The sequence below is a fragment of the Pseudomonas taiwanensis DSM 21245 genome (assembly GCF_000425785.1).
Taxonomy (GTDB): domain Bacteria; phylum Pseudomonadota; class Gammaproteobacteria; order Pseudomonadales; family Pseudomonadaceae; genus Aquipseudomonas; species Aquipseudomonas taiwanensis.
The window spans coordinates 1-45,877 of the sequence record NZ_AUEC01000040.1 but is presented as its reverse complement, the minus strand read 5'-3'; the positions used below and the strand labels follow the sequence as shown (position 1 = coordinate 45,877).

At 60.4% G+C, this 45,877-nt stretch carries 41 protein-coding genes, 4 tRNA genes, 1 rRNA gene and 1 pseudogene; 20 read left to right on the top strand and 27 right to left on the bottom strand.

Translation table 11 applies throughout. The annotated features are described in order from the left end of the window. Nucleotides 1-202 (top strand): transposase (locus tag H620_RS26605; RefSeq protein WP_155950796.1); only part of this gene is annotated, 202 nt, incomplete at its 5' end. Nucleotides 203-564: 362 nt separating this feature from the next. Here H620_RS26605 and H620_RS26600 read toward each other — a convergent pair. The 5 genes and pseudogenes from H620_RS26600 to H620_RS0117460 form a co-directional block, all read right to left on the bottom strand. Next, nucleotides 565-3,105, bottom strand: coding sequence for an amidohydrolase family protein (locus tag H620_RS26600; RefSeq protein ID WP_081669720.1), 2,541 nt, complete (start codon nucleotides 3,103-3,105; stop codon nucleotides 565-567). Continuing rightward, a complete protein-coding gene (locus H620_RS26985; RefSeq protein WP_155950795.1) occupies nucleotides 3,102-5,747 on the bottom strand; it encodes a hypothetical protein in 2,646 nt (881 codons plus the stop codon). Before H620_RS26985 ends, H620_RS26600 begins: the two co-directional genes overlap by 4 nt. A 1,476-nt stretch (nucleotides 5,748-7,223) precedes the next feature. Then, nucleotides 7,224-7,631, bottom strand: a pseudogene (locus tag H620_RS25880) (helix-turn-helix domain-containing protein); the annotation flags it as partial. Between the two features lie 587 nt (nucleotides 7,632-8,218). After that, nucleotides 8,219-8,294, bottom strand: a tRNA-Thr gene (locus tag H620_RS0117465). Nucleotides 8,295-8,365: 71 nt separating this feature from the next. Continuing rightward, nucleotides 8,366-8,776 (bottom strand): pilin, encoded by a 411-nt coding sequence (locus tag H620_RS0117460; RefSeq protein ID WP_023382437.1) that lies wholly within the window; start codon nucleotides 8,774-8,776, stop codon nucleotides 8,366-8,368. A 214-nt stretch (nucleotides 8,777-8,990) separates the two neighbouring features. Here H620_RS0117460 and H620_RS0117455 point away from each other — a divergent pair, with 214 nt between their 5' ends. Genes H620_RS0117455 through yacG form a run of 4 tightly spaced genes read left to right on the top strand, consistent with a single transcriptional unit; the run spans nucleotide 8,991 to nucleotide 11,888 of the window. Next, nucleotides 8,991-10,199: a type II secretion system F family protein gene (locus tag H620_RS0117455; RefSeq protein ID WP_027907763.1), complete on the top strand. Its 1,209-nt coding sequence runs from the start codon at nucleotides 8,991-8,993 to the stop codon at nucleotides 10,197-10,199. Between the two features lie 2 nt (nucleotides 10,200-10,201). After that, nucleotides 10,202-11,068, top strand: coding sequence for a prepilin peptidase (locus tag H620_RS0117450; protein ID WP_027907762.1), 867 nt, complete (start codon nucleotides 10,202-10,204; stop codon nucleotides 11,066-11,068). Further along, a complete protein-coding gene (coaE, locus tag H620_RS0117445; protein WP_027907761.1) occupies nucleotides 11,068-11,691 on the top strand; it encodes a dephospho-CoA kinase in 624 nt (207 codons plus the stop codon). Before H620_RS0117450 ends, coaE begins: the two co-directional genes overlap by 1 nt. Further along, complete coding sequence (gene yacG, locus H620_RS0117440) at nucleotides 11,688-11,888, top strand: DNA gyrase inhibitor YacG (RefSeq protein ID WP_023382441.1); 201 nt, start codon at nucleotides 11,688-11,690, stop codon at nucleotides 11,886-11,888. Before coaE ends, yacG begins: the two co-directional genes overlap by 4 nt. Before the next feature lie 135 nt (nucleotides 11,889-12,023). On the opposite strand, the gene H620_RS0117435 is transcribed toward yacG, so the two are convergent. Continuing rightward, nucleotides 12,024-12,707 carry an energy-coupling factor ABC transporter permease gene (locus H620_RS0117435; protein WP_023382442.1) on the bottom strand — a complete coding sequence of 228 codons (684 nt, stop codon included), beginning with the start codon at nucleotides 12,705-12,707 and terminating at the stop codon, nucleotides 12,024-12,026. Between the two features lie 105 nt (nucleotides 12,708-12,812). Between H620_RS0117435 and H620_RS0117430 the strand changes: the two genes are divergently transcribed. From H620_RS0117430 to H620_RS0117420, 3 genes are all read left to right on the top strand, one after another. Continuing rightward, nucleotides 12,813-13,442, top strand: coding sequence for a DUF1780 domain-containing protein (locus H620_RS0117430; RefSeq protein WP_023382443.1), 630 nt, complete (start codon nucleotides 12,813-12,815; stop codon nucleotides 13,440-13,442). A gap of 132 nt (nucleotides 13,443-13,574) precedes the next feature. Then, nucleotides 13,575-13,748 carry a DUF3094 family protein gene (locus tag H620_RS25875; RefSeq protein WP_023382444.1) on the top strand — a complete coding sequence of 58 codons (174 nt, stop codon included), beginning with the start codon at nucleotides 13,575-13,577 and terminating at the stop codon, nucleotides 13,746-13,748. Nucleotides 13,749-13,832: 84 nt separating this feature from the next. Beyond that, nucleotides 13,833-15,128, top strand: a complete 1,296-nt coding sequence (locus tag H620_RS0117420) for an NAD(P)/FAD-dependent oxidoreductase (RefSeq protein ID WP_023382445.1) — start codon at nucleotides 13,833-13,835, stop codon at nucleotides 15,126-15,128. Between the two features lie 171 nt (nucleotides 15,129-15,299). Here H620_RS0117420 and H620_RS0117415 read toward each other — a convergent pair. From H620_RS0117415 to rluD, 6 genes are all read right to left on the bottom strand, one after another. Continuing rightward, nucleotides 15,300-15,375 (bottom strand) — tRNA-Lys (locus tag H620_RS0117415). A 6-nt stretch (nucleotides 15,376-15,381) separates the two neighbouring features. Continuing rightward, a tRNA-Pro gene (locus H620_RS0117410) sits at nucleotides 15,382-15,458 on the bottom strand. Nucleotides 15,459-15,462: 4 nt separating this feature from the next. After that, a tRNA-Asn gene (locus H620_RS0117405) sits at nucleotides 15,463-15,538 on the bottom strand. 349 nt (nucleotides 15,539-15,887) lie between these two features. Beyond that, entirely contained in the window at nucleotides 15,888-18,452 is a 2,565-nt protein-coding gene (clpB, locus tag H620_RS0117400; RefSeq protein WP_023382446.1) for an ATP-dependent chaperone ClpB, read from the bottom strand. A gap of 262 nt (nucleotides 18,453-18,714) precedes the next feature. Next, on the bottom strand, nucleotides 18,715-19,452 hold the full coding sequence (gene pgeF / locus H620_RS0117395) for a peptidoglycan editing factor PgeF (RefSeq protein ID WP_027907760.1): 738 nt from the start codon (nucleotides 19,450-19,452) through the stop codon (nucleotides 18,715-18,717). After that, entirely contained in the window at nucleotides 19,449-20,411 is a 963-nt protein-coding gene (gene rluD, locus H620_RS0117390; RefSeq protein ID WP_023382448.1) for a 23S rRNA pseudouridine(1911/1915/1917) synthase RluD, read from the bottom strand. The genes pgeF and rluD overlap by 4 nt, the downstream gene beginning before the upstream one ends. A gap of 147 nt (nucleotides 20,412-20,558) precedes the next feature. Here rluD and H620_RS0117385 point away from each other — a divergent pair, with 147 nt between their 5' ends. The 10 genes from H620_RS0117385 (at nucleotide 20,559) to H620_RS0117340 (ending at nucleotide 30,334) form a co-directional block, all read left to right on the top strand. Beyond that, nucleotides 20,559-21,578 carry an outer membrane protein assembly factor BamD gene (locus H620_RS0117385; RefSeq protein WP_023382449.1) on the top strand — a complete coding sequence of 340 codons (1,020 nt, stop codon included), beginning with the start codon at nucleotides 20,559-20,561 and terminating at the stop codon, nucleotides 21,576-21,578. Nucleotides 21,579-21,672: 94 nt separating this feature from the next. Beyond that, nucleotides 21,673-21,903: a PP0621 family protein gene (locus tag H620_RS0117380; protein WP_023382450.1), complete on the top strand. Its 231-nt coding sequence runs from the start codon at nucleotides 21,673-21,675 to the stop codon at nucleotides 21,901-21,903. Nucleotides 21,904-22,084: 181 nt separating this feature from the next. Next, the gene (locus tag H620_RS0117375) at nucleotides 22,085-22,849 is read left to right on the top strand and encodes a FadR/GntR family transcriptional regulator (RefSeq protein WP_023382451.1); all 765 of its coding nucleotides are present in this window, start codon (nucleotides 22,085-22,087) and stop codon (nucleotides 22,847-22,849) included. 90 nt (nucleotides 22,850-22,939) lie between these two features. Next, on the top strand, nucleotides 22,940-24,142 hold the full coding sequence (locus H620_RS0117370; protein WP_023382452.1) for an ABC transporter substrate-binding protein: 1,203 nt from the start codon (nucleotides 22,940-22,942) through the stop codon (nucleotides 24,140-24,142). Nucleotides 24,143-24,207: 65 nt separating this feature from the next. Then, nucleotides 24,208-25,068, top strand: a complete 861-nt coding sequence (locus tag H620_RS0117365; RefSeq protein WP_023382453.1) for a branched-chain amino acid ABC transporter permease — start codon at nucleotides 24,208-24,210, stop codon at nucleotides 25,066-25,068. Nucleotide 25,069: 1 nt separating this feature from the next. After that, nucleotides 25,070-26,089 (top strand): branched-chain amino acid ABC transporter permease, encoded by a 1,020-nt coding sequence (locus tag H620_RS0117360; protein ID WP_023382454.1) that lies wholly within the window; start codon nucleotides 25,070-25,072, stop codon nucleotides 26,087-26,089. Next, entirely contained in the window at nucleotides 26,089-26,841 is a 753-nt protein-coding gene (locus tag H620_RS0117355) for an ABC transporter ATP-binding protein (protein ID WP_027907759.1), read from the top strand. The genes H620_RS0117360 and H620_RS0117355 overlap by 1 nt, the downstream gene beginning before the upstream one ends. Then, the gene (locus tag H620_RS0117350) at nucleotides 26,841-27,536 is read left to right on the top strand and encodes an ABC transporter ATP-binding protein (RefSeq protein WP_023382456.1); all 696 of its coding nucleotides are present in this window, start codon (nucleotides 26,841-26,843) and stop codon (nucleotides 27,534-27,536) included. The genes H620_RS0117355 and H620_RS0117350 overlap by 1 nt, the downstream gene beginning before the upstream one ends. Nucleotides 27,537-27,636: 100 nt before the next feature. Continuing rightward, nucleotides 27,637-28,914, top strand: coding sequence for a Zn-dependent hydrolase (locus tag H620_RS0117345; protein WP_023382457.1), 1,278 nt, complete (start codon nucleotides 27,637-27,639; stop codon nucleotides 28,912-28,914). Nucleotide 28,915: 1 nt separating this feature from the next. Beyond that, on the top strand, nucleotides 28,916-30,334 hold the full coding sequence (locus H620_RS0117340; protein WP_027907758.1) for an amidase: 1,419 nt from the start codon (nucleotides 28,916-28,918) through the stop codon (nucleotides 30,332-30,334). 93 nt (nucleotides 30,335-30,427) lie between these two features. Here the strand turns inward: H620_RS0117340 and thiO are convergent, their stop codons facing one another. Genes thiO through H620_RS0117315 form a run of 5 tightly spaced genes read right to left on the bottom strand, consistent with a single transcriptional unit; the run spans nucleotide 30,428 to nucleotide 33,289 of the window. Continuing rightward, entirely contained in the window at nucleotides 30,428-31,525 is a 1,098-nt protein-coding gene (gene thiO / locus H620_RS0117335; RefSeq protein ID WP_023382459.1) for a glycine oxidase ThiO, read from the bottom strand. A gap of 55 nt (nucleotides 31,526-31,580) precedes the next feature. Then, nucleotides 31,581-31,970 (bottom strand): type IV pilin protein, encoded by a 390-nt coding sequence (locus H620_RS0117330; protein ID WP_023382460.1) that lies wholly within the window; start codon nucleotides 31,968-31,970, stop codon nucleotides 31,581-31,583. A gap of 1 nt (nucleotide 31,971) precedes the next feature. Continuing rightward, nucleotides 31,972-32,445: a hypothetical protein gene (locus H620_RS0117325; protein WP_027907757.1), complete on the bottom strand. Its 474-nt coding sequence runs from the start codon at nucleotides 32,443-32,445 to the stop codon at nucleotides 31,972-31,974. Continuing rightward, nucleotides 32,442-33,095, bottom strand: coding sequence for a PilW family protein (locus tag H620_RS0117320; RefSeq protein ID WP_023382462.1), 654 nt, complete (start codon nucleotides 33,093-33,095; stop codon nucleotides 32,442-32,444). The genes H620_RS0117325 and H620_RS0117320 overlap by 4 nt, the downstream gene beginning before the upstream one ends. Further along, nucleotides 33,092-33,289, bottom strand: a complete 198-nt coding sequence (locus H620_RS0117315) for a prepilin-type N-terminal cleavage/methylation domain-containing protein (RefSeq protein WP_027907756.1) — start codon at nucleotides 33,287-33,289, stop codon at nucleotides 33,092-33,094. The genes H620_RS0117320 and H620_RS0117315 overlap by 4 nt, the downstream gene beginning before the upstream one ends. A 111-nt stretch (nucleotides 33,290-33,400) precedes the next feature. Here H620_RS0117315 and H620_RS0117310 point away from each other — a divergent pair, with 111 nt between their 5' ends. After that, nucleotides 33,401-33,892 (top strand): GspH/FimT family pseudopilin, encoded by a 492-nt coding sequence (locus H620_RS0117310; RefSeq protein WP_027907755.1) that lies wholly within the window; start codon nucleotides 33,401-33,403, stop codon nucleotides 33,890-33,892. On the opposite strand, the gene ispH is transcribed toward H620_RS0117310, so the two are convergent. The 6 genes from ispH to murJ form a co-directional block, all read right to left on the bottom strand. After that, entirely contained in the window at nucleotides 33,893-34,840 is a 948-nt protein-coding gene (gene ispH / locus H620_RS0117305) for a 4-hydroxy-3-methylbut-2-enyl diphosphate reductase (RefSeq protein ID WP_023382465.1), read from the bottom strand. A 14-nt stretch (nucleotides 34,841-34,854) separates the two neighbouring features. Then, nucleotides 34,855-35,292, bottom strand: coding sequence for an FKBP-type peptidyl-prolyl cis-trans isomerase (fkpB, locus tag H620_RS0117300; RefSeq protein WP_023382466.1), 438 nt, complete (start codon nucleotides 35,290-35,292; stop codon nucleotides 34,855-34,857). Beyond that, nucleotides 35,285-35,800: a signal peptidase II gene (gene lspA / locus H620_RS0117295; RefSeq protein ID WP_023382467.1), complete on the bottom strand. Its 516-nt coding sequence runs from the start codon at nucleotides 35,798-35,800 to the stop codon at nucleotides 35,285-35,287. The genes fkpB and lspA overlap by 8 nt, the downstream gene beginning before the upstream one ends. Next, complete coding sequence (ileS, locus tag H620_RS0117290; protein WP_023382468.1) at nucleotides 35,793-38,624, bottom strand: isoleucine--tRNA ligase; 2,832 nt, start codon at nucleotides 38,622-38,624, stop codon at nucleotides 35,793-35,795. Before ileS ends, lspA begins: the two co-directional genes overlap by 8 nt. After that, nucleotides 38,621-39,571: a bifunctional riboflavin kinase/FAD synthetase gene (gene ribF, locus H620_RS0117285; RefSeq protein ID WP_023382469.1), complete on the bottom strand. Its 951-nt coding sequence runs from the start codon at nucleotides 39,569-39,571 to the stop codon at nucleotides 38,621-38,623. The genes ileS and ribF overlap by 4 nt, the downstream gene beginning before the upstream one ends. 118 nt (nucleotides 39,572-39,689) lie before the next feature. Beyond that, nucleotides 39,690-41,228, bottom strand: a complete 1,539-nt coding sequence (gene murJ / locus H620_RS0117280; RefSeq protein WP_023382470.1) for a murein biosynthesis integral membrane protein MurJ — start codon at nucleotides 41,226-41,228, stop codon at nucleotides 39,690-39,692. Nucleotides 41,229-41,478: 250 nt separating this feature from the next. Here murJ and rpsT point away from each other — a divergent pair, with 250 nt between their 5' ends. Next, the gene (rpsT, locus tag H620_RS0117275; protein ID WP_023382471.1) at nucleotides 41,479-41,757 is read left to right on the top strand and encodes a 30S ribosomal protein S20; all 279 of its coding nucleotides are present in this window, start codon (nucleotides 41,479-41,481) and stop codon (nucleotides 41,755-41,757) included. Nucleotides 41,758-41,883: 126 nt separating this feature from the next. Here the strand turns inward: rpsT and H620_RS0117270 are convergent, their stop codons facing one another. The 4 genes from H620_RS0117270 to rrf all read right to left on the bottom strand — a co-directional run bounded on the left by H620_RS0117270 (nucleotide 41,884) and on the right by rrf (nucleotide 45,710). Further along, nucleotides 41,884-44,184, bottom strand: coding sequence for a PqiB family protein (locus H620_RS0117270; RefSeq protein WP_023382472.1), 2,301 nt, complete (start codon nucleotides 44,182-44,184; stop codon nucleotides 41,884-41,886). Continuing rightward, the gene (locus H620_RS0117265; protein ID WP_023382473.1) at nucleotides 44,177-44,800 is read right to left on the bottom strand and encodes a paraquat-inducible protein A; all 624 of its coding nucleotides are present in this window, start codon (nucleotides 44,798-44,800) and stop codon (nucleotides 44,177-44,179) included. The genes H620_RS0117270 and H620_RS0117265 overlap by 8 nt, the downstream gene beginning before the upstream one ends. Beyond that, nucleotides 44,787-45,446, bottom strand: coding sequence for a paraquat-inducible protein A (locus tag H620_RS0117260; protein ID WP_027907754.1), 660 nt, complete (start codon nucleotides 45,444-45,446; stop codon nucleotides 44,787-44,789). The genes H620_RS0117265 and H620_RS0117260 overlap by 14 nt, the downstream gene beginning before the upstream one ends. 148 nt (nucleotides 45,447-45,594) lie before the next feature. Continuing rightward, a 5S ribosomal RNA gene (gene rrf / locus H620_RS0117255) occupies nucleotides 45,595-45,710 on the bottom strand. Between the last annotated feature and the right edge of the window lie 167 nt (nucleotides 45,711-45,877).

The following is a 45,877-nucleotide window of genomic DNA, read 5'->3' as shown; positions in this document are numbered from 1 at the left end:
CAAGCCCAAACCCGGCTTGCCAAGACTGTTTGACCGCCCAAAATATCGACAGCGCAACATCATCGAACGCATGTTCGGCTGGCTAAAAGAGAACCGCCGAATCGTCACGCGCTTCGACAAGCTCGCAAAAAGTTATGCCGCAATGGTCTCGCTGGCTTGTGTCATGCGGTGTATGCGACGGCTTTTTTCAGACAGAGCCTAGCTGGGGAAGACAGAAACGACCCAAAGCGGTCGGTCGCAGGGCCTATAGAATCAGTGGCAATTCAGATAGGCCCAAGTACTGACAGGGCAACATCATCGAACGGATGTTTTGGCCATCTGAAAGAGAACCGCCGGATCGTAATGCGCTTCGACAAGCTTGCGAAAAACTACACCGCCTGGTCTCACTGACTTCTTCCATGCGGTGTTTGCGACATCTCATTACGTACAAGCCTAGAACGCTCCTGGCCGCTGACAGCCGAAACGACTGAAAGCGACCAGCTAACGGGTTCAATAACTCCAAAGCACCCGACATGCTTTAAAATCTAGAACAAACTGCAAAAGACTCTAACACTACGATATAAATCATCCTAAGAACGGGTCATGGAATCGATAAGCCCGACCTCGTTCATTTATGGGTTTAAGAAGCGACAGAGCTGCATGGTCACTTAGCCCTTGATTACGCAGCGCTCCATACAACTGATAAAATTCACCATTCAAATCTCCTGCGAAAATACCTGGATCATCCGAGCCTAGAGAAACCATAATTTCTGGATCTCCATCTTGTACAAACCCCGGCGCACGCATCCAACGTAGCGAATGATGCTCGCTGAAGCTGTTGTATTGACTAATACGCACATTGCTTGAGGGAAGTGTTTCTATAATGACGTTACGCTGAGCCACCTGCCTCATCAAAGCTTGCTGAATATGAAGATAGGTAGACTGATCAAAGTACGCAGCATCAACACTCTGAAGAGCTTCACTACGTTCCCACAGATCGCGATCACTAAGCCACTCCCACAAAAGCAATAAATGCTGAGGGCAATCACGTTTCGCCTGTTGAACCTTTCGCGCCTCATCATACCAAAGGTCACTTAGCGGAGTTATGCATGCTGACCAGTCTGTTTCTACGGCAGCCTGCACAAAGCGGACATTTAAGTGCCGAAGTGCCATGGCAGCTTCAAGTGAAGTACAACTCACTTCTCGACGAAACACTTCACATGCACATTTTGCCAAATCATTTGCTACCCTTGTAGCTGCTGCTGTAGCGCTTGGCACGGTACGTAGTAGTCGCCAAGCGGACAGTAAGTCCAACATCCATTCGCCTTTCTTGACGACTAATTGCCCCGGCATCCGCTCTAGCCACAATCGAGGAGAGATACCCATCGCAGTACCATGCCCTATGCGATCACCATCTCGAAGATCCAGAATTTCAAGAGCATCATGAATTGTGCGAAGACCGCTCAAAATATGTGCGAAGTCTTCGCCAGCATGAAATGTCCGGTGCGTTAAACCCATTCGCTCGCACACGCGATAGCAACTAGCAAAAATTTCTGGTGGCGCATGTAGTTCATTTGCGGCAGCATCAATACCACGCACCCAAGTTCTCAATCTCGGCCAGCGAGCGAAGCACTCGAGCAAAACATTCGTTGTAATTTCAAGTTCTTGGCGCTGCTTGTAGAAGCGATACGGACCTGCCTTGCTACTTGGGGACCATGCTTTCTTAATAAAATGCACAACCAGGGCAAGGCGGTGGCGCGACCGATCAAGCGGGGATAATTTTTGGAAGTGCATTTCTAAACCTTCTAGAATTTCACCAAGTTTATTTGGTGCAGACTTCACGCCAAACCCAGAAGAGTCCTGATCGTGAATATAACGCCAATAACCACCCAGAACTGCCTTAAACAACCTGTAATTTTTGCGCAGTGTATCTTTCGGAGATATACGCCCCTCAAGATAAGTAGTGCGACTTACATTTGATGCTTTACCATGCATCGCCCAAAAGCGCGGCAGGTAATCTTCCTCCGCTGGGTCACGCAACTTGCTATATGTGAATTTCTGAAACTGGTCAAACCCAAATTGCTCCTCACTTTGCACCAAAAGACGGTAGTACTGACTTTGAAGCATAATATAGGCATGAAACATTCGCTCAAGTATTACGCTAGGGTGGTCCCTAAGCTTGCACATAAGCTGTAACATCCAATAAATTTCGTCCGCCGTGCTACTTTCTGGCGAAAGCTCTAATTGTGATGGTATTGGGAAACCAATCTCCTCCCCATGAATTTCGCCATCCATTAATTCAAATAAATCGTGTGGAAATCGGGCATTTTCGCTGAGTGTATTCATCGCTGCGGCTATTAGCCACTTTCTCAAACTGCCTGCTGCTACCAGTTGACGATTCAGTTCAGCAGGCGTGAGATCCGGATCGATTGATCGTGCTAGCTCCCGCACTGCAGCGGCGTCAGCTGCATTGGGTGTGTGCCACTTCAGGCTGAAGTCACTTGTTTCTTGCTTGGGTTTGCGTAAAGCGCGTAGCCAACAGTTTTCTGCATGAGTGCTTCCATTCAGGTGTAAATGTGTTTCGTGGAGCCCTTCGCGACCTAAGTAGTCTTCCACCAGTGGGTCATACGGACTGACGACAGGCAGGTTTTTGCTGGCCCAAGTCTGCGAAGGCATCCATGGCCACTTCGTGCGCACCTCGATGTCCCCCATTGCTGACGGCTGAGCTGAGACTTGGGCAGCCGCTATCAAAGGTAAACCCGATATACGGCTCACGACACTTTGCTGCCAAGCACCAAACTTCTGCCGTTTCACATGCCAATTGCCATGCCGACTCTCTAAAAACTCCTCTGCCATCTCCTGAAGTGCACCAAACAAGAAACCCACTCTGTTTTTATGCGCAGACTGCTGAGCCAGCAATTGCCAACTATGTTCAAAAACGTGATCAGGCAGGCGTGCCGACCATGGTAGGTACCCTAGATAAACTGCCTCATGTAAGCTTCTTGGATTTAGAGGCTGACGAAATGGCGTCTGCCGTACGAGCGCCAACACTCTGTAATTTGAGAGCAGCGTTGTACCTATCTGAGCTATAACGGAGGCAGATTGTTCACGACCGACACTGTTCATGACTCAGTCGACCCGTCAACTATTTTTTTTGCACGAACTCTAGAAGTTTCACCCCCCCACTTCATACCTAGAATATAAGTTTTATTAAGCTTATCCCAAACCTCTTTATCGCAAAGCAGTTTATCTACTGCTTCGCCCGGACTCTCGCCCTCGACATTTGAATGACCCTCCGTAGTTTTCATTTCAGGATGCCCAGATATTAACGTAGCAGCTAGCTTCCTCGCCTCAACACTTGGCTCTAACAACCCCATAATTAACGGACAAGTGGCAACAAGGTAAGTAAGAGGTAAATTCTCGTACGCCGTCTCAGCCCACTTCAGCTTCTTAATAAAAAACTTGGCCGACTTTAGTGGGTTAGCTCGATCAGTATCTGACTCATCCAAAGCGTAGTCCGCCATCTCACCCAAGTGATAGTCACGCTCTTCAACATAAAAGGAATTGATGACACAGAGAGCAAATAACTCCATTAGATTACCTGCGCCAATAGCTTTTTTTGCTATATCCGGCCGATTATCACCACAAACCTTCTCCAGACTAAAATATAACCTAGTCCAAATCTTGCCAATCAATACAGCCGAGGGATTTAATCGCTTTCTGAGAGAATAAGTAGAGCCTAACCATTGCTCAACCATACTTATAAGTTGAGTAAGCTTTTTAGCATCTTCAACCGGATCAGATGCTTCTTCATCCTTGCCTTCGTCTGCATTATCTGTCTCCCACTGAGGTAGGGAAACAGTGAGCGGAGGATATGGTTTAGGTAAAACACTTATCACATCATACTTGCCCTCCTTCGGTTCGAGCGAAAGCAAACGAGCCATCAGACCAACGATATTATATATAGAAGCATATGTTCTTGAGGAGGAACCGGAAACATCCACCAGACTCAGTGCAAATACAGGCAATTCACTGCAACCTTTCAGCACACTATCAGCTGTAATATAATCCGGATCGCCCACTCCTGGCTTTCTTTTGTTAAGACCAATAACCCCAGAATAAACAACGGGAGTCGTCGGACTTGCCCCGTAGGGTGCCGTTAGAATAGTTACAGCATGACGAGCCCAATTTAGTGCATCTTCTTTTCGCCCTATACCCATATATTGCTCAAACTGCTTACGAAGATTCTGACGATCTTCCTCGGTACGGAGGTCTTTAGCTTTTCGCCTCAATACCTGCCCGAATAGTGCCACGCTGCCAGGTGCTGCCAGCATATAGTCAATCAGTGTTGCCGGTTTCTCTGCACAAAGTCGGGTTACATCGGCTGATAGTGCTGCAAAGCAGTTCTTTAGATCCGCATCAATTGGTTGGGGTCTAAGATAGGCTGCAGTATCGAAATCACCATCACGGATCGCTAGATCAAACACTGCCTTACTCAGTGCTGGTAATTCTTGGGCCGCGATAGCATCGACATCCACGCCAAACTTATAAAGGCTCCCTAATGCCAATGCTCGTAAGCTTTCACTCAGAGCTTCAGATAGTTCTGAATTCCATTTATCAGACCCATCAGGATCGAATTCTGGCGCACACCTTGATAATACTTGAAGAACCGAGCGTAGAGGTTGCTTAAGCAAAAAATCCCTATAAAGGTCTAAATCGCGAGGATTCTTGATTCGTAAACCACGTCGTATCAAGGAGCTAACCAACTCGTTCGGAGTTAATGTCCTACTCCAGTTGGAATGAGAGAGGCAGAACTGATCTTCACCGCCTTGAAGAAGATTCCAAAGCGGGCGCAACTGCAAACGACGCTGCATAGGAAAAAGTTTTAGCAGATATTGATCCTCTAAGTGATCAATCATCTTATGACGCTGATCAACTCGCTCTTTAACCTGACCATGCTTTGCATCCCCCAGGCTATCGTAAAAATGATCCCTCACCATGAGTGAGTACAACTCAATATCACCTGTTACTAAAACAACAAGGCGAGGTGTGTCTAGGTATTTACGTATGCACTCCAGAACACTGCGCGCATGTTGCGAGTGAGTATCAGCATCGTCAAAAGCTATTATCAGTGAATCAACGCCTAGCGCATGACAGGACAAGTCGAGCAGTGTATGGAAATTTCTGCGCAAGTCCGTGCTGTACCCAGCTCTCTCCAAGCCCCACTCGAAGAAAAGCTCTGGATCTAAATCCTGGAGTTGGTCGTGATTCGAACTAAATAAGCTGAGTCCACCAGCCAGCTTTTTAAACTGCTCACGAAAGCGCATGATAATTCGCTCGCCATCCAGTCCTGAGCAGACTTCCGTCCTTGTAACACAGCCTTTTAAGGCTTTCAAAATGCTAAGCAGGATAATTTCACTACGCTCAATCCGGCTTGGGTCAATATAGGCAAGCGGACTAACACTAAGTTTTGATTTCTCATTCCCCAAGGCGTGAAATGCGCTTTGCAAGAATGTAGACTTACCAGCACCACGAGTCCCATCGACAAAGTAAACTAAACCACTTCCATAGGGGTAGTCATCTTCCGCTGAGGATACCTTCCTTAGCTTCAGAATCTTTTTGGCATTTGCGAGATCCGCCTCAATCCTTTGCTCTAACTTTATATAACTTTGATGTTGTACTAGTTCACCAACTTCAAATTTTGCATTGGTATCGCTATGATTGAGATCAATGTTGGTCTGATTCAACTGTTCCGCTGTTTTTTTCATGAAGATCCTGAAAGATTTAATACAAACCGAAAAAGTAGAAGAAACACCGCAAACATCCTGAAAAGCCAATATAACTATTAGCTAGCCATGGTCATCTTCTGACTATATATTGACCAGTAAAAAATACCTTTCCATGTAAACTCGTCCTTAACCGAAGCTGAGAGAGTGATGCACTTGCCCCTAGCGAGCGGGACCTCTAGAGAACCCTGGCCAGATACTCATAATGGCCAAATGCCTTCGACTACTCAAGGGCTGCACGACACAAAGGCATGGATCGGTATCCACTTTCTATGGGGCCGTCTTGTACGTACCTCCTGTCTTATCAATGCACAAACACCTACTAAAAATGAATTTTTACGGTGTCCAAACCATTTCGGCCAACCAAACCCACCGAGTGAACGCTGCGGTTGCCATAGTTCAGTCAGCGTCGCTTTCGAAATTTCACTCATCCCACCTACTTGCTGTTTCCACGATTAAGCCCTTTCGCAGATGAATCTAAAAAACGTCCCCCACGTCATCCCGCCAAGAATGCTGAGTGTTATCAAGGGATCAAGGCCCCTGCGACCTGTGGGGAATGTCCAATACGCGGGACTGGCGGCTCCTTACATCCGGGAGCAAGGGCATCTCATGATCTGGCCTCCTGAGCACCGTTACGGGTGGGCGGGTGGAGGCAGCACTGGCTGACGAGACCAGCGCCTGAAGATCCTGAGCCGGGTAAACGCAGCAATGCGATGACCGAGGCATGCCTGACTGTCAGTCAGGTGCAGTCCATTCCCTGGTCTGCGGCACCATCATCTACAGCGCTGTTGCTGGTGACATCGGCGTTTGTCACGCCGATTGTCACGAGGGGGAATGCCGCAAAGCCATGTGCGATCAGGGCTGCAGCAGTGGTAGAAGTGCCCGTCTCTTTCCAGCAGAAAGAGACGGGCACAGATTGGCGCAGGATTCGGCCAAGCGGATAAGTTGCTGCAGGGCAGCGAGGTACGGAGTATCAGGCGCACGAACGCTACATGTGTAAGAGCATCCATCACATGGGTAGTGACCGGGCGAGCTGCCGGATGCGAATCGCCCTTGGGGAGAACCACCGCGAAAGCGGCGTGACCTTGAAGGCTCGGGTCACCTGGGGTGCTGTCAACGGCAGCCTTTGCACTGTCTTTTCTACGCCTTCAATTCGGAAGGGTTAAGCAACTCGCCCGCTGGATTTGGGGGGCGGAAATAGCATTGAGCTTGTACGGAGTTCCGTGGTTTCCAGTGGCCGATTGGATTCTTTGATTTTTTAGGTGACATCCATCCAAACAAGGCGTGAATGTGGGCTGCTCATTGAAAGGCTGCGCGGTTAAGCCGATTACCCATGGTTATCGTTACAAGCATGAAGCCGTCGTGGTTTGGAACTACTGCGAGCAACCAGACTTACCGCCGCAGCCGGTCACTTAAAGAAAAAATGGGATGAGACTTTAGGTGCATCCCACATCAATCTCACTTTTCCTGACTGCTTTTCCGTGCCCGTGGCGATGCCGGCCTCGCCACTGCCTTCTTCGCTTTGGCTGCCGCTGGGCTTTTCCCTCGTTTCGGTCCGGCCACCACGTGGGTACTGGCCAGCGACGCTGCCACAGCGATTGGCCCACCCGCCTTCGACTGGCCGACATTGTTGCCGACGACCGTTGCAGTGGGCTTATCTTTGGCCGTCATCACCATACCCATCCGCACGTCAAAGAGATGCAGCACGGCCTCCAGCGTGCTGAGCTTTGGATTCGACTTCCCGCTCTCCAGTTCGTACAGGCTTTTCGTGGAAATTCTGCACATGGCCGCGAAGGTCTGTTGGTCAAGCCCGGTCACTTCGAGCCGCAGACGGCGGATGGATACCCCAATTGAATCGAGCCCCTCACTGGTAGATCGGCTGAATTGCGCATCGACTCAAGCGCATCGGTCAGCCGATGGGCAATGCCCTGAATTTCTCAGCCACATTCATCAACCGTCGCAACAGAACATCGGGATCCGTTTAACCAACCAGCTCGGCGCAGTTGTCGCGTCAATTAGAAGACCCCTTGCGCTCCGCCGCCTACTTCGTCGTCCGTGTGATGCCCTCTTCTTCCAGGAGCATTGGCGCGAGGTCATGAATTGGCGACAGACGAAAACTTTCAGCCATACGCATGAGGGAGGCGATTGTGCATTCACGGTGCGCGGAACTGGCTGTGATTCGGTTAGGTGGGGGATGGCACGGCTTCGCCCGTGATCGCGGGCAAAGCCCGCTCCTACAAGGATGGGTTGCCTGTGAAAATGGGGCGTTGATCGAGAACTGGGTAGGTTTGCTGTTGGGATTGCTCTGGGTGTGGTCGCAATGAATACAGTGGGTGGAACGGCTAAGTCCGGGGTTCGCAGGCCTGCTGGGAAAAGAGAGGCGCAAAAAAGCCCGCACTAGGCGGGCTTTTTGTGATGGCCCGGGGCGAGAAACCACCATCGGCCAAACGGTCTGGTGCCGGAGACAGGAATCGAACCTGCGACCTTCGCGTTACGAGTGCGCTGCTCTACCGACTGAGCTACACCGGCGTGTAGCGCAACGTACCACTGCTCGCACCCGTTACGCAAACTCCTGTTTCCCCTGACTTATTGCCCTGCCCTCAAGGCGCCTTGCACCCCTTCGGCGCGAGGTCTTCTTCGATGTTGGTCGCACAGCTCCAACCTGTGGCCGAGCGGGTCAGGGTGACGGTCTTGCCCAGCACGTTGGCCGGTGCATCCGCCAGGGTGCATTCGAGCGTAGCGCTGCCGTCGGCGGCCTTGCCGGTGGCGGTGATGGCGCAATGGGAGGTGGCGGGCTGGCCGCCGAGGGCGGCGACGTCGGATACGTCCTTGCCTTCGTTCAAGCGCAGGTCCATCGCGGTCTTGAGCGCTGAAATCTCCAGCAAGCCTGCCGCCGCCTTGGTCCGGGACTGGTGGTTGGTGTACATCGGGATGGCGATGGTCGCCAGGATGCCAATGATCGCCACGACGATCATCAGTTCGATCAGGGTGATACCTCGTTGCCCTTTCATGAACATCTTCCTTTTCGATACGCGTACTCGTTGAGGTCACTCTCGACCCCGGCTGACAGCGGCGCAGTAGGCCTGATCAGACACCTTTTGTCACCCCTGCCCGTCTGGGCGTCATGTTCGCTGAACTACTCTAGTGAGCATCAGGCAAGCGCGCCCGACAATGGACTCGGCAAGCTGTTTCCAAGCTTGTCGCACAAGTACCCAAGGACTGTTCATGAGCTCATCGACACACCTCTACAGCTGGCATGGCACCGATACCGATGGCACGCCGGTCAGTGGCGAAACCCGCGGGCGCAGCCCTGCCTATGTGCGGGCGGGGCTGCTGCGCCAGGGTGTTCGGGACGTGCGGGTGCAGCGGGCGGGTTCGCGGGGTTGGCAATGGCCGAAGGCTCGGGAAAAAACCGATGCGCCGGGCTTCAGCCGGCAATTGGCGACGTTACTCAAGGCGGGCGTGCCGCTGCTGCAGGCGTTCGAGGTGATGGGGCGCAGCGGCTGTGGTGCGGGGCAAGCGGCATTGCTGGGGCGATTGAAACAGGATGTGGCGGCGGGCTTGGGGCTGGCCGATGCGCTACAGCGCCACCCGGGCTGGTTCGATGCGTTGTACTGCAACCTGGTAAGGGTGGGTGAGCAGTCCGGCACGCTCGACCGGCAACTGGAACAGTTGGCGGGCATGCTGGAACAGCGCCAGGCGCTGCGCAAGCGGGTGCGCAAGGCCATGCTGTACCCGGTGCTGTTGTTGCTGACGGGGCTGGGCGTTTCGGCACTGCTGTTGCTGGAGGTGATTCCGCGCTTTCAGAACTTGTTTGCGGGGTTCAACAGCGAGTTGCCAGCTTTCACTCAGTGGGTCATCGACTTATCCACAGCGCTGGGGCGTTATGCGCCGGGGTTGCTGATTGGCGCGCTGGTTCTGATGGCCGGCGTGCTCCGGCTCTATCGGCAGCATGCGTCGGCGCGGTTGTGGATAACGCGCTACGCGCTGCGCTTGCCGGTGTTCGGCACATTGCTGGGGCAAGCGGCCTTGGCGCGTTTCGCCCGCAGCCTGGGCACCGCCTACGCGGCGGGCGTTGCGCTGCTGGATGCGCTGGTAACGGTGGCGAGGGTGAGCGGCGACCCTGTGCACGAGCAGGCCATCCTGCGCTTGCGTCAGGGCATGGCCAATGGGCAGGGGCTGAATCAGGCGATGGCCAGTGAGCCGCTGTTTGCGCCGTTGCTGGTGCAGCTTGTGGCCATCGGCGAATCCAGTGGCACGCTGGACGTGATGCTAGAGAAGGCCGCCAGCCATTACGAAGAACAGGTCAGCCAGACACTGGACCAGTTGACCAGCCTGCTGGAGCCGGCCATCGTGCTGGTCCTGGGCGTGCTGGTTGGCGGCCTGGTGGTAGCCATGTACCTGCCGATTTTCCAGTTGGGTAGTTTGATCTGAACATGACTTTATGGACTTTCCTGGCTGCGCAGCCGGCTTACCTGATGACCTTGGCCGCCCTCCTGGGGTTGCTGGTCGGCAGCTTTCTGAACGTGTTGGTGCACCGCCTGCCGATCATGCTCGAACGCCAATGGCAGCGCGAAGCACAGCAGGTGCTGGGGCTGCCGACCTCGGTGCATGAACGCTTCGACCTGTGCCTGCCGGCCTCCCGCTGCCCGGGCTGCGGGCACCCGATTCGTGCCTGGGAAAACATCCCGGTGCTGAGTTACCTGGCCCTGCATGGGCGCTGCTCGGCGTGCAAGTGCCGCATCAGCCCGCGTTATCCACTGGTGGAGCTGGCGTGCGCGGCCGTGTCGCTGGTAGTGGCGTGGCATGGCGGCAGTGCCGCGCAGCTGCTGTTGCTACTGTTGCTCACCTGGTGCCTGCTGGCCTTGAGCCTGATCGATATCGAACACCAGTTGCTGCCCGACGTGCTGGTGCTGCCAATGCTGTGGCTAGGCTTGATCGCCAATGCCTTCCACACCTTCGTACCCCTGAGCCATGCGCTGTGGGGCGCGATTGCGGGTTACCTCTGCCTGTGGAGCGTGTACTGGGTGTTCAAGCTGCTGACCGGCAAGGAGGGCATGGGCTATGGGGACTTCAAGCTGCTGGCGTTGATCGGCGCCTGGGGCGGGTGGCAGGTGCTGCCGCTGACCTTGCTGTTGTCATCGGTGCTGGGGGTGCTGGTTGGCCTGTGCCTGCTGCGTGTGCGTCGGCAATCGCTGAGTACGACGTTGCCGTTTGGGCCTTATCTGGCCATTGCAGGGTGGATTGCGTTGCTCTGGGGTGATGAAATATACGCCTCTTACATGCAACTACTGGGACTCTGATGACCACTGCGGCCTTCACCCCCTGGATTCTGGGCCTGACTGGCGGTATTGGCAGCGGCAAAAGCGCGGCTGCCGAACGTTTCGTCGAACTGGGCGTGCACCTGGTCGACGCCGACCAGGCTGCGCGCTGGGTGGTCGAGCCCGGTCGCCCTGCCCTGGCCAGCATCGTCGAGCGTTTCGGCCCTGGCGTGCTGCAGGAAGATGGCCAACTCGATCGTGCGGCCCTGCGCCAGCTGATCTTCGCCGACCCGGCGCAGCGCAAATGGCTGGAGCAACTGCTGCACCCGCTGATCGGGCAGGAGATTTTCAGCTACCTGGCCAAGGCCGAGTCGCCTTATGCGGTGTATGTTTCGCCGCTGTTGATCGAGTCTGGTCAGCACCAGAAAACCCAACGCGTGCTGGTGATCGATGCTCCGCAAGCGCTGCAGATGGAGCGCACGTTGAAGCGGGACAACACCAGCAGCGAGCAGGTGCAGGCGATTCTCAAGGCCCAGTTGGCCCGTGAGGAGCGCTTGCGCCATGCCGATGATGTGGTGGTCAATGATCGCGACCTGAGCGCGCTGCATGCGCAGATCGACCGCCTGCACCACTTTTACCTGACTTTACGAGGAGGCCAGCCATGAGCCAGCCATTGACCGTCGATTGCCCGACCTGTGGCGCACCTGTGGAATGGAACGAGCACAGCCCGTTCCGGCCGTTTTGTTCGGACCGCTGCAAATTGATCGACCTGGGCGCCTGGGCGGCGGAAGAGCACAAGATTCCTGGGGCGGATGAGTCGGAGGATGAGCTGTATTCGGGGGATCTGGAGTCTCGGCATTGATCCGATAGCACGGTGCTCGTAAGGGCCCTTTCGCGGGTAAACCCGCTCCTACAGAGATCTCATGGTTTTCAAGATCGGTGCAGTACCTGTGGGAGCGGGTTTACCCGCGAAGAGGCCGGAACAGCCAACACACAATCACCGCTCATCCTCCTTCCACGGCGCCTGCAAATACCGCGTGCGGTTGAACGTCTCCAGCCACTCCGGGCAGAACACCACCAGCGCGCTGATCACCGTGCCGTTGATGAACGCCTCCGGGAACATCATCAACCACAGGTAGCCCACGAAGTCGCTGAGCCATTCCGGCATGGCGAATCGCCCATCCAGCCACAGCAACCCCAACCCCGCCACCAAACAGGCCAACACTGTCAGCGCTGCCGGGAAGAACCCGGAACAGAAGATGTAGACGAACAGGTTACGCGGCTGCGCCCGCTCGACCAGGATCGCGCACACTTCGGTAATCAGCACCGGCAAGCCAATCAGCAGCAGCCCGTTGACCCCCAAGGCCGCCATGTCTTGGCGGCCAAGCGCCAGCAACCCGAGCTGGGCGAGAAAGCCGCCAAGCATCGCCAACGGCCAGTCCAGCAGCAAGGTCACGGCAGTCATGCCGATGAAGTGGTAAGACACGCCGGTGTCGAAGTCGCGCCTGACCAACCACAGCGCGAACAGGCAAAAGACCGTGCCGAACAGCAGGTGCTGACGGCGGCTGTCGGTGAACAATTCCACCCAGCGCGTGCGCGTCGCCGCCCAGATCAACAGCGGTACGTATGCCAGCCAACCCACGGTCATGCTGGTGGAAGACAGGACCTGTGCGCTGATCAACTCAAGCTCGCTCCCGTTTCAGATACCCCGAGTCTACACCTTGACGACGTTTCCCACGGGCAAACAAGCTCTTACCGTTCACAATTGCCGACTAAGCTAGTTCACATGGATGACTCAGACTACCTGCGCCTGCTTACCATCCAGGCCGAACAAGCCAATGCATTCCTGTCCAATGCCCGCAAATGGGAGCGCGAGCGTTGGGTCTGCCAGCGTCTGCTGCAAGGCCTGAACATTCCCTACCGCAGCGAGGACTTTTCCCCCGCCGGCCAGGAACCGCCCGACGTGCTGTTCCGCGATGCGGCGTTCGAGGTGTTTTTCGTGCTCGATGAGGGGCGCCGGCTGAATGACGAATGGCGCGAAGAGCTGCAACGCCGGCGCAGCGCCTTTTCGCTGGCGCAGTTGGTGCGGCGTGAAGCGCGGCCAAGGCGGATCAGTGCCGCCGAACTGCTTGGGCGCCTGGCCCCGACCTTGCGCAAGAAGGCGCACAACTACCGCGAACGCGGGCTGGACCTGAGCGAGCTGGACATCATCGCCTTCTCCAGCCTCAAGCGTGAGGTGCTCGACCTCAACACGCACTTCCCGCCGCCCACCGAATACCTGCGCCAGGGCTGGCGCTCGCTGTCACTGGTCGGGCCGACCTTCGCCCGGGTGTTGTTCGCTCACCCCGATGCGCCGGACTTCCTGCGCGGCAACCTGGGGCGCAGTATCGTGTTCGATGTCGGAATCAGTCTTTGATCCAGTGCCGAGAGTCTTTGCAATGGCGTAAACTCGGCGCCAGGGATAGAAAGCATTATCATTTGTTTCAAGCGCTTGCGTGAACGCTGTGGCGTTCGCGCAGTCACAAACGTCTATCTGACGAGGCCCACCATGACCAGCCGACTGAATCCGGAAGATCAGCGTCGTGTCGATGAGTACCTGCGAGCCCCCCAGCACCAAGTCGAGCGCAAGCCTTTCAGGCCGTGGCTGCTCCTTGTCCTGGTGGTGGCCGTGACCATCGCCCTGGGCCTCATTAGCCGCCTGTTGAGTGGACTGGTGCTATGAGCTGCCTCGCGCTCGCCCTCCTCTCGCGCAGTTTGCGGCCGGCCCCCAGGGCCAGGAATTCCGTAAACCTTATGAGATATCCCCATGACTCATCGCATCGTGATTGTCGGCGGCGGCGCCGGCGGCCTGGAACTGGCGACCCGCCTGGGTAAAAGCCTTGGCAAGCGCAAGCGGGCCGAGATCACCCTGGTCGACGCTAACCTCACGCACATCTGGAAACCGCTGCTGCACGAAGTGGCCGCAGGCTCGCTGAACTCTTCGGAAGACGAACTGAACTACGTGGCCCAGGCCAAGTGGAACCACTTCAACTTCCAGCTGGGACGCATGAGCGGCCTGGACCGTGAGGGCAAGCAGATCCAGCTCGCCGCCACCCTCGATGAAGAGGGCCGCGAGTTGCTGCCGGCGCGCACGCTGGGCTACGACACGCTGGTGATTGCCGTCGGCAGTAACACCAACGACTTCGGCACCCTGGGCGCGGCGCAGCACTGCCTGTTCCTGGACACCCGCAAGCAGGCCGAGCGCTTCCACCAGCAGTTGCTCAACCACTACCTGCGTGCCCACGCCGGCGATGTGGCAAGCGAGAAAATCAGCGTGGCCATCGTCGGCGCCGGTGCCACCGGTGTGGAACTGGCCGCCGAGCTGCACCATGCCGCCCATGAACTGGCGGCCTATGGCCTGGACCGCATCCAGCCCAAGGACATGCACATCACCCTGATCGAAGCGGGCCCACGGGTGCTGCCGGCACTGCCGGAGCGCATCAGCGTGCCGGTGCACAAGACCCTGGAAAAACTCGGGGTGAAGGTGATGACCAACGCGGCGGTCAGCGAAGTGACGGCCGAGGGCCTGAAGACCAAGGATGGCGAAATGATCCAGGCCAGCCTGAAGGTGTGGGCGGCGGGCATTCGTGCGCCGGGCTTCCTCAAGGACATCGACGGCCTGGAAACCAACCGTATCAACCAGCTGGTGGTGCGCCCTACCCTGCAGACCACCCGTGACGACGACATCTTCGCCTTCGGTGACTGCGCCGCCTGCCCGCAACCTGGCAGCGACCGCAACGTGCCGCCACGGGCCCAGGCGGCACACCAACAAGCCTCGACACTGGCCAAGAGCCTGAAGGCGCGCCTGGAGAACAAGCCGCTGCACACCTATGCCTACAAGGATTACGGCTCGCTGGTATCGCTGTCGCGCTTCTCGGCGGTGGGCAACCTGATGGGTAACCTGATGGGCAGCGTGAAGCTGGAAGGCTGGCTGGCGCGGATGTTCTATGTGTCGCTGTACCGGATGCACCAGATGGCGTTGTATGGGGTCTTCCGCACGGCGATGCTGATGCTGGGCAGCAAGATTGGTCGCGGTACCGAGCCGCGCCTGAAGCTGCACTGACAGCGCGCTGAAACACCCTGTGGGAGCGGGCTTGCCCTCTCCCACTTTTTTTGCCCGCCAATCACCCGCCCCCGCAGGAGCCGGCTTGCCGGCGATAAAGCCAGCAAAACCCCAAAACCTAAATTCGAGACAAAAGAAAAAGGGCATCTCATTCGAGATGCCCTTTTTACATGGTGGGTCGTGTAGGATTCGAACCTACGACCAATTGGTTAAAAGCCAACTGCTCTACCAACTGAGCTAACGACCCGGAAAATGGTCGGGGTGAGGGGATTCGAACTCCTGACATCCTGCTCCCAAAGCAGGCGCGCTACCGGACTGCGCTACACCCCGAGATTGGCTCCGCGACCTGGACTCGAACCAGGGACCCAATGATTAACAGTCATTTGCTCTACCGACTGAGCTATCGCGGAACTGAACTTCGGTACAACTTCGAAGGCTGTGTTAGCTTCGAACCCTTTAGCTTCTTCGCTTTCGCGTTGTCGCTGCTGAGGCCGGCTATTCTACATTCTTCGTTTTGCTTGTCAACCACTTTTTTTCATTCAACTTACTGATTTGTAAGTTGTTTTGCGATCCCCGGTGTTGCTGGTGATTCGCTTAGTGCCTGACAACGCGGCGTATATTAGGGGCACTCGATTTTAGATGCAAGCAAAAATTTCAAAATTTTCAGCAAGTTATCTGGGAGTGCCGAAAAGCCTGGGTTTTCGGGGGGCCGGCTAAAAAAAAGCCCCGCGAATGCGGGGCTCGTGGCACAGCGGTGAATCAGGCGAAGACGATCTCGTCGCCCTCGACCGTGGCGGTAATCGCCGTGCCTGGCAGGAACGTGCCTGCCAGGATCAGCTGCGCCAGCGGGTTTTCGATCCAGCGCTGGATCGCCCGCTTCAGCGGCCGTGCGCCATACACCGGGTCGTAACCCACGGCGATCAGCTTGTCCAACGCTTCCGGGCTCAGGCTCAGCGTCAGCTCGCGTTCGAGCAGGCGGCTGCGCAGGCGGCCCAGCTGGATCTCGGTGATGCCAGCGATCTGGTCGCGGCCCAGGGGCTCGAACACCACCACTTCGTCGATCCGGTTGATGAACTCCGGACGGAAGTGCGACCCCACCGCATCCATAACCGCCGCACGCTGGGCTTCGCGATCGCCCACCAGTTCCTGGATCTGCGCCGAGCCCAGGTTGGAGGTCATCACGATCACCGTGTTGCGGAAGTCCACGGTACGGCCATGGCTGTCGGTCAGGCGGCCGTCCTCCAGCACTTGCAGCAGCACGTTGAACACATCCGGGTGTGCCTTCTCCACTTCGTCGAGCAACACCACCGAATAGGGCTTGCGGCGTACGGCTTCGGTCAGGTAACCGCCCTCTTCATAACCGACGTAGCCTGGCGGGGCACCGATCAGGCGAGCCACGGAGTGTTTCTCCATGAATTCGGACATGTCGATGCGCACCATGGCCTCTTCGGTGTCGAACAGGAACTCGGCCAGCGCCTTGCACAGCTCGGTCTTACCCACACCGGTCGGGCCGAGGAACAGGAACGAACCACTTGGCCGGTTGGGGTCGGACAGCCCTGCACGGGAACGGCGCACGGCGTTGGCAACGGCGGTGACCGCTTCGTGCTGGCCAATCACACGCTGGTGCAGCAGCGCTTCCATCTTCAAGAGCTTCTCGCGTTCACCTTCGAGCATCTTGGAAACGGGGATGCCGGTCCACTTGGACACCACTTCGGCAATTTCTTCCTCGGTGACTTTGTTACGCAGCAGCTGGTTATCCGACTTGCCGTGCTGGTCGACCATCTGCAGGCTGCGCTCCAGGTCTGGAATCACTCCGTACTGCAGCTCGGCCATGCGGCTCAGGTCACCTTTGCGACGGGCGGACTCCAGCTCCTGGCGGGCTTGCTCGATCTTTTGCTGGATCTGCGCCGAGCCCTGTACTTCAGCCTTTTCGGAAGCCCAGATTTCTTCAAGGTCGGAGTACTCACGCTCCAGACGCTCGATTTCTTCGGTCAGCTTCTCAAGGCGCTTCTTCGCGGCCTCGTCTTCTTCTTTCTTCAGCGCCTGGGATTCGACTTTGAGCTGGATCAGGCGGCGGTCGAGGCGGTCGAGCACTTCGGGCTTGGAGTCGATCTCCATACGGATGCGGCTGGCCGCTTCGTCGATCAGGTCGATGGCCTTGTCGGGCAACTGACGGTCGGTGATGTAGCGGTGGCTGAGCTTGGCCGCGGCGATGATGGCGCCGTCGGTGATCGCCACCTTGTGGTGCACTTCATAGCGCTCTTTCAGGCCACGCAGGATCGCGATGGTGTCCTCTTCGCTCGGCTCTTCGACCAGCACTTTCTGGAAGCGCCGCTCAAGGGCTGCGTCCTTCTCGATGAACTGGCGGTATTCATTGAGCGTGGTAGCGCCAACGCAGTGCAGCTCGCCACGGGCCAGGGCCGGCTTGAGCATGTTGCCTGCGTCCATGGCGCCCTCGCCTTTACCGGCGCCGACCATGGTGTGCAGTTCGTCGATGAACAGGATGATCTGGCCTTCCTGCTTGGACAGCTCGTTGAGCAGCGCCTTGAGGCGCTCTTCGAACTCGCCCCGGTATTTGGCGCCGGCAATCAGGGCACCCATGTCCAGGGCCAGCAGGCGCTTGCCTTTGAGGCCATCGGGCACTTCGCCGTTGATGATGCGCTGGGCCAGGCCCTCGGCGATGGCGGTTTTACCCACGCCAGGCTCACCGATCAGCACAGGGTTGTTCTTGGTACGACGCTGCAGCACCTGCACGGTGCGGCGGATTTCGTCGTCACGGCCGATCACAGGGTCCAGCTTGCCTTCCTCGGCGCGCTTGGTGAGGTCGACGGTGTACTTGTCCAACGCCTGGCGCGATTCTTCGGCATTGGCGTCATTGACCGCCGCGCCGCCGCGCAGGTTGTTGATGGCATTTTCCAGGGCTTTCTTGGTCACGCCCTGGCCGAGCAGCAACTTGCCGAGCTTGCTGTTCTCGTCCATGGCGGCCAGCAGTACCAACTCGCTGGAGATGAACTGGTCACCTTTCTGCTGGGCCAGGCGGTCGGCCTGGTTGAGCAGGCGCGCCAGGTCCTGGGACATGTTCACGTCGCCCGTAGGGTTCTGGATCTTCGGCAGCTGGTCGAGCTCTTTGACCAAGGCCTGGCGCAGGCTGTTGACGTCGAAGCCGACTTGCATCAGCAGCGGCTTGATCGAACCACCTTGCTGCTCGAGCAGCGCTTGCATCAGGTGCACGGGCTCGATAGCCGGATGGTCCATGCCAACGGCCAGGGATTGGGAATCGGATAAAGCCAGCTGCAGCTTGCTGGTCAAACGGTCTATTCGCATGGGGTACCTTCCTTTAAAGGGCAGGTCGGAGCGATGGACAGCGCCTGTTGATGAAGAAACCTGCCTGAGATGACCTTATAGATAAGGTTGATTCTGGAAGATTCAAGCGTAGCGGGCTTGACGTGGATCAGCTTTGAGATTGCAAGAGGGAGTCGCTTCGCGCCCCATCGCAGGCTGTCGCCAGCTCCCACGAGTGACCGCGCAAATCATAGGTAGGAGCTGGCGTTAGCCTGCGATGGGCCGCGAAGCGGCCCCGCCCATCTCAAACCTGCAACCAGACCAACGAAGCGAACCGCCCACCCTGCGGGGTCCGGCGATAGGAGAAGAACCGCGGGTCACTCACCGTGCAGAGGCCACCGCCATGAACGGCAGTGACCCCACGTGCCGCCAGGCGAATACGCGCCAGCGCATAAATGTCCGCCATCAGCTTGCCGGGGCGCTCGCCGTCGACGAAGGCCGTGGCCGCTTGCGGGTGCACAGCGGTGAATGCATCGCGCACTTCCGGGCCCACTTCGAATGCCGTTGGTCCGATGGCCGGCCCCAACCACACCAATACCTCTTCAGCGGGCAGCGCCAGGCGGTCCAGGGTAGCCTCCAGCACGCCCCCGGCCAGCCCGCGCCAGCCGGCATGGGCTGCCGCCACACGGGTACCGGCGCGGTCGCAGAACAGCACCGGCAGGCAATCGGCAGTCATCACGGTGCAGGCGATGCCGGGCTGGTCGGTCCAGCTGGCGTCGGCTTCGGCAACGATAGAGGGGTCTGCATCGGCTACCACCAGCCCGTGCACCTGTTTCAACCAGGCAGGCTCGATGGCGAATTCATCGCTCAGGCGGCGGCGGTTCTCGGCGACCGCTGCAGGGGCGTCGCCCACATGGTCGCCAAGGTTGAAGGATTCGTAGGGCGGCAGACTCACGCCGCCCTGGCGGGTGGTGACGCAGGCGCGAACCGAGGCTGGGGCTGGCCAGTCGGGAATCAACAGCGACTGCATCAATTCACTCATCCGATGAAACTCTCGCGGTCCTGGTTGAGCAGCGATAGCAGCCAGACGAAATCATCCGGCAGCGGCGATGCCCATTCCATGCGTTCACCGGTGGTGGGGTGATCCAGTGCCAGGAAACGCGCATGCAGGGCCTGGCGCGGGAAGTTCTTGACCGCGTCGACCATGGTCGGGCTCGCCGCAGGCGGAATGCGGAAGCGACCGCCGTAGGTCTGGTCGCCGACCAGCGGGAAGCCCACGTGGGCCATGTGCACGCGGATCTGGTGGGTACGGCCGGTCTCCAGCTTCACCCGTACGTGGGTGTGCGAGCGGAAGCGCTTGAGCACGCGGTAGTGGCTGACCGCCGGCTTGCCGCCGTCGGTGACGGCCATGCGCTGACGCATGCCGCCGTGGCGGCCGATCGGGGCGTCGATCTTGCCGCCCGCGGTCACCACGCCCACCACGATGCACTCGTAGATACGGCTGACGCTGCGTTTTTGCAGTTGGTCGACCAGGTTGGTCTGCGCCTGCAGGGTCTTGGCCACCACCATCAGACCGGTGGTGTCCTTGTCCAGGCGGTGGACGATGCCTGCGCGCGGCACATTGATGATGTCCGGCACGTGGTGCAGCAGGGCATTGAGCAGGGTGCCATCGGCATGGCCTGCCGCAGGGTGGACCACCAGCCCGGCAGGCTTGTTGATCACCAGGATCTGGTCGTCTTCATAGACGATGTCCAGCTCGATGTCCTGAGCCACCCACTCGCCCTGGGCCTCTTGCTCGGCATCCAGGGCCAGCAGCGAGCCGCCGTGCACGGTGTCGCGGGGGCGCAGGACCGCGCCGTCGACCGTCAGGCGGCCCTCTTTGATCCACGAAGTCAGCCGCGAGCGCGAGTACTCGGCGAACAATTGGGCTGCGACCTGGTCGAGGCGTTGGCCGCCCAGTTCGGACGGTACCTCTGCGCTAAGTTGAATGATCTCGGACATGCTCGATTCGGCGGGCGCACAGCCTTTGGTTTCGGCTGCGAGCTTGTGGTTAAATACGGCTTCTTTTGTCCCGGGGTTGGCCGGGGCGCTCATCATAACAGGACGGCACCGCCCAAGACAGCGGCCGTCAAAGGGACGCAAGCCGCCATGCAAGTGAAACACCTGCTGCTGATCGCCATCCTCGGGCTCACCGCGGCCTGTTCCTCTAACAAAGAAGTGATCGACGAGAACCTCAGCGAGGCCGAGCTGTACCAGCAGGCCCAGACTGACCTGGACAACCACAGCTACAACAGCGCCGTGAGCAAGCTCAAGGCCCTGGAGTCGCGGTACCCGTTCGGCCGCTACGCCGACCAGGCGCAGCTCGAACTGATCTACGCCAACTACAAGAACTCCGAGCCTGAAGCTGCCAAATCGGCTGCCGAGCGCTTCATCCGTCTGCACCCGCAGCACCCGAACGTCGACTATGCCTACTACCTCAAGGGCCTGACTTCGTTCGACCAGGACCGTGGCCTGCTGGCGCGATTCCTGCCGCTGGACATGACCAAGCGCGACCCGGGTGCCGCGCGCGACTCGTACAACGAGTTCGCCCAGCTGACCAGCCGCTTCCCGAACAGCCGTTACTCGCCGGACGCCAAGCAGCGCATGATCTACCTGCGCAACCTGCTGGCCTCCTATGAAATCCACGTGGCCGACTACTACCTGAGCCGCCAGGCTTATGTCGCCGCGGCCAACCGTGGCCGTTACGTGGTGGAAAACTTCCAGGAAACCCCGTCGGTCGGTGACGGCCTGGCGATCATGGTCGAGTCCTACCAGAAGATGCACCTGGACGACCTGGCCGCCACCAGCCTGGAAACCCTCAAGCTCAACTACCCCGACCATCCAAGCCTGGTCGATGGTCAGTTCCAGCCCAAGCAGGACGAGGCTGATGGCCGTTCGTGGCTGTCCAAGGCCACCCTGGGCCTGATCGAGACCGAAACGCCGCTGCCACCGGGTGAAACCCGCGCCAACCAGGACGTGGTCAAGCAGTTCCAGGACGCTCGCTCGGAAATGCCGGAAGAGCTGCTGCCCAAGGACGAAGACGGCAATCCGATCCTGCCGGAAGGTCCGAAGGAAGCCGAGAAAGACCGTTCGTGGTTCAGCTACATGACCTTCGGTCTGTTCGACTGATACACGGCACTACAAGAAAGGGAGGCTCAGGGCCTCCCTTTTTCGTGGGGGCCGCCCTAGACTGGTGGCTTCCTCTCTGAACAAGCTGGACACCATGGTTCGCCTACTCTTCTGGATCGCCCTGATCGCCGCCGCGTTCTGGCTGTGGCGCAAGTTCAAGATCAGCCAACAGTCGCATCCCGAGCCCAAGCTCGACGACCCGCTGAAGATGGTGCGCTGCGCCCATTGCGGGGTGCACCTGCCCAACGACCGGGCACTGCGCCAGGGTAACGAGTGGTATTGCAGCCAGGCGCACTTGCAGCAAGGCCCTGGCCGCCAAAACTGAACACACAGCCCTGTAGGAGCGGGTCACCCGCTCTTACAGGTTGCGCGGTAATTTTCTTGCGCTCTTATCCCTCCCCGACGCTTTCGCACCGTTTACGACCCCTCCCCAGCCTTCGGCATTGACCCCTATGGGCAAAACTCGCTAAATCCTATTTATCCGCATAAATATGAAAAATAGCGAAATGCTCAAACCCAAACGCAAGCGCCAGAAGCTGTCGGATGTGATCGTCGAATCGGTCAAGCGCTCTATCGTCACCGAAGCGCTGCACCCTGGCGATCGGCTGCCCACCGAGCGTGAGCTGATGGAGCATTTCGAATGCTCCAAAGGCACCGCCCGCGAAGCGCTCAAGGCCCTTGAAGTGGAAGGCCTGGTCAGCACCCGCACCGGCCCGAGCGGTGGCGCCTACCTCAATGAGGTCGGCACCGAGCCGGCCAGCCGCGCACTGCGCAACTACTTGCACTTCCAGCACCTGGACGGCGAGCAGGTGTACCAATTGCGCAAAGTCATCGAGGTCGAGCTGGCGGTGTCGGTCATGGGCAAGCTGAGTGACGCTGACTATGCGGCCCTGCAAGCCAACATAGACTTCTGCAGCGCGCCGGAAGACAGCGAAGAAGGGCAGCGCGAACAACGGCTGGCGGAGCTGGAGTTCCACACGCTGCTGGCCGACCGTTGCCCCAACCCGCTGCTGCGTTTCATGGCAGTGTTCCTCAACGACCTGCTACGCGACCTGGTGGTGCTGAAAAAGGCCTACCTGCCCAAGCGCCAGCAGTTCGCTGCCGCCAACATCGCGTACCACAAGCAGCTGCTGACAGCCTTGCGCGCCAGCGACGAACCCGCTGTACGCCGGTTGATGCACGAACACATGTGCGACGCCGAGCACCACATGACCGCGCTCGAAGGCGAGGTTGCCCGCAACTTCCTGCTGGAGTTCGAACACCACCACTGATGCGCCTGGAAAGAGGCCTGCACACAGGCCCGGCCGTACCCGCTTTGTCATTGCCACTCCTGCCTAATAACCAGAACCAAGGAGTTACCCATGCAAAGACGTACCCTGCTCAAGGCAGGCCTTGCCCTGGGTGCCCTAGGAGGCCTCCCCTTGGGGGCGCACCGGGCATTCGCCGACCAACCGCTGACCTTCTATGGGCTCAAGTCCATGTCTGGGGCCTTCGCCAGCTACGGCAAGTACGCCGACATGGGCTCGCGTCTGGCCATCGCCGAATACCCACAGTTGCTCGGCCACCCGCTCAAGTACAAGGTCATAGACACCGAAGGCAACGCCGGTAAAGCGGTGCGCAAGGTGCAGGAAGCCATCGGCCAGGACGGCGCGCGCTTCTTCCAGGGCTGTACGCTGTCGTCCTCGGCATTGGCGGTGTCGAAGGAAATCCACAAGGCCGGCGGCGTGTTCATGACGCCAGTAGGCGCCGACGAAATCACCGGCAAGGACTGCAATGCCTCGACCTTCCGATGGTCAGTGCCCACCTACGGCGCTATCCGCGAAACATTGGTGCCGATGATCCGCCAGCTGCCGCAGGCCAAGCGCTGGTACACCATCACCCCGCAATACGTGTTCGGCGATGCCCTGCTGGACAACGCCCGCAAGGTATTCTCCGAGTTCGGCGTCGAACACATCGGTAATAGCTACCACTCGCTGCAGGAGCAGGAGTTCTCCGGGTACCTGACCAACGCCATCGCCGCCAAACCCGATGTGCTGGTGCTGCTCAACTTCGGTAGCCAGGCATCCAATGCACTGCGCCAAGCGGTGAACTTCGGCATCAAGGACCGCATGAGCGTGCTGATGGTGTGGTCAGCGGGCCTGGACCAGTTCCAGGAGTTGGGCAGCGACGTGCTCGAAGGCGTCTATCTGGGCGCTCAGTACTGGCATCAGGTCGACACGCCGCTGAACAAGCAACTGGTCGCAGCCACCCGTAAAGCCTACGGCATCAACCCCAATTACCCGTTGGCGGCCGACTACATCGGTACCAAGGTCATGCTCGAAGCGATCATCAAGGCCGGCAGCCTCGAAGGCGCCGCGGTGTCCGCCGCACTCCAGGGCATGCGCTTCCAAGGCCCGACAGGCGATGAACTGATCCGCCCGGGTGACCACCAGGTGCTCAAGGATTACTACCTGCTGCGCGGCAAGCCCCAAGGGCAGATGCGCGACGAGGACGACCTGGCCGAAGTCATCAGCTCGGGGCGCTCGTTCATCGAGGTCGACCACACCGGTTGCGCCCTGGCCTGAAGCCAAGGCGTTAGTCAAACACACTCGTACAGGCAGCCGCACCGCGCGCTGTCGAGGGCACGCTCATGCTCGATTTGTACCTGTTCCAACTGCTCAACGGCCTGGGCCTGGGGATGATCTACTTCCTCATCGCCGTCGGCCTGACGATCATTTTCGGCTTGCTGAACTTCGTCAACTTCGCCCATGGCGCCTTCTTTCTGCTGGGCGCCTACCTGTGCTACACCGCCGTGGCTGTTACCGGCAACTTCTGGCTGGCGCTGCTGATCGCGCCGCTGGTGGTGGCCGCGCTGGCCTGGGCGGTGGAGCGCCTGCTGATCAAGCGCATCTACCACTTGCCGCACACCTTCCAGATCCTCGTCACCCTCGGCATTGCGCTGATCATCCAGGAAGCCTCGGTGCTGATCTGGGGCCCAGTGGGCAAGAACATCGCCGTGCCGCCGGAACTGCGCGGGGTGCTGATCCTCGGTGACTTCATCTACCCCTACTACCGCCTGTTCCTGATCGGTTTCGCTGCCCTGATCGGCCTTGGCTTGTGGCTTCTGCTGGAGCGCACCCGCTTCGGCGCCTTGGTTCGGGCCGGCAGCGAGAGCACCGAAACCGTATCGCTGCTGGGCACCAACATCTTCCGCCTGTTCTCTTTGACCTTCGCCCTGGGCGTGGGCCTGGCCGGCGTGGCGGGCGTCCTTTTCGCTCCGCTGCGGGGTGCCCAGCCTTTCGTCGGCCCGGAAATCCTCGGCATCGCCTTCGTGGTGGTGGTGATCGGCGGCATGGGCTCGTTCGGCGGTGCGCTGGTCGGCGGCCTGCTGGTGGGTGTGGTGCAAAGCATGATGACCAGCCTCTGGCCGCAAGGCGCCAGCCTGATGATCTATGGCGCCATGGCCGCGGTCATCCTGGTCCGTCCTTATGGCCTGTTCGGGAGAGCGTGAGATGAGCGAGAAAAACCCATTACCCGTTGCCAAGGGCCGCGCGCCAGCTCTGCTGTCGCTGGTCGTCGCCAGCCTGGTTGCGCTGCCGCTGCTGCTGCCGTCGGCCACCCTGGCAACCGAGATCCTGATCTTTGCCCTGGCAGCGCTGGCCTGCAACCTGCTGCTCGGTTACACCGGCCTGCTCTCTTTCGGCCAGGGCATCTTCTTCGGCGCCGGTGCCTACGGTGCGGCGCTATTGATGATTCACCTGCAGTGGGGGCTGTTCGCCGCCCTGCTCGGCGCAGCCTTGTTCGGCGCCTTCCTGGCGCTGCTGGTGGGGGCCCTGGCGATTCGCCGCAAAGGCATCTACTTCGTCATGCTGACCCTGGCCTTCAGCCAGATGGCCTACTTCCTGGCCTACACCCTCAGCGGTTGGACCGGCGGTGACAATGGCCTGCTCGACGTGCCACGCCCGAACATCGAAATGGCCGGCCACGTGCTGGTGGACCTGGGCGACCCTCGGCACTTCTACGTGTTCGTCGCGGTGCTGTTCCTGCTGATCTTCGCCGGTGCCCTGCGGGTAATCCGCTCGCCATTCGGCAGCACCCTGCTGGCCATCCGTGAGAACGAAACCCGCGCCGCGGCCATTGGCTACGACATCCGACACTTCAAGATCCTCGTTTTCATGCTGTCGGGTGCCATAACCGGCATCGCCGGTGCGCTGTACGCCATGCTGCTGCATTTTGCGCCGCTGTCGAACATCGACCTGATGATGAGCGAGAACATCCTGATCATGACCATCGTCGGCGGCACCGGCTCGCTGTTCGGCTCACTGCTCGGCGCTGGCGCCATCGTGTTGCTGGGCGATGTGCTGTCGGAGCTGTGGCCACGCTGGCTGATGTTGCTGGGGGTGATCCTGATCCTGGTGGTGGTCTTCATGCGCGGCGGCCTGTGGGGCGGTCTGGCCGAGTTGGGCAAGCGCCTGCTGGCGCCACGCAGTGCCAGCGACAAACCCCAGGCCAACACCAAGGAGACCCTGTGATGAGCGACTACCTTCTGCAAACCCGCCAGCTGGAGCTGGCCTATGGGCCGTTCAAGGCGGTCGCAGGCGTCGACCTCAAAGTGAGCGCCGGCACCATTCATACCGTCATCGGCCCCAACGGCGCTGGCAAGACCAGCCTGTTCCACTGCCTGACCGGTGAGCGTCAGGCCACCGGCGGCCAGATCCTGTTCAACGGCCAGGACATCGTCCGCAAAACCTCCCACGGCCGCGTTGCGCTGGGCATGGCGCGCTCGTTCCAGCTCACCAGCCTGTTCCAGAACCTGTCGGTTCGCGAGAACCTGCGCCTGGCCGCCCAAGGCCGCGACGGCCTGGGTGCGCTGAACTTCTGGCGCAGCGTCGAGCACAAGCGTAGCCATTGGGACACCGCCGACCAGGTGCTCGAGCGCCTGAAACTCACGGCCCGCGCCGAGACGCTGGCCGGCGAGCTGTCGCACGGCCAGCAGCGGGTACTGGAAGTCGGCATGTCGATCTGCGCCAGGCCCACCCTGCTGATGCTCGACGAGCCCACGTCGGGCATGGGCATCGACGATATCCCGGTCATGACAGCATTGATCAGCGACCTTGGGCGCGACCACACCGTGCTGCTGATCGAACACAACATGAGCATCGTCATGTCGATCAGCCAGCGCATCACCGTGATGAGCCACGGCCAGATACTGGTCGAAGGTACCCCTGAACAGGTGCGCAACGACGAACGCGTACGCACCGCTTACCTTGGAGAGGCCGCCTGATGCTCAACGTCGACTCGATCCACTCCTATTACGACAAGAGCCATGTGCTCGAAGGCGTCTCGCTCAAGGTCGAGGCCGGCGAGCTCGTGACCTTGCTTGGGCGCAACGGTGCCGGCAAGACCACTACCCTGCGCAGCATCCTCGGCATCGTCCGCCCGCGTCAGGGGCAGATCACCTTCAACGGCCAGCAACTGGTTGGCCGCGAGATCTTCGATATCGCCCGGCTCGGCATCGCCTTGGTGCCCGAGCACCGTGGCATCTTCCGCCAGCTCAGCGTGGAGGAAAACCTCAAGATCGCCCTGCGCAAGGACAGCCGTTGGCAGCTTGAGGATGTGTACAGCATGTTCCCGCGCCTCAAGGAACGGCGCCGCAACGGCGGTTTTGCCCTTTCCGGTGGTGAGCAGCAGATGCTGGCCATCGCCCGTGCGCTGCTCAACGACCCCAAGCTTCTGATCCTCGACGAACCCACCGAAGGTCTGGCCCCGGTGATCGTCGACGAACTGGTGAAAATCCTGCGACGGATCAAGGACGAAGGCCTGTCGATCCTGCTGGTGGAACAGAACCTGATGGTCTGCGACGCCCTCGCCGACCGTCACTACGTGCTCGAACAGGGCCGCGTGGCCTATCAGGGTAGCGCTGCGCAGTTTCGCGAAGACCCGAGCATCAAGAACCGTTACCTGGCCTTGAGCGCCTGACTGTGGGTTGTGTGTACCGGCTCTTTCGACGGGACCCGGCGCAGGCCACACAGCACACCGCCATTGAATTGACCATGTTTTGCTTCAGGAGAGATGAACCATGAACACCCGCATCGATCCCTCGCAGCACCTGCTCGGCCAGGGTTCGCTGGTCAGCCGCGACCGCCTCTGGCAATCGCTGATGGACCTGGCACGACTGGGTGCCACCGCCAAGGGCGGTGTCTGCCGCCTGGCCTTGACCGACCTTGACCGTCAAGCCCGCGACCTGTTCGTGCGCTGGTGCGAGGAAGCCGGCTGTACCGTCAGCATCGACGCCATCGGCAACATCTTCGCCCGCCGCCCCGGGCGCAACCCGGCGCTGCCACCGGTGATGACCGGTAGCCATATCGATACACAGCCCACCGGGGGCAAGTTCGATGGGTGCTACGGGGTCATGGCTGGCCTTGAAGTGATCCGTACCCTGAACGACCTCGACCTGAGCACCGAAGCCCCCTTGGAAGTGGTGGTATGGACCAACGAAGAAGGCTCACGCTTCCCACCGTGCATGATGGGCTCTGGCGTGTTTGCCGGTAAGTTCGGCCTGCAGGAAACCCTGGAAAAGATCGACGACCAGGGCCTGTCGGTTGGCGCCGAGCTTCAGCGCATCGGCTATGCCGGCCCGCGCGCGCCCACCGGGCATGCCGTTGGCGCCTATTTCGAAGCGCATATCGAGCAGGGCCCGATCCTGGAAGACCAACGCACCACCATCGGTGTGGTCCAGGGCTGTCTGGGGCAGAAATGGTTCGATCTGGTGCTGACCGGCGTCGAAGCCCATGCCGGCCCCACCCCGATGCACCTGCGCAAGGACGCACTGGTCGGTGCCGCCGAAGTGGTGGCGGCGGTCAACCGCTCGGCCCATGCACACCAGCCTCACGCTTGCGGCACGGTCGGTTGCCTGACCCTGCACCCCGGCTCGCGCAATGTCATTCCCGGCCAGGTACAGATGACCATCGACCTGCGTCATCTCGACCCCGACCACCTCGCCAGCATGGTGGGCGAAGTACGTGCCGCCATCGAAGCCAGTGCAGCGAAACACGGCCTGAGCTATGAACTGACACCGACCGCGGACTTCCCACCGCTGTACTTCGCCGAGCAATGCGTCGATGCCGTGCGCCAGGGAGCCCGCGCCCTGGGGCTAAGCCACATGGACATCGTCAGCGGCGCCGGCCACGACGCGATCTTCCTGGCCGAACTGGGGCCGGCCGGTATGATTTTCGTACCGTGCGAAGGTGGCATCAGCCACAACGAGATCGAAAATGCCGCACCACAGGACCTGGCCGATGGCTGCGATGTCCTGCTGCGCGCCATGTTCCAGGCTGCCAATCCAGGAGCCCGCTGAGATGACCGAGAAAACCGCGATTGGCGAGTACACCGCCGTCGAACTGCTGGAGCTGTACCAACGCCGGCAGTTGTCACCGGTCGAGGTGGTCGACGATGTGCTGACGCGCATCGACCTGCACAACCCGGTAGTCAATGCCTACTGCCATGTCGACGGCGAGGGGGCCCGCGCCGCGGCCCGCGCCAGCGAACGACGGTGGCTGCGGGGTGAGCCCTGTGGCCGGCTGGATGGCGTGCCTGCCTCGATCAAGGACCTGACCCTGACCTCTGGCATGCCCACGCGCAAGGGTTCGCGCACCACGTCGGCTGCAGGCCCATGGGAAGTTGATGCGCCCTTCACCGCCTTCATGCGCGAAGCCGGCGCGGTGCTGGTGGGCAAGACCACTACGCCGGAGTTCGGCTGGAAGGGGGTCACCGACAATCCGCTGTATGGCATCACTCGTAACCCCTGGGATACCCGGCTGACCGCTGGCGGATCATCCGGCGGCGCCGCGGCGGCTGCCGCGCTGAACCTGGGCGTGCTGCACCAAGGAAGCGATGCCGGTGGCTCGATCCGTATCCCCTGTGCCTTTACCGGTACATTCGGCATCAAGCCAACGTTCGGCTATGTACCGCAATGGCCGGCCAGCGCCATGACCGTCCTCTCGCACTTGGGGCCGATGACGCGCACGGTCGACGACTCGGTGCTGATGCTCGACTGCGTCGCCCGACCCGATGCGCGCGACGGGCTGGCAGGCGCACCACGCCAGACGCCGTGGCTGGGTCAGGATCAGGACCTTGGCCACCTGCGCATCGCCTACAGCGCCGATTTCGGGTATGTGAACGTCGACCCGCAGATCCAGGCGTTGGTGGCACAGGCGGTGAAGCGCCTGGCTCGGTTGGGGGCGCAGGTCGAAGCAGTCGACCCAGGATTCGGCGACCCGCTGGAAACCTTCAATACGCTGTGGTTTGCCGGAGCTGCACGGTTGGCCAGCGCGTTCAGCGATGAGCAGCGAGCCCTGCTTGACCCTGGGCTGCGGTGGATCGCCGAACAGGGTGCGCGAATCAACCTGAGCGAATACACCCAGGCACTGGAGGCCCGGGCGGATCTGATCGCGAAGATGAATGCCTTCCATCAGCGCTATGACGTGCTGGTAACGCCCATGTTGCCGCTGGTGGCATTCGAGGCGGGGCACAATGTGCCGCCTGGGTCAGGGATGGCGCAATGGATGGAATGGACGCCGTTCAGCTACCCCTTCAACCTGACTCAGCAGCCCGCGGCCTCCATACCGTGCGGGTTTACCCGCGAGGGGTTGCCCGTCGGGCTGCAAGTGGTTGCCGGGCGGTTTGCCGATGAGCACGTGCTGCGGGTGTGCAAGGTGTATGAGCAGCATTATCCAAGCCGGCACCTTCAGGTGCCGCTGACAGGCTGCAATGGCTGATGGCTTGGCCGGCGCATCGCCGGCCAGCCAACGCCCACAAGGAGCGCGCGGAGCCCGAGAAGATCACGGGCCGCACTGCGGCCCAGCGCACGATCAGCCAAGGCGCCCCGCCGGCGCATAGGGCGCCGGGTCGATAATCGGCTCGGCCCCTGTCAGCAGATCGGTGAACAGTTGGCACGATGCCGGCGCCAGCACCAGCCCGTTGCGATAATGCCCGCAATTGAGCCACAGCCCATCATGCCCCGGCACCCGCCCGATGTATGGGATGCCTTCCGGTGAGCCTGGCCGCAAACCGGCCCAGTGCCCCACGACCTCGGCATCTGCCAGCGCCGGTAGCAACTCCACCGCCGAAGCCTTCAGGCTTTCCAGTGCCTCTGGCGTTGGCGTCTTGTCGTAACCGGCATGCTCCAGCGTACTGCCCACCAGAATGTGCCCATCACGTCGTGGAATTGCATAACGCCCCTTGGCCAGTACCATGCTGGGCAGGAAATCGGCGGCGCACTTGAAGAGGATCATCTGCCCCTTCACCGGTTCCACCGGCAAGGTCAGGCCCAGGGTGCCGAGCAGGTCGCCACTCCAGGCGCCAGCGCTGAGTACCACGTCATCGGCCTCGATCACCCCGTCAGCGGTCCGTACGCCTGTCACGCACCCGCTTTCTTGACGGAACCCTGTGATCTGGCAATGCTCGCGCATTGTCACGTTGGGCAGCGCCAGCAATGCCGCCTTGAGCGACTTCACCAGGCGAGGATTACGCACGTTGGCTACGCCGGCCATGTAGATGGCCCGCTTGAAACCAGGCCCCATGACCGGGACCGCGTCGTAGGCAGCCGAGATGTCGACGGCACTGAGCGGGCGGCCCGCGCGCTGAGCCCAAGCCAAAGCTTCAGCTTCGTCGTCCAGGTCGAGCCAGTACAGGCCGGTGGTGTGAACTTCCGGGTCCAATCCAGTGCTGGCGAACAGACGCTCGCCAAGCTGTGGATAAAAGTCCTGCGACCAGTGCGCCAAGGCGGTGACCGCCGGGCTGTAGCGCCACGGGTACAGCGGCGAGACGATACCGCCACCGGCCCAGGACGACTCGCGGCCAACCTCGCCCTGGTCACAGACCACTACCTGGCCGACTTTCTCCGCCAGGTTGAACGCCGTCAGCAGGCCGATCACTCCGCCGCCAACAACCACTACTCGTTTACTCATCTGTCGATCCAAACACCTGAAGTAAATCCGCGATGCACCCGGCATCATTCAACCTTCAGCTTCCCCAACAGCGTTCAGCGTCGCCGGACGCGCCGGGGTTGGCGCGCACACCGGCCTGGTCGAGCTGGAAATCGCCACAGCGATCAACGGCCATCAGGCCGCTCGGCAGCCGGCGTGCCAACAGCGTGAAGGTGTCGCTGCCACGTTGGGCGTGCAGCCTGTAGTGACGATTCCCGTCAGGTAACCGGGGGTCGCCCTCGGCATACTGGCCAGTGAGCGCACGATGACGCTCCAGGCGCAGGGCGGCTTCGTGCAGCAGGCCAACCACTTCGCTGCGTGCGGCTCGCCTGAGCTGGTCGCTGTAACTGGGGTAGGCAATGGCTGCCAGAATGCCGGTCACGGCCAGGACAATCAACAACTCGATCAGGCTCAAACCTTGCTGCATGTCAGTCCCGCCTCAGTCTCTGCCGCCAAAGGATGCGCTGCGCTACCTGCCCGTGAGCGGCTGGCACAGCGTAGACCGCCTCCACCACTTGCCTTGACTCGCTCTGGCGACTGACGGCGGTCACCCTGTACAACGTGACTTCCTCGCCCTCTGCGCGGTGGGCGGCACGGGTACTCGCGCCCAGATTCTGAAGCTGAAAGTAGCCGCTCTCGGTGCCTTGCCATGACCCCTGCAGCTCGTGCGGGCGCGAAGGGGGCTGGCAGTCCTTGCACAATGCAGGTGGCGCGCGCTCCAGCTCGGCTTCGGCGAACTGCAGGGTGGTCTCCACCTGTTCCAGCGCCTGCAGGCCATCGCGCAGGTAACCGGTCATGCGCGTCTCCAACAGCGCATCGCGCAAGGCCGACGCTGCAATCAGGGCAAGTAGCAGGCTCAGCACCAACGCCAGCAACAGCACCATGCCGCGTTGGCGTTTCATGATTCGTCCACCGGGTTGCGTACCGCAACGGTCAGTGCGTAACGCTGCTCGATACCCAAGGTTGGCTCGTACAGCGCCAGCTGGATATCCACCCGCCCTCCGCCAAGCGCTGGCACATGGACCAAGCGCAGTTCGCGCACGTGGTTGACCAGAGGCTGGAAGTTTCGGCTGTTGGCGCGCTTGAAGACCAACGTCGTGCCTTCAAGCCGGTAGCTGTGGCGGCTGATCGGAAACGCCAAAGGAAGCTGGTCGTTGCCCTCGCGCGCGCGATGCACCTGTACCTGTTCGATGCAATCGGTGCGAAGGGTCCAGTTCGGTATTCCGGTGTATCCAGGCAACTCGGCCACGACCAGGTCGAGGCTGGATGTACCGACTTGCAACGGCTGGGCGAAGGCCTGGATCGCCTCTGGTGCCTTGAAGTCGCCAGGTTGCGCTCGCAGACACCCGAACATGCCGGCCATGCGTATGCTTTGCGCCATGTGCAGCAGTGCAAACCGGGCATCGTCCTGCATATGGACCGCCGCGCCTTGCAGGCGCCAGGCCTGATGCGCGGCGACGAACACCTGGCTGACCGCCGCCAGGCACATCAGCCCGATGGCAAGCGCCAGCATCACTTCGAGCAGGCCGAAGCCTCCTTGCTCGCGGCTCATGGCTGCCTGCCCTGGACCCTACCCCGCTCGTGCTCGCTGTGCGCGCTCAACGCGGCCTGCCCCTCGTGGCGGGCGCTTTCGGTGGCTTGCATCGCTCGCAACTGCGATGCGGCCGCAGCGAACATGCTCAACGACACCACCACCACGGCCAACAGCACTTCCAACAGCGTCATCCCCTGATCCCTCGTGCGCATCCGTGCACCTCCTGCGACTTTTCCCCCTGAAGAGCGCGAACTTGGCCGACTGGACCTTGCCGCCATCGACCTTGAAGCTAAAGCGAAGCACTTCCGGGGGAGGAATGCACGGTGCGGCAACAAGGGGCAACACTGATACAAATGATGTTCGCGTTGGCGCTCGCGGCGGTGCTTACGCAACTGGGCATGCCTGCCTACATCAACATGACCGATGACCTGCATCGCTCGGCAGCCGCACGGGACCTCTTGCAAGGCTTGCGTAGCGCTCGCAGCCATGCGCTTCTGCAAAGCCGTGCGGTGGCGATTCAACCGTTGGACAGTGACTGGGGGACAGGTTGGCGAATCGTGCTCGCTGACAACGAACAAGTGCTGCGGGAACATCGCCTGGCGCGACCGCTGCGGGTCGTGGCGAGTACGAGCAGAGAGGTGGTATTCAGCGAGATCGGCATCGCGCAGGGGCGCAATGCCAGTCTGCAAGGGATAACGCTGGAGGTGTGCAGACGGGTTGCCGAAAGCACACCCTATCGGGTCATCGTGGCACCGAGCGGTCGGGTCAGGCTGACGACAGACGAACCCGACCGACCCGCTTGCCAGGCCAGCTGATCAGATCAGCGAGCGAACCCGCAGCTCCTTGGGCATCGAGAAGGTGATGTTCTCTTCGCGTCCATCGAGCTCTTCGGCACCGGTCGCGCCCCAGGACCTGAGCTGCTCGATCACGCCACGCACCAGCACCTCCGGCGCCGAAGCACCCGCGGTAATGCCGATGCGGGCCATGCCGTCGAACCAGGCACGTTGCAGGTCTTCGGCACCATCGATCAGGTAGGCCGGTGTGCCCATGCGCTCTGCCAACTCGCGCAGGCGGTTGGAGTTGGAGCTGTTGGGGCTCCCCACCACCAGCACCACATCACACTCGTCGGCCAATTGCTTGACCGCGTCCTGGCGGTTCTGGGTCGCGTAGCAGATGTCATCCTTGCGCGGGCCGCCAATGTTCGGGAAGCGCGCGCGCAGGGCGTCGATCACACGGCTGGTATCGTCCATCGACAGGGTCGTCTGGGTCACGAAGGCCAGGTGATCGGGGTTGCGCACTTGCAGCCTGGCCACATCGTTCTCGTCTTCGACAAGGTAGATGGAGCCGCCATTGCTGGGATCGTACTGCCCCATGGTGCCTTCGACTTCCGGGTGACCGGCGTGGCCGATGAGGATGCACTCACGGCCATCGCGGCTGTACTTGGCCACCTCGATGTGGACCTTGGTCACCAGCGGGCAGGTGGCGTCGAACACCTTCAGGCCACGGCCGGCAGCTTCCTGGCGCACCGCCTGGGAGACGCCATGGGCGCTGAAAATGACGATCACGTCATCCGGCACCTGGTCCAGCTCTTCGACGAAGACGGCGCCACGGTTGCGCAGGTCTTCGACGACGAACTTGTTGTGCACCACTTCGTGACGCACGTAGATCGGTGGGCCGAAGACTTCCAGGGCGCGGTTGACGATCTCGATCGCCCGGTCGACCCCCGCGCAGAAGCCGCGCGGGTTGGCGAGTTTGATTTGCATGCTCGGCTCCAGGCTCAAAGCGCCTTGACCTCGAGGATTTCCACCTCGAAGTTAAGGGTCTTGCCAGCCAGTGGGTGATTGAAGTCGATGGTCACCTGGTCGTCATCGAACGCTTTGACCACACCCGGCAGCTCGGTGTTGGCGGCGTCGTTGAAGATGACCAACAGCCCTTCGGACAACTCCATGCCCTCGAACTGAGACCGCGGCATGACCTGCACGTTCTGCGGGTTGGGCTGGCCGAAGGCATTCTCCGGGGCCACGACGACCGTGCGCTTGTCGCCGGCCTTGAAGCCGAACAGCGCATTTTCAAAACCAGGCAGCAGGTTGCCATCACCGACCTTGAAGGTCGCCGGGGCCTTGTCGAAGGTGCTGTCGACGGTGTCGCCGTTTTCCAGGTGCAGCGCGAAGTGCAGGGTCACTTCGGTGTTCTGGCCGATACGGGTTTCAGTCATGGACAGCTTCCTCGGACTTCTTGCTCTTGAACATATCCAGCGCCAGCATCACCGCACCGACGGTAATGGCGCTGTCGGCCAGGTTGAAGGCCGGGAAATAGTAACGGTTCTGCCAGTGCACCAGGATGAAGTCGACCACATGGCCGAGCACGATCCGGTCGTACAGGTTGCCCAGCGCACCGCCAAGCACCAGCGACAGGGCCACCGCCAGCCAGGTCTCGCTGCGCCCCAGGCGCTTGAGCCAGACTACCAGCACGGCACTGACCACCACGGCGATGAGGGCGAACAGCCAGCGCTGCCAGCCCGAACTTTCCGCCAGGAAGCTGAATGCTGCGCCGGTGTTGTAGGCCAGGGTCCAGCTGAAGTAGTCGGGAATGACGACGATCTGTTGGTACAGGCTCAACTTGCCTTCGAAGTACACCTTGGTGACCTGGTCAAGGACCAGGACCACCAGGCTGAGCCAGAGCCAGGCAAGGCGCCCGAAGCGCCCCGCTGCAGGGTTAGGCATAGTGGCGCACCTCACCCGAACCGCTCAGGTTGTCGACGCAACGGCCGCAGATTTCCGGATGCTCCGGGTGGCTGCCGACGTCAGCGCGGAAATGCCAGCAACGGCCGCACTTGGCGTGACCGGACTTGACCACTTTCAGCTTGAGGCCTTCGACTTCGGTTGCAACGGCATCCGCCGGTGCCTGGACGAACGGCACGACGCTGGCCGCCGAGGTGATCAGCACGAAGCGCAGCTCGTCGCCCAGCTTGGCCAGGTCGGCGCTGAGGGCGTCCTCGGCGTACAGGGTAACTTCCGCCTGCAGGTTGCCGCCGATGACCTTGGCCGAACGCTGGTTCTCCAGCTCCTTGTTGACCGCTGCCTTGACCGCCATGACGCGATCCCAATAAGCGCGGTCCAGCTCGGTGCCTTCCGGCAGCTCGCTCAGGCCTTCGTACCAGCCATTGAGCATCACCGACTCGTTACGCTCGCCTGGCAGGTACTGCCAGATCTCGTCGGCAGTGAAGGCCAGGATCGGGGCGATCCAGCGCACCAGCGCCTCGCTGATATGGTAGAGCGCGGTCTGGCAGGAACGACGGGCGACACTGTTGGCGCCGGTGGTGTACTGGCGATCCTTGATGATGTCGAGGTAGAAACCACCCAGCTCCTGGACGCAGAAGTTGTGAACCTTGGAGTAGACGTTCCAGAAGCGGTACTCGCTGTAGTTCTCTTCCAGCTCGCGCTGCAGCAGCAGGGTGCGGTCAACCGCCCAACGGTCCAGTGCGATCATGTCTTCCGGGGCCAGCAGGTCGCGGGCCGGGTCGAAACCGGACAGGTTGGAAAGCAGGAAGCGCGCGGTGTTGCGGATGCGGCGGTAGGCATCAGCGCTGCGCTGCAGGATCTGCTCGGAAACAGCCATTTCACCGGAGTAGTCGGTGGCGGCTACCCACAGGCGCAGGATGTCGGCGCCCAGGGTGTTGTTGACCTTTTCCGGCTCGATGGTGTTGCCCAGCGACTTGGACATCTTGCGGCCGTTCTCGTCCACGGTGAAGCCGTGGGTCAGCAGCTCGCGGTACGGCGCGTGGTTGTCGATGGCGCAACCGGTCAGCAAGGACGAGTGGAACCAGCCCCGGTGCTGGTCGGAACCTTCCAGGTACAGGTCGGCGCGCGGGCCAGTGGAATGACCGATGTCGTGGGAGCCACGCAGCACGTGCCAGTGGGTGGTGCCCGAGTCGAACCACACGTCCAGGGTATCGGCGATCTTGTCGTACTGGCCGGCTTCTTCACCCAGCAGCTCGGCGGCGTCCAGCTTGAACCACGCCTCGATGCCTTCTTTCTCGACGCGCTTGGCCACTTCTTCCATCAGCTCGACGGTACGTGGGTGCAGCTCGCCGGTCTGCTTGTGCAGGAAGAACGGAATCGGCACGCCCCAGTTGCGCTGACGCGAGATGCACCAGTCCGGGCGGTTGGCGATCATCGCGTGCAGGCGCGCCTGGCCCCAGGCCGGGACGAACTTGGTGTCCTCGATGGCCTTGAGCGCGCGCTCGCGCAGCGGCTGGCCTGTGGTTGGCTGCTTGTCCATGCCGACGAACCATTGCGCGGTGGCGCGGTAGATCAGCGGAGTCTTGTGGCGCCAGCAGTGCATGTAGCTGTGGCTGATGGTTTCGGTGTGCATCAGCGCACCGACTTCGCTCAGCTTCTCGACGATGGCCGGGTTGGCCTTCCAGATGAACTGACCGCCGAAGAATTCCAGCGAGTCGACATACACACCGTTGCTTTGCACCGGTGTGAGGATGTCGTCGTTGACCATGCCGTAGCGCTTGCAGGTGACGAAGTCGTCTTCACCGTAGGCTGGCGAGGAGTGAACCACACCGGTACCGGCGCCCAGTTCGACGTAGTCGGCCAGGTAGATCGGCGACAGGCGGTCGTAGAACGGGTGACGGAAGTTGATCAGTTCCAGGGCCGAACCCTGGGCGGTAGCCAGCACCGTGCCTTCCAGGTTGTAGCGCTTGAGGCACGACTCGACCAATTCTTCGGCCAGCACCAGCAGGCGCTCGCCGGTATCGACCAGGGCGTACTTGAACTCCGGGTGGATGTTCAGCGCCTGGTTGGCAGGGATGGTCCACGGGGTGGTGGTCCAGATCACGATGGCAGCGGGCTTGGCCAGCGCCGACAGGCCGAAGGCGGCGGCCAGCTTGTCGGCGTCGGCAACCGGGAAGGCCACATCGATGGTCTGGGACTTCTTGTCGGCGTACTCGACCTCGGCTTCTGCAAGTGCAGAACCGCAATCGAAACACCAGTTCACCGGCTTGAGGCCCTTGAACACGAAACCTTGCTTGACCATTTCGGCCAGGGCGCGGATTTCACCGGCCTCGTTGGCGAAGTTCATGGTCTTGTAGGGGTTGTCCCAGTCACCCAGCACGCCAAGGCGGATGAACTCGGTCTTCTGCCCTTCGATCTGCTCGGCGGCGTACTCACGGCACAGCTCGCGGGTGCGGTCGGCCGACAGGTGCTTGCCGTGGGTGACCTCGACCTTGTGCTCGATCGGCAGACCGTGGCAGTCCCAACCCGGCACGTATGGCGCATCGAAGCCTGCCAGGGTCTTGGAACGGACGATCATGTCCTTGAGGATCTTGTTCAGCGCATGACCGATGTGAATCTTGCCGTTGGCATAGGGCGGGCCGTCGTGCAGGACGAACTTCGGACGGTCCTTGCCAATTTCGCGCAGCTTCTGGTACAGGCCAATGCTGTCCCAGCGCTGCAGAATCTGCGGTTCGCGCTGAGGCAGGCCGGCCTTCATCGGGAAGGCGGTGTCCGGAAGGTTTAGCGTGGCTTTGTAGTCGGTCATTTCAGGCTCTTCGTTAGCGGTTGAGCGTGCCAATGTGCACGTGCGGCGGCGATGTCCGCGTCGATCGCCGACTTCAGCGCCTCCAGGGAGGCGAAACGCTGCTCTTCACGCAGCTTGTGGTGGAATTCCACCGTCAGGCGCCGGCCATACAGATCGCCGGCATAATCCAGCAGATGAATCTCGAGGTGCGGGCGCCCGTCACCGGATACGGTGGGGCGCACGCCAATGTTGCCAACGCCCGGCCAGGCCTTGCCGTCGATCTCGATACTGGCCAGGTAGACCCCGGACAGCGGCACGCGGCGGCGCTTGAGCTGGATGTTGGCGGTTGGGGTGCCAAGCTGGCGCGCCAGCTTCTGGCCATGCAATACCCGCCCGGTGATGCTGTACGGGCGGCCCAGCAGGTGTTCGGCCAGTTCGAAGTTGGCCTCGGACAACGCCTTGCGCACCTCGGTGCTGCTGACGCGCAGGCCGTCCTGAATCACGGTGTTGGCCGCCTCGACGGTGAAGCCGTAGCGGTGACCTGCCTCAACCAGGAAGGCGAAATCGCCGGCGCGGTCGCAGCCGAAGCGGAAGTCATCGCCCACTTCCAGATGCTTCACGCCAAGACCATCGACCAGGATCGCCTTGACGAAGGCCTCGGCGCTGAGCTGGCTCAGACGTTGGTTGAAAGACAGGCATAGAACGCGGTCAATACCTTCGCCAGCCAGCAGCTCGACCTTGTCGCGCAGGCGTGCCAGGCGCGCGGGCGCGGTGTCCGGGGCGAAGTATTCGCGAGGCTGAGGCTCGAAGACCACCACGCAAGTGGGCAGGCCCATGGCCTGGCCGCGCTCGCGCAGGCGCGCCAGGATTGCCTGGTGGCCACGGTGAACCCCGTCGAAGTTGCCAATGGTGGCGACACAGCCCCGGTGCTCGGGGCGCAGGTTGTGAAGACCTCGAACCAGCTGCATAACGCGCTTCTTGCTCATAAAGTGGCCGATTATAACCACACCCGGGCGCTGGTGACAGGCAACAGCGCCAAGGGGTGGCGTGGAATGCGAAAAACCGACGCCTGACCCGCCTTCAGCTTCAATGCAGGGCCTTGCGGGCGAAATGCCGGGGCCGGAAACCACACAGGTACAGGCAACCGAAATAGGTCACCACCCCCGCCAGGATCAATGCCCCCAGGCGTACGAAACGTTCGAGCATGCCGCCCAGCTCCCAGGCTGGCAGGTAATGCATGCCCACCAGCAACACCGCCGACATCAGCGTCACCGCCAACACCAGCTTGAACAGGAACATGGCCCAGCCTGGCTGCGGCTGGAACAATTGCTGGCTGCGCAGCTTCCAGAACAGCAGTCCGGCATTGAGGCAGGCGCCAAGGCTGATGGCCAGGGCCAGGCCGGCATGCTTGAGGGGGCCGATCAGCGCCAGGTTGAACAGCTGGGTGCAGACCAGGGTGAAAATGGCGATCTTCACCGGTGTCCGGATATTCTGCTGCGCATAGAAGCCAGGTGCCAGCACCTTGACCAGAATGATCGCCAGCAAGCCCACGGAATAGGCGATGAGCGCACGCTGGGTCATGGCCGCATCGAAGGCGCTGAACTTGCCGTACTGGAACAGTGCCACGGTCAGCGGCTCGGCCAGGATCGCCAGGGCCAGGGTGCAGGGCAGCACCAGCAGGAAGCACAGTCGCAGGCCCCAGTCGAGAATGCGCGAATACTCTTCGCGGTCCTTGTTGGCGTAGGTCTTGGCCAGGGTCGGCAGCAGGATGGTGCCCAACGCGACGCCCAGCACGCCTGACGGCAGTTCCATGAGGCGGTCGGCGTAGTACATCCACGACACCGAGCCGGCCACCAGGAAGGACGCGAAGATGGTGTTGATGATCAGCGAGATCTGGCTGACCGACACCCCCAGGATGGCCGGCAGCATCTGCTTGAGCACGCGCCAGACGCCCGTGTCGCGCAGGTTGAGGCGCGGCAGCACGAGCATGCCGATCTTCTTCAGCGCCGGCAGCTGGTAGACGAGTTGCGCCAGGCCGCCGGCCAGTACCCCCCAGGCCAGCGCCATGATGGGCGGGTCGAAATACGGCGTCAGCAGCAACGCGAAGGCGATCATCGCCACGTTCAGCAAGGTCGGGGTGAACGCCGGGACGGAGAAACGGTTCCAGGTATTGAGGATCGCGCCGGCCAGGGACGACAACGAGATCAACAGTATATAAGGAAAGGTCACGCGCAGCAGGTCGGTGGTCAGCTGGTACTTCTCGGGGCTGTCGACGAACCCGGGCGCGGTTGCCCACACCACCCAGGGCGCGGCGAGGATGCCGACGGCGGTGACCAGCGCCAAGGCCAGGGTCAGCAGGCCACTGACATAGGCGATGAAGGTGCGGGTCGCCTCCTCGCCCTGTTGAGTCTTGTACTCGGCCAGGATCGGCACGAAGGCTTGCGAGAATGCGCCCTCGGCGAAAATGCGTCGCAGCAGGTTGGGCAGCTTGAAGGCGATGAAGAAGGCGTCGGTGGCGATACCAGCGCCAAACACACGCGCCAGGATGGTGTCACGAACGAAGCCCAGTACCCTGGAAATCATGGTGATGGAGCTGACAGCGGCGAGGGATTTGAGCAGGTTCATCGAAAAGTTTCACGCCAAGGGCAGAGGACGCTGCCAGACAGCGTCCGAATGTGCGATACTCCCGCGCCTTCGCATGGGAGCCAAAAATTCCCGAGTTTACAGGTCGCGCAGCAGAAAGGAATATTTCCCTCTTGTTGGCGCACCGCTCGGCGGAACCCTGCAGGTGGCCTTGACATCCGCTCGACTGATCGGCATGATTCGCGGCCTATTTTGTTTGCTATTTACCTAAAGTCTTTCGAGGAGCTCGACGGTGGCCAACACACCTTCCGCCAAGAAACGTGCAAAACAGGCTGAGAAGCGTCGCAGCCACAACGCCAGCCTGCGTTCCATGGTCCGCACCTACATCAAGAATGTAGTCAAAGCCATCGACGCAAAAGACGCCGAAAAAGCGCAAGCCGCCTACATCCTGGCTGTGCCTGTAATCGACCGTATGGCCGACAAGGGCATCATCCACAAGAACAAGGCTGCTCGCCACAAAGGCCGTCTGAATGGCCACATCAAGGCGCTGAAAGAAGCTGCAGCTGCCTAAGCGACGCGCTTGTCGAAAAACCGACCCTAGGGTCGGTTTTTTATTGCCTGCGATTTGTGCTTCCGCAATCGCCGGTTCGCTGGCAATCAGTGGGGGCCGCACGCGGCCCCGCCTGAGAAATGCCCCTTACTTGGCAATCTGGATCTTGGGCGCCCATTGCAGCCATTCATCCTCGGCCTTGTCGAACAAGGCAAAGGTCTGCTGAGGCCGGGCTGGGGTGCCCATCTGTTCGCCATCCGGTGTCGCAAAGGCGATACCGCCATCGATCAGCGTCTCCACCGATTCGGTCCGCACCGTGGCGCCTTTGAACAGACCCCAATCGAAGCCAAAGCCGCTGCTGTTCCAGAATCGGCTGCCACTGCGTACCAAGGCGGCGTAGCGAGGCTCGATCAGGATATGGATCAGCACCCGGTCGGCATTCTGCCCAAGCTCGAAGCCGGTGACCTTGCCTACCGCCACTTCACGGTAGGTGACAGGTACGCCCGGCTTGATAGACCCACGGCGGGGCGCGCTCAGGGTCAGGGGCAAGCCGACTTCCGGCTCCGTGAACGCCGGGGCATCGGCCAGTGCAATGAAGTCACGCTGCGGCCCCTTGTCCTTGGCTGCCGGCAGCACTTCCAGGTATTGCCCACCTACCAGGGTATCCAGGTTCTCGGTGCGTACGAGACCAAGTGAAGGCTTGACCACCCAGAACTGAGTACCGACACGGGCAATGCGGTCGGCTGCTTCGGTAATGCGCGCACGCAGCAGCACTGCTTGCAGGTCAGCAGTCAGGTCGACACTCTCGACACTGCCCACATCCAGGCCACGGAAGCGAATCGCGGTACCAGGCTTCAAGCCATCGGCCCGGGTGACACGGATGGTCACCAAGGTGCCGGCACGATTCACTGCCTCCTGGCTCTCATGCAGGCGGAAACGTGGAATCCGGCGTTTGAGCGCCACGTTCGCAACCGGTGTGTCGAATGCGATACCGCCGGCCATCAGCGTCTGCAGTGACTCGCTCTTGATCTTGATGCCCGACAGCCCTCCGGTCAGCGTGATACCGCTGACGTTCCAGAATCGGGACGAGCCGTTTACCAGGTTCTGGTACTCCTGCTCGATATGCACGCCAATCAGGATGCGATTGCTGTTACGGGCAAACTGGTAGCTCTGCACGCTACCGACCTTGACCTGGCGGTACATCACCGGGCTGCCGATTTCGAGCGATCCCAAGGTATCGGCGAACAGCACCATGTGCAGGCCTGGGGATTTCAGGTCGAGCGGTGGCGCCTTGGGCCTGGCCTCGAACTCGCGCAGAGGCTTGGCCCCCTTCTCGCCCGGACGAATCGCGATGTAGTTACCTTTGACCAATGCTTCCAGGCCGGTGATGCCGGCCAGGGAGATCGACGGCTTGACCACCCAAAACTGCGTGCCTTCTACCAGGTAGTCCTCGGCCAGCGGGTCGAGTGTCAGTTCGGCCGTGGCACTGCCCAGGTTGTCTTCCATCTTCAGGGCCTTGAGCGAACCGACCTGGATCCCCTTGTACATCACGGGCGTGCGCCCGGCCTGCAAGCCTTCATAGTCGGTGAGCTTGACCTTGATCCGTATTCCCGCCTGGGCTGCATCGAAGTCCTCGTACAGACGGAATGGCAGGCTCGGATCGGTGGGCGGGCTGTCCTTGCGGTATTCCGGTGTGGCGAAGGCAATCCCCCCGGCCACGATACTGGACAGCGACTCGCTGCGCACCTTCACGCCAGACAGGTCAGCGTCGATGCTGATGCCACTGGCATTCCAGAACCGCGTGTGCTTTCGCACCAGGCTGGCATAAGCCGGTTCGATGAACACTTTGATCTCGACGGTTTCCTGATCCTCGGACAAGCGGTAGCTCTTTACCCGACCCACCTGGATCTGCTTATAGAACACGGGGCTGTCACGGTTGAGCGAACCCAGCCGTTCGGCTTTGAGGGTAAGGTGCAGGCCTGGCTCGGAGTCCGACAGCGGCGGCGCCACTTTCAGCGCAGTGAAGCGCTTGGTGCGCTCACCCTCGCCTGGGCTCACCGCGATGTAGTTACCGGACACCAGTGTCTCAAGGCCGGAAATACCTGCCAGGCTGACACTGGGCTTGACCAGCCAGAAGCGCGTGCCTTTATTCAGATGAGGCTGGGCGGCCTTGTTCATCTCAATGGTGGCGATGACACCTTGGTTCTCGCCCTTGGCATCGAGCACCAGGCTCTTCACCTTGCCGACGGGCATGCCCTTGTAGATGACTTCGGTCTTGTTGGCGACGATTCCTTCCCCGCTCTCGAATCGAACTTCGATTTCAACACCCGCATCGCGATAGGCCTGCCAAGCCAACCAGCCACCGATCAGCAAGGCGATCAGCGGCAAAATCCAGATAGCCGACCAGTTCGAAGCTGGTCGGGTTCTAGCCGTAGGCACGTCACTCATGGTCGTCATCCGACTCCGTGTTATCCCAGATCAGTCGGGGATCAAAAGTTAAAGCTGCGAGCATCGTCAGGATCACCACACTGGCAAATGCAACGGCGCCCAAGTTGGCTTCGACACTGGCGATACGCCCGAAATTCACCACGGCCACTAATATGGCAATGACGAAGATATCGAGCATGGACCAGCGCCCAATGAATTCGATGAAGCGGTACATCAGGATCCTTTGTCGCGCTGACAAGGGCTGGTGACGCTGCACCGAGTACAGCAGCAGGCCGATACCCACCAACTTGAAGGTGGGTACCAAAATGCTGGCAATGAACACCACGGCGGCAATTGGCAGCATGCCGTGCTGCAGCAGGGTAATAACACCGGACATGATGGTGTCGGGGCTACCCTGCCCAAGCGTGCTGACGGTCATGATCGGCAGCATGTTCGCCGGAATGTAGAGGATCGACGCAGTGATCAGCAGCGCCCAAGTGCGCACGATACTGTTTGGCCGACGCGCATGCACGACCGCACCACACCGCGTGCAGGTCTGCGAAGTACTGTCGGCCTCCTGGCGGTTCAACTCATGGCATTCATTACAGACCAGGATGCCTGCATCAATCGCCCGCATGGAGATCCTCCCCGGAAAGTGCGCTCCAGATCTGGTGTGGAGACATCACCACTTCGAGCCAGACCTGTATCAGCAAAAGACTGATAAAGCAGAACAGGCCAAGCCCTACGGTAAGCTCGGCCAGGTCGACGAGCTTGACGATCGCCACCAGCACGCCCATGAAATAGACCTCGAGCATGCCCCAATCTCGCAAATGATGATAAATGCGATAGAACAGCAAACCGTAGCTGCGCCCTACGTCGAGGCGAATGCTCAACAGCACCAGCAACTGACACAGTAATTTCACCGCAGGGATGGCCATGCTGCAGAGGAAGACCACCACTGCCACACCCCGCATTTGCGAATTGTACAGACCCACCACACCTGTCCAGACGGTGTCATCGGAGGTCTGCCCAAGCAGGTGCAACTGCATGATCGGCAGGAAGTTGGCGGGCACGTAGAGCAACAAAGCTGTCAGCACCAGGGCCAGGCTGCGGTTGACCACGTTATGACGGTGAGCGTACAGCTCATATCCACAGCGCGGGCACTGAGCCTTTTCGTCTCGCTGCAGTACCGGCTTGCGCATCAACAGGTCGCATTCATGACAGGCGACGAGCTCTTTAAGGGGGAGTCGATCTAGCGCTTCAGGTTCTAAAGGGTTGGGCATACAGAGCTCTGAATGGGTACGTCGGCTCTATTCTAGTGATCTGGCTGCAAATGTGGGAGGCGACTAATGCGGGGGACACGCGTGCGCGACTGCGCCAGAAAGACAAAACCCCTACCTGCTCGCGCAGATAGGGGTTTTGCGAAATGAATCTTGACGATGACCTACTCTCACATGGGGAAACCCCACACTACCATCGGCGATGCATCGTTTCACTGCTGAGTTCGGGATGGGATCAGGTGGTTCCAATGCTCTATGGTCGTCAAGAAATTCTGTTGCCAGAATGTCGTGTAAACACTCTTGGCCAATTCGGATATGTGAATTTGTGGTCTTGCGAACTTTCGGTCGTTTCGTCTTCACCACCGCAATCTGCGTCAGCAAATTGCTTGGGTGTTATATGGTCAAGCCTCACGGGCAATTAGTATTGGTTAGCT

What these genes read in the sequence shown, in the direction of transcription:
- H620_RS26600 (WP_081669720.1), bottom strand. Translation starts at nt 3,105, where the DNA reads ATGAACAGTGTCGGTCGTGAACAATCTGCCTCCGTTATAGCTCAGATA.
- H620_RS26985 (WP_155950795.1), bottom strand. Translation starts at nt 5,747, where the DNA reads ATGAAAAAAACAGCGGAACAGTTGAATCAGACCAACATTGATCTCAAT.
- H620_RS0117460 (WP_023382437.1), bottom strand. Translation starts at nt 8,776, where the DNA reads ATGAAAGGGCAACGAGGTATCACCCTGATCGAACTGATGATCGTCGTG.
- H620_RS0117455 (WP_027907763.1), top strand. Translation starts at nt 8,991, where the DNA reads ATGAGCTCATCGACACACCTCTACAGCTGGCATGGCACCGATACCGAT.
- H620_RS0117450 (WP_027907762.1), top strand. Translation starts at nt 10,202, where the DNA reads ATGACTTTATGGACTTTCCTGGCTGCGCAGCCGGCTTACCTGATGACC.
- coaE (WP_027907761.1), top strand. Translation starts at nt 11,068, where the DNA reads ATGACCACTGCGGCCTTCACCCCCTGGATTCTGGGCCTGACTGGCGGT.
- yacG (WP_023382441.1), top strand. Translation starts at nt 11,688, where the DNA reads ATGAGCCAGCCATTGACCGTCGATTGCCCGACCTGTGGCGCACCTGTG.
- H620_RS0117430 (WP_023382443.1), top strand. Translation starts at nt 12,813, where the DNA reads ATGGATGACTCAGACTACCTGCGCCTGCTTACCATCCAGGCCGAACAA.
- H620_RS25875 (WP_023382444.1), top strand. Translation starts at nt 13,575, where the DNA reads ATGACCAGCCGACTGAATCCGGAAGATCAGCGTCGTGTCGATGAGTAC.
- H620_RS0117420 (WP_023382445.1), top strand. Translation starts at nt 13,833, where the DNA reads ATGACTCATCGCATCGTGATTGTCGGCGGCGGCGCCGGCGGCCTGGAA.
- clpB (WP_023382446.1), bottom strand. Translation starts at nt 18,452, where the DNA reads ATGCGAATAGACCGTTTGACCAGCAAGCTGCAGCTGGCTTTATCCGAT.
- pgeF (WP_027907760.1), bottom strand. Translation starts at nt 19,452, where the DNA reads ATGAGTGAATTGATGCAGTCGCTGTTGATTCCCGACTGGCCAGCCCCA.
- rluD (WP_023382448.1), bottom strand. Translation starts at nt 20,411, where the DNA reads ATGTCCGAGATCATTCAACTTAGCGCAGAGGTACCGTCCGAACTGGGC.
- H620_RS0117385 (WP_023382449.1), top strand. Translation starts at nt 20,559, where the DNA reads ATGCAAGTGAAACACCTGCTGCTGATCGCCATCCTCGGGCTCACCGCG.
- H620_RS0117380 (WP_023382450.1), top strand. Translation starts at nt 21,673, where the DNA reads ATGGTTCGCCTACTCTTCTGGATCGCCCTGATCGCCGCCGCGTTCTGG.
- H620_RS0117375 (WP_023382451.1), top strand. Translation starts at nt 22,085, where the DNA reads ATGCTCAAACCCAAACGCAAGCGCCAGAAGCTGTCGGATGTGATCGTC.
- H620_RS0117370 (WP_023382452.1), top strand. Translation starts at nt 22,940, where the DNA reads ATGCAAAGACGTACCCTGCTCAAGGCAGGCCTTGCCCTGGGTGCCCTA.
- H620_RS0117365 (WP_023382453.1), top strand. Translation starts at nt 24,208, where the DNA reads ATGCTCGATTTGTACCTGTTCCAACTGCTCAACGGCCTGGGCCTGGGG.
- H620_RS0117360 (WP_023382454.1), top strand. Translation starts at nt 25,070, where the DNA reads ATGAGCGAGAAAAACCCATTACCCGTTGCCAAGGGCCGCGCGCCAGCT.
- H620_RS0117355 (WP_027907759.1), top strand. Translation starts at nt 26,089, where the DNA reads ATGAGCGACTACCTTCTGCAAACCCGCCAGCTGGAGCTGGCCTATGGG.
- H620_RS0117350 (WP_023382456.1), top strand. Translation starts at nt 26,841, where the DNA reads ATGCTCAACGTCGACTCGATCCACTCCTATTACGACAAGAGCCATGTG.
- H620_RS0117345 (WP_023382457.1), top strand. Translation starts at nt 27,637, where the DNA reads ATGAACACCCGCATCGATCCCTCGCAGCACCTGCTCGGCCAGGGTTCG.
- H620_RS0117340 (WP_027907758.1), top strand. Translation starts at nt 28,916, where the DNA reads ATGACCGAGAAAACCGCGATTGGCGAGTACACCGCCGTCGAACTGCTG.
- thiO (WP_023382459.1), bottom strand. Translation starts at nt 31,525, where the DNA reads ATGAGTAAACGAGTAGTGGTTGTTGGCGGCGGAGTGATCGGCCTGCTG.
- H620_RS0117330 (WP_023382460.1), bottom strand. Translation starts at nt 31,970, where the DNA reads ATGCAGCAAGGTTTGAGCCTGATCGAGTTGTTGATTGTCCTGGCCGTG.
- H620_RS0117325 (WP_027907757.1), bottom strand. Translation starts at nt 32,445, where the DNA reads ATGAAACGCCAACGCGGCATGGTGCTGTTGCTGGCGTTGGTGCTGAGC.
- H620_RS0117320 (WP_023382462.1), bottom strand. Translation starts at nt 33,095, where the DNA reads ATGAGCCGCGAGCAAGGAGGCTTCGGCCTGCTCGAAGTGATGCTGGCG.
- H620_RS0117315 (WP_027907756.1), bottom strand. Translation starts at nt 33,289, where the DNA reads ATGCGCACGAGGGATCAGGGGATGACGCTGTTGGAAGTGCTGTTGGCC.
- ispH (WP_023382465.1), bottom strand. Translation starts at nt 34,840, where the DNA reads ATGCAAATCAAACTCGCCAACCCGCGCGGCTTCTGCGCGGGGGTCGAC.
- fkpB (WP_023382466.1), bottom strand. Translation starts at nt 35,292, where the DNA reads ATGACTGAAACCCGTATCGGCCAGAACACCGAAGTGACCCTGCACTTC.
- lspA (WP_023382467.1), bottom strand. Translation starts at nt 35,800, where the DNA reads ATGCCTAACCCTGCAGCGGGGCGCTTCGGGCGCCTTGCCTGGCTCTGG.
- ileS (WP_023382468.1), bottom strand. Translation starts at nt 38,624, where the DNA reads ATGACCGACTACAAAGCCACGCTAAACCTTCCGGACACCGCCTTCCCG.
- ribF (WP_023382469.1), bottom strand. Translation starts at nt 39,571, where the DNA reads ATGCAGCTGGTTCGAGGTCTTCACAACCTGCGCCCCGAGCACCGGGGC.
- murJ (WP_023382470.1), bottom strand. Translation starts at nt 41,228, where the DNA reads ATGAACCTGCTCAAATCCCTCGCCGCTGTCAGCTCCATCACCATGATT.
- H620_RS0117270 (WP_023382472.1), bottom strand. Translation starts at nt 44,184, where the DNA reads ATGAGTGACGTGCCTACGGCTAGAACCCGACCAGCTTCGAACTGGTCG.
- H620_RS0117265 (WP_023382473.1), bottom strand. Translation starts at nt 44,800, where the DNA reads ATGCGGGCGATTGATGCAGGCATCCTGGTCTGTAATGAATGCCATGAG.
- H620_RS0117260 (WP_027907754.1), bottom strand. Translation starts at nt 45,446, where the DNA reads ATGCCCAACCCTTTAGAACCTGAAGCGCTAGATCGACTCCCCCTTAAA.